Source organism: Streptomyces griseoviridis (assembly GCF_005222485.1).
Classification (GTDB): domain Bacteria; phylum Actinomycetota; class Actinomycetes; order Streptomycetales; family Streptomycetaceae; genus Streptomyces; species Streptomyces hintoniae.
In genome coordinates, this window is sequence record NZ_CP029078.1 from 5,045,238 (window position 1) to 5,102,366 (window position 57,129).

General features: G+C 70.9%; 48 protein-coding genes and 3 rRNA genes (1 of these 51 cut by a window edge). 32 read left to right on the forward strand and 19 right to left on the reverse strand.

Annotation, left to right across the window (positions count from 1 at the left end; translation table 11 throughout):
* Positions 1-15: 15 nt before the first annotated feature.
* On the reverse strand, positions 16-660 hold the full coding sequence (locus DDJ31_RS21735) for an SCO3374 family protein (RefSeq protein WP_127178663.1): 645 nt from the start codon (positions 658-660) through the stop codon (positions 16-18).
* Between the two features lie 440 nt (positions 661-1,100).
* Here DDJ31_RS21735 and DDJ31_RS21740 point away from each other — a divergent pair, with 440 nt between their 5' ends.
* Positions 1,101-3,626, forward strand: a complete 2,526-nt coding sequence (locus DDJ31_RS21740; protein WP_127178662.1) for an ATP-dependent Clp protease ATP-binding subunit — start codon at positions 1,101-1,103, stop codon at positions 3,624-3,626.
* A gap of 91 nt (positions 3,627-3,717) precedes the next feature.
* Here DDJ31_RS21740 and DDJ31_RS21745 read toward each other — a convergent pair whose 3' ends face one another.
* Positions 3,718-4,344, reverse strand: coding sequence for an HAD family acid phosphatase (locus DDJ31_RS21745; protein ID WP_127178661.1), 627 nt, complete (start codon positions 4,342-4,344; stop codon positions 3,718-3,720).
* A gap of 442 nt (positions 4,345-4,786) precedes the next feature.
* Here DDJ31_RS21745 and DDJ31_RS21750 point away from each other — a divergent pair, with 442 nt between their 5' ends.
* Positions 4,787-5,470 carry a M23 family metallopeptidase gene (locus DDJ31_RS21750; protein ID WP_127178660.1) on the forward strand — a complete coding sequence of 228 codons (684 nt, stop codon included), beginning with the start codon at positions 4,787-4,789 and terminating at the stop codon, positions 5,468-5,470.
* A gap of 2 nt (positions 5,471-5,472) precedes the next feature.
* Here DDJ31_RS21750 and DDJ31_RS21755 read toward each other — a convergent pair whose 3' ends face one another.
* Complete coding sequence (locus DDJ31_RS21755; RefSeq protein ID WP_171480868.1) at positions 5,473-6,069, reverse strand: TetR/AcrR family transcriptional regulator; 597 nt, start codon at positions 6,067-6,069, stop codon at positions 5,473-5,475.
* A gap of 126 nt (positions 6,070-6,195) precedes the next feature.
* Between DDJ31_RS21755 and DDJ31_RS21760 the strand changes: the two genes are divergently transcribed.
* A complete protein-coding gene (locus tag DDJ31_RS21760; RefSeq protein ID WP_127178659.1) occupies positions 6,196-7,794 on the forward strand; it encodes an MDR family MFS transporter in 1,599 nt (532 codons plus the stop codon).
* A gap of 157 nt (positions 7,795-7,951) precedes the next feature.
* On the forward strand, positions 7,952-8,941 hold the full coding sequence (locus DDJ31_RS21765) for a class I SAM-dependent methyltransferase (RefSeq protein ID WP_171480869.1): 990 nt from the start codon (positions 7,952-7,954) through the stop codon (positions 8,939-8,941).
* 422 nt (positions 8,942-9,363) lie between these two features.
* On the opposite strand, the gene cseC is transcribed toward DDJ31_RS21765, so the two are convergent.
* From cseC to DDJ31_RS21790, 5 genes are all read right to left on the reverse strand, one after another.
* Positions 9,364-10,707 (reverse strand): two-component system sensor histidine kinase CseC, encoded by a 1,344-nt coding sequence (gene cseC / locus DDJ31_RS21770; protein ID WP_127178657.1) that lies wholly within the window; start codon positions 10,705-10,707, stop codon positions 9,364-9,366.
* Positions 10,708-10,723: 16 nt separating this feature from the next.
* Positions 10,724-11,431, reverse strand: a complete 708-nt coding sequence (gene cseB, locus DDJ31_RS21775) for a two-component system response regulator CseB (RefSeq protein WP_127178656.1) — start codon at positions 11,429-11,431, stop codon at positions 10,724-10,726.
* A 192-nt stretch (positions 11,432-11,623) separates the two neighbouring features.
* Positions 11,624-12,274 (reverse strand): hypothetical protein, encoded by a 651-nt coding sequence (locus DDJ31_RS21780; protein WP_127178655.1) that lies wholly within the window; start codon positions 12,272-12,274, stop codon positions 11,624-11,626.
* A complete protein-coding gene (locus DDJ31_RS21785; RefSeq protein ID WP_093832828.1) occupies positions 12,262-12,801 on the reverse strand; it encodes a SigE family RNA polymerase sigma factor in 540 nt (179 codons plus the stop codon). Before DDJ31_RS21785 ends, DDJ31_RS21780 begins: the two co-directional genes overlap by 13 nt.
* A 479-nt stretch (positions 12,802-13,280) precedes the next feature.
* Positions 13,281-14,186, reverse strand: coding sequence for an A/G-specific adenine glycosylase (locus DDJ31_RS21790; protein ID WP_171480870.1), 906 nt, complete (start codon positions 14,184-14,186; stop codon positions 13,281-13,283).
* A gap of 212 nt (positions 14,187-14,398) precedes the next feature.
* Between DDJ31_RS21790 and DDJ31_RS21795 the strand changes: the two genes are divergently transcribed.
* Positions 14,399-15,262, forward strand: a complete 864-nt coding sequence (locus DDJ31_RS21795) for a hypothetical protein (RefSeq protein ID WP_127178654.1) — start codon at positions 14,399-14,401, stop codon at positions 15,260-15,262.
* A 137-nt stretch (positions 15,263-15,399) separates the two neighbouring features.
* Here the strand turns inward: DDJ31_RS21795 and disA are convergent, their stop codons facing one another.
* Positions 15,400-16,524, reverse strand: a complete 1,125-nt coding sequence (gene disA, locus DDJ31_RS21800; RefSeq protein ID WP_093833934.1) for a DNA integrity scanning diadenylate cyclase DisA — start codon at positions 16,522-16,524, stop codon at positions 15,400-15,402.
* Positions 16,525-16,605: 81 nt separating this feature from the next.
* Complete coding sequence (gene radA, locus DDJ31_RS21805) at positions 16,606-18,015, reverse strand: DNA repair protein RadA (RefSeq protein ID WP_127178653.1); 1,410 nt, start codon at positions 18,013-18,015, stop codon at positions 16,606-16,608.
* A gap of 270 nt (positions 18,016-18,285) precedes the next feature.
* On the opposite strand from radA, the gene DDJ31_RS21810 reads away from it, so the two are divergent.
* Positions 18,286-20,025 carry a BACON domain-containing protein gene (locus tag DDJ31_RS21810; RefSeq protein WP_171480871.1) on the forward strand — a complete coding sequence of 580 codons (1,740 nt, stop codon included), beginning with the start codon at positions 18,286-18,288 and terminating at the stop codon, positions 20,023-20,025.
* A 13-nt stretch (positions 20,026-20,038) separates the two neighbouring features.
* Here the strand turns inward: DDJ31_RS21810 and DDJ31_RS21815 are convergent, their stop codons facing one another.
* Positions 20,039-20,908, reverse strand: coding sequence for a hypothetical protein (locus tag DDJ31_RS21815; RefSeq protein ID WP_127178652.1), 870 nt, complete (start codon positions 20,906-20,908; stop codon positions 20,039-20,041).
* 84 nt (positions 20,909-20,992) lie between these two features.
* Here DDJ31_RS21815 and DDJ31_RS21820 point away from each other — a divergent pair, with 84 nt between their 5' ends.
* From DDJ31_RS21820 to ilvD, 4 genes are all read left to right on the forward strand, one after another.
* Complete coding sequence (locus tag DDJ31_RS21820; RefSeq protein ID WP_127178651.1) at positions 20,993-21,931, forward strand: Ppx/GppA phosphatase family protein; 939 nt, start codon at positions 20,993-20,995, stop codon at positions 21,929-21,931.
* Between the two features lie 229 nt (positions 21,932-22,160).
* Entirely contained in the window at positions 22,161-22,985 is an 825-nt protein-coding gene (locus DDJ31_RS21825; RefSeq protein WP_127178650.1) for a sugar phosphate isomerase/epimerase family protein, read from the forward strand.
* A complete protein-coding gene (locus DDJ31_RS21830; RefSeq protein WP_127178649.1) occupies positions 22,982-23,587 on the forward strand; it encodes a TetR family transcriptional regulator in 606 nt (201 codons plus the stop codon). Before DDJ31_RS21825 ends, DDJ31_RS21830 begins: the two co-directional genes overlap by 4 nt.
* Before the next feature lie 370 nt (positions 23,588-23,957).
* Positions 23,958-25,811 (forward strand): dihydroxy-acid dehydratase, encoded by a 1,854-nt coding sequence (ilvD, locus tag DDJ31_RS21835; RefSeq protein WP_127178648.1) that lies wholly within the window; start codon positions 23,958-23,960, stop codon positions 25,809-25,811.
* Between the two features lie 88 nt (positions 25,812-25,899).
* Here ilvD and DDJ31_RS21840 read toward each other — a convergent pair whose 3' ends face one another.
* On the reverse strand, positions 25,900-28,092 hold the full coding sequence (locus DDJ31_RS21840) for a serine/threonine-protein kinase (RefSeq protein ID WP_127178647.1): 2,193 nt from the start codon (positions 28,090-28,092) through the stop codon (positions 25,900-25,902).
* 193 nt (positions 28,093-28,285) lie between these two features.
* Here DDJ31_RS21840 and DDJ31_RS21845 point away from each other — a divergent pair, with 193 nt between their 5' ends.
* The 3 genes from DDJ31_RS21845 to DDJ31_RS21855 are packed head-to-tail and all read left to right on the forward strand — an operon-like array spanning position 28,286 to position 29,951.
* On the forward strand, positions 28,286-28,579 hold the full coding sequence (locus DDJ31_RS21845) for a peptidase (protein ID WP_240678116.1): 294 nt from the start codon (positions 28,286-28,288) through the stop codon (positions 28,577-28,579).
* A 42-nt stretch (positions 28,580-28,621) separates the two neighbouring features.
* Positions 28,622-29,155, forward strand: coding sequence for an EamA/RhaT family transporter (locus DDJ31_RS21850; RefSeq protein WP_171480872.1), 534 nt, complete (start codon positions 28,622-28,624; stop codon positions 29,153-29,155).
* 22 nt (positions 29,156-29,177) lie between these two features.
* Positions 29,178-29,951 (forward strand): class I SAM-dependent methyltransferase, encoded by a 774-nt coding sequence (locus tag DDJ31_RS21855; protein ID WP_127178646.1) that lies wholly within the window; start codon positions 29,178-29,180, stop codon positions 29,949-29,951.
* Here the strand turns inward: DDJ31_RS21855 and DDJ31_RS21860 are convergent.
* Entirely contained in the window at positions 29,915-31,348 is a 1,434-nt protein-coding gene (locus tag DDJ31_RS21860; RefSeq protein WP_127178645.1) for a SulP family inorganic anion transporter, read from the reverse strand. The genes DDJ31_RS21855 and DDJ31_RS21860 overlap by 37 nt on opposite strands.
* A gap of 291 nt (positions 31,349-31,639) precedes the next feature.
* On the opposite strand from DDJ31_RS21860, the gene DDJ31_RS21865 reads away from it, so the two are divergent.
* The 3 genes from DDJ31_RS21865 to proC all read left to right on the forward strand — a co-directional run bounded on the left by DDJ31_RS21865 (position 31,640) and on the right by proC (position 34,192).
* Positions 31,640-32,491: an ABC transporter ATP-binding protein gene (locus DDJ31_RS21865; protein WP_127178644.1), complete on the forward strand. Its 852-nt coding sequence runs from the start codon at positions 31,640-31,642 to the stop codon at positions 32,489-32,491.
* Entirely contained in the window at positions 32,488-33,255 is a 768-nt protein-coding gene (locus DDJ31_RS21870) for an ABC transporter permease (RefSeq protein WP_127178643.1), read from the forward strand. Before DDJ31_RS21865 ends, DDJ31_RS21870 begins: the two co-directional genes overlap by 4 nt.
* A 124-nt stretch (positions 33,256-33,379) precedes the next feature.
* Entirely contained in the window at positions 33,380-34,192 is an 813-nt protein-coding gene (gene proC / locus DDJ31_RS21875) for a pyrroline-5-carboxylate reductase (RefSeq protein ID WP_127178642.1), read from the forward strand.
* A gap of 2 nt (positions 34,193-34,194) precedes the next feature.
* Here proC and DDJ31_RS21880 read toward each other — a convergent pair whose 3' ends face one another.
* Positions 34,195-34,782: a cysteine hydrolase family protein gene (locus DDJ31_RS21880; RefSeq protein WP_127178641.1), complete on the reverse strand. Its 588-nt coding sequence runs from the start codon at positions 34,780-34,782 to the stop codon at positions 34,195-34,197.
* 74 nt (positions 34,783-34,856) lie between these two features.
* Here DDJ31_RS21880 and DDJ31_RS21885 point away from each other — a divergent pair, with 74 nt between their 5' ends.
* A complete protein-coding gene (locus DDJ31_RS21885; RefSeq protein ID WP_171480873.1) occupies positions 34,857-35,852 on the forward strand; it encodes a GlxA family transcriptional regulator in 996 nt (331 codons plus the stop codon).
* Here DDJ31_RS21885 and trpS read toward each other — a convergent pair.
* Positions 35,792-36,826 (reverse strand): tryptophan--tRNA ligase, encoded by a 1,035-nt coding sequence (gene trpS, locus DDJ31_RS21890; protein ID WP_127178640.1) that lies wholly within the window; start codon positions 36,824-36,826, stop codon positions 35,792-35,794. The two genes, DDJ31_RS21885 and trpS, sit on opposite strands and share 61 nt — an antisense overlap.
* An 836-nt stretch (positions 36,827-37,662) precedes the next feature.
* Here trpS and DDJ31_RS21895 point away from each other — a divergent pair.
* The 7 genes from DDJ31_RS21895 to DDJ31_RS21925 all read left to right on the forward strand — a co-directional run bounded on the left by DDJ31_RS21895 (position 37,663) and on the right by DDJ31_RS21925 (position 46,787).
* Positions 37,663-39,187: ribosomal RNA gene (locus DDJ31_RS21895) — 16S ribosomal RNA — on the forward strand.
* 300 nt (positions 39,188-39,487) lie between these two features.
* Positions 39,488-42,608: ribosomal RNA gene (locus DDJ31_RS21900) — 23S ribosomal RNA — on the forward strand.
* A 101-nt stretch (positions 42,609-42,709) separates the two neighbouring features.
* Positions 42,710-42,826: ribosomal RNA gene (gene rrf / locus DDJ31_RS21905) — 5S ribosomal RNA — on the forward strand.
* The 16S, 23S and 5S rRNA genes sit together here, the layout of an rRNA operon.
* A 61-nt stretch (positions 42,827-42,887) precedes the next feature.
* A complete protein-coding gene (locus tag DDJ31_RS21910) occupies positions 42,888-43,544 on the forward strand; it encodes an HAD family hydrolase (RefSeq protein ID WP_127178639.1) in 657 nt (218 codons plus the stop codon).
* A gap of 93 nt (positions 43,545-43,637) precedes the next feature.
* Entirely contained in the window at positions 43,638-44,423 is a 786-nt protein-coding gene (locus DDJ31_RS21915) for a VC0807 family protein (RefSeq protein WP_171480874.1), read from the forward strand.
* A 23-nt stretch (positions 44,424-44,446) separates the two neighbouring features.
* Complete coding sequence (locus tag DDJ31_RS21920; RefSeq protein ID WP_127178637.1) at positions 44,447-45,664, forward strand: MFS transporter; 1,218 nt, start codon at positions 44,447-44,449, stop codon at positions 45,662-45,664.
* Positions 45,615-46,787: an acetoin utilization protein AcuC gene (locus DDJ31_RS21925; protein ID WP_127178636.1), complete on the forward strand. Its 1,173-nt coding sequence runs from the start codon at positions 45,615-45,617 to the stop codon at positions 46,785-46,787. The genes DDJ31_RS21920 and DDJ31_RS21925 overlap by 50 nt, the downstream gene beginning before the upstream one ends.
* A 57-nt stretch (positions 46,788-46,844) precedes the next feature.
* On the opposite strand, the gene DDJ31_RS21930 is transcribed toward DDJ31_RS21925, so the two are convergent.
* Positions 46,845-47,330 (reverse strand): spore-associated protein A, encoded by a 486-nt coding sequence (locus DDJ31_RS21930; protein ID WP_127178635.1) that lies wholly within the window; start codon positions 47,328-47,330, stop codon positions 46,845-46,847.
* A gap of 215 nt (positions 47,331-47,545) precedes the next feature.
* Here DDJ31_RS21930 and DDJ31_RS21935 point away from each other — a divergent pair, with 215 nt between their 5' ends.
* The 5 genes from DDJ31_RS21935 (at position 47,546) to DDJ31_RS21955 (ending at position 51,325) form a co-directional block, all read left to right on the forward strand.
* Positions 47,546-48,361: a phosphatase gene (locus DDJ31_RS21935; RefSeq protein ID WP_127178634.1), complete on the forward strand. Its 816-nt coding sequence runs from the start codon at positions 47,546-47,548 to the stop codon at positions 48,359-48,361.
* A 129-nt stretch (positions 48,362-48,490) separates the two neighbouring features.
* The gene (locus tag DDJ31_RS21940) at positions 48,491-48,700 is read left to right on the forward strand and encodes a helix-turn-helix domain-containing protein (RefSeq protein ID WP_093781815.1); all 210 of its coding nucleotides are present in this window, start codon (positions 48,491-48,493) and stop codon (positions 48,698-48,700) included.
* A gap of 130 nt (positions 48,701-48,830) precedes the next feature.
* Entirely contained in the window at positions 48,831-48,929 is a 99-nt protein-coding gene (locus DDJ31_RS21945; RefSeq protein WP_003948845.1) for a 30S ribosomal protein bS22, read from the forward strand.
* A 219-nt stretch (positions 48,930-49,148) separates the two neighbouring features.
* Complete coding sequence (locus tag DDJ31_RS21950; protein ID WP_127178633.1) at positions 49,149-50,207, forward strand: NAD-dependent epimerase/dehydratase family protein; 1,059 nt, start codon at positions 49,149-49,151, stop codon at positions 50,205-50,207.
* Between the two features lie 14 nt (positions 50,208-50,221).
* Positions 50,222-51,325 carry a lysophospholipid acyltransferase family protein gene (locus tag DDJ31_RS21955; protein ID WP_127178632.1) on the forward strand — a complete coding sequence of 368 codons (1,104 nt, stop codon included), beginning with the start codon at positions 50,222-50,224 and terminating at the stop codon, positions 51,323-51,325.
* A 136-nt stretch (positions 51,326-51,461) separates the two neighbouring features.
* Here the strand turns inward: DDJ31_RS21955 and DDJ31_RS21960 are convergent, their stop codons facing one another.
* From DDJ31_RS21960 to DDJ31_RS21970, 3 genes are all read right to left on the reverse strand, one after another.
* On the reverse strand, positions 51,462-52,688 hold the full coding sequence (locus tag DDJ31_RS21960) for a DUF5667 domain-containing protein (RefSeq protein WP_127178631.1): 1,227 nt from the start codon (positions 52,686-52,688) through the stop codon (positions 51,462-51,464).
* A 224-nt stretch (positions 52,689-52,912) separates the two neighbouring features.
* Positions 52,913-53,686, reverse strand: coding sequence for an ECF subfamily RNA polymerase sigma factor, BldN family (locus DDJ31_RS21965; RefSeq protein ID WP_127178630.1), 774 nt, complete (start codon positions 53,684-53,686; stop codon positions 52,913-52,915).
* 400 nt (positions 53,687-54,086) lie between these two features.
* Complete coding sequence (locus tag DDJ31_RS21970; protein ID WP_127178629.1) at positions 54,087-55,121, reverse strand: HAD family hydrolase; 1,035 nt, start codon at positions 55,119-55,121, stop codon at positions 54,087-54,089.
* A 94-nt stretch (positions 55,122-55,215) separates the two neighbouring features.
* On the opposite strand from DDJ31_RS21970, the gene DDJ31_RS21975 reads away from it, so the two are divergent.
* From DDJ31_RS21975 to DDJ31_RS21985, 3 genes are all read left to right on the forward strand, one after another.
* Entirely contained in the window at positions 55,216-55,497 is a 282-nt protein-coding gene (locus DDJ31_RS21975; RefSeq protein ID WP_171480875.1) for a glutaredoxin family protein, read from the forward strand.
* Positions 55,498-55,733: 236 nt separating this feature from the next.
* Positions 55,734-56,516 carry a redox-sensing transcriptional repressor Rex gene (locus tag DDJ31_RS21980; protein ID WP_127178627.1) on the forward strand — a complete coding sequence of 261 codons (783 nt, stop codon included), beginning with the start codon at positions 55,734-55,736 and terminating at the stop codon, positions 56,514-56,516.
* Positions 56,513-57,129 carry the 5' end (the start) of a glutamyl-tRNA reductase gene (locus DDJ31_RS21985; protein ID WP_127178626.1) on the forward strand. The gene runs 1,126 nt beyond the window's last position, so the window shows 617 of its 1,743 coding nt (coding positions 1-617); the start codon lies at positions 56,513-56,515; its stop codon lies beyond the right edge, outside the window. Before DDJ31_RS21980 ends, DDJ31_RS21985 begins: the two co-directional genes overlap by 4 nt.

Consider the following 57,129-nt stretch of genomic DNA (forward strand, 5'->3'; position numbering starts at 1 on the left):
CGGGTACGCCGGAGATCAGGCGCGCGAGCGCCGCAGCCGCAGCCGGTGGCACTGCGTGGCCACCGTGTCCACGATCCGTACGAGATCGGGGGCTTCCCCACCGCCCCCCACGGCCGGCATGACCGGCAGCGAGGCATCCACCTCGCACCCAGGCTCGGGGGGCCGCATCCAGACGGCGGCCCCCTGCAGAGCGTCCGGGCCCCGCACGACGGACCCCGGCCCCGGCCGCGCCGCCGTGCCCGGTGCGGGCGGCGCGGGAGCGTCCATCAGGCCGCCCTCCCCGACCGCCGTCAGATCCAGCGGCAGCGCCCCCCACTCCAGCCAGGCCAGCACCCCCGGCACCTCCTCCGCGCAGCCCGCCGCCAGCAGCAGCCGCATCCGGCCGCCCTGCACGGCCACCGGGGAGCCCGCCGCCAGATGCCGCAGCGCGGCCAGGCCCGCCTCGGCCGGCACCTCCAGGACGTCGAAGCGCGGGCCCACCACGAGCCGCACCGGCAATCCGGGCGACGCGGGCACGGTCGGCCAGCCCAGTTCGTTCTCGTACCAACGGCGGACGGCGCCCGCGGGCCCGGCGCTGGGATCGAGGGGCCGGCGCGGGAGCGGAACGGCGCCGGGATCCGTAGGAAGGGGTGGAGTGACCGGACGGAGGCTGCCAACCATGACAGGCGAACTCCCGAAAACGGTCCCGGGTTACGCTGGGTGCCCGGACGACCGCGGGGCGTGCCGGGCGGAGGGGCGCGCGGAGGTGCGGGGAGGCACGAGGTTGTTCGCCCATAGCGGAGGGAACCGCCGCGCGCGGCATGGACTGTCGGTGCCCGCGGGTAAGACATCCCTAGTGGGAGGGGTGGACACGCGGGGCGGGGCGTCTCACGTTCGCCATCGGCGTACTGGAGACAGGGGTAACTGCCTGGCCTGCGGGAACATCGTCTCGCACCATCGGGTTGGAGCACATGTCGGCGTACGGGGTCTGGAGGCAGTGTTGGTTCTCGGTCCGGTGTCGGCAGTTGGAATGAGCGGTCCCCGCTTGCGGGACTAAGCTGCGGAAGGACAGGGAGGGGAAGTTCCCCCCACTGCCTGACCGCTCTGAGGAGCGATTAACGATGTTCGAGAGGTTCACCGACCGCGCGCGGCGGGTTGTCGTCCTGGCTCAGGAAGAAGCCCGGATGCTCAACCACAACTACATCGGCACCGAGCACATCCTCCTGGGCCTGATCCACGAGGGTGAGGGTGTCGCCGCCAAGGCCCTTGAGAGCCTCGGGATTTCGCTCGAGGCGGTCCGCCAGCAGGTGGAGGAGATCATCGGCCAGGGCCAGCAGGCCCCGTCCGGGCACATCCCCTTCACCCCCCGTGCCAAGAAGGTCCTGGAGCTGTCGCTCCGCGAGGCCCTTCAGCTCGGCCACAACTACATCGGCACGGAGCACATCCTGCTCGGCCTGATCCGTGAGGGCGAGGGCGTCGCCGCCCAGGTCCTGGTCAAGCTGGGTGCCGACCTCAACCGGGTGCGGCAGCAGGTCATCCAGCTGCTCTCCGGCTACCAGGGCAAGGAGACCGCCACCGCGGGCGGGCCTGCCGAGGGCACCCCCTCGACGTCCCTGGTCCTCGACCAGTTCGGCCGCAACCTCACCCAGGCCGCCCGTGAGTCCAAGCTCGACCCGGTCATCGGGCGCGAGAAGGAGATCGAGCGGGTCATGCAGGTGCTGTCCCGCCGCACCAAGAACAACCCGGTGCTGATCGGTGAGCCCGGCGTCGGCAAGACCGCCGTCGTCGAGGGCCTCGCGCAGGCCATCGTCAAGGGCGAGGTGCCCGAGACCCTCAAGGACAAGCACCTCTACACCCTGGACCTCGGCGCGCTGGTCGCCGGCTCCCGCTACCGCGGTGACTTCGAGGAGCGCCTGAAGAAGGTCCTCAAGGAGATCCGCACCCGCGGCGACATCATCCTGTTCATCGACGAGCTGCACACGCTGGTCGGTGCGGGTGCCGCCGAGGGCGCCATCGACGCCGCCTCGATCCTCAAGCCGATGCTGGCCCGCGGTGAGCTCCAGACCATCGGCGCCACCACGCTGGACGAGTACCGCAAGCACCTGGAGAAGGACGCCGCCCTCGAGCGCCGCTTCCAGCCCATCCAGGTCGCGGAGCCGTCGCTGCCGCACACCATCGAGATCCTCAAGGGCCTCCGGGACCGCTACGAGGCCCACCACCGGGTCTCCATCACCGACGAGGCGCTGGTCCAGGCCGCCACCCTGGCCGACCGGTACATCTCGGACCGCTTCCTGCCGGACAAGGCGATCGACCTGATCGACGAGGCCGGATCCCGGATGCGCATCCGCCGGATGACCGCGCCGCCGGACCTCCGCGAGTTCGACGAGAAGATCGCCGGTGTCCGCCGGGACAAGGAGTCCGCGATCGACTCGCAGGACTTCGAGAAGGCCGCCTCCCTCCGCGACAAGGAGAAGCAGCTCCTGGCCGCCAAGGCCAAGCGGGAGAAGGAGTGGAAGGCCGGCGACATGGACGTCGTCGCCGAGGTCGACGGCGAGCTGATCGCCGAGGTCCTCGCCACCGCCACCGGCATCCCGGTCTTCAAGCTGACCGAGGAGGAGTCCTCGCGCCTGCTGCGCATGGAGGACGAGCTGCACAAGCGGGTCATCGGCCAGGTCGACGCCGTCAAGGCGCTGTCGAAGGCGATCCGCCGTACGCGCGCCGGTCTGAAGGACCCGAAGCGCCCCGGTGGCTCGTTCATCTTCGCCGGCCCGTCCGGTGTAGGTAAGACCGAGCTGTCCAAGGCGCTCGCCGAGTTCCTCTTCGGCGACGAGGACGCGCTGATCTCCCTCGACATGTCGGAGTTCAGCGAGAAGCACACGGTCTCGCGGCTGTTCGGTTCGCCCCCCGGCTACGTGGGCTACGAAGAGGGCGGCCAGCTGACCGAGAAGGTCCGCCGCAAGCCGTTCTCCGTGGTCCTCTTCGACGAGGTCGAGAAGGCCCACCCGGACATCTTCAACTCGCTGCTGCAGATCCTGGAGGACGGTCGCCTGACCGACTCCCAGGGCCGGGTCGTGGACTTCAAGAACACGGTCATCATCATGACGACCAACCTCGGCACCCGGGACATCTCCAAGGGCTTCAACCTGGGCTTCGCCGCCTCCGGCGACACGAAGACCAACTACGAGCGCATGAAGAACAAGGTGTCGGACGAGCTGAAGCAGCACTTCCGCCCCGAGTTCCTCAACCGCGTCGACGACGTGGTCGTCTTCCCGCAGCTCACCCAGGCCGACATCCTGCGGATCGTCGACCTGATGGTCGGCAAGGTGGACGAGCGCCTGAAGGACCGGGACATGGGCATCGAGCTGTCCTCGTCCGCCAAGGAGCTGCTGTCCAAGAAGGGCTACGACCCGGTGCTCGGCGCGCGTCCGCTGCGGCGCACGATCCAGCGCGAGATCGAGGACACGCTGTCGGAGAAGATCCTCTTCGGCGAGCTGCGTCCCGGTCACATCGTGGTCGTGGACACGGAGGGCGAGGGCGACGCCAAGACCTTCACCTTCCGGGGTGAGGAGAAGTCGGCGCTGCCCGACGTCCCGCCGATCGAGCAGGCGGCCGGTGGAGCCGGACCGAACCTGAGCAAGGACGTGTGACCCGCTGAGGGACGCGTGAAGCGTGAAGAAGGGGCCGGTGCTCTCGGGCACCGGCCCCTTCGGCGTTCCCGCACGCCGTCCGGCCGTCCGGCTACGACAGTTGCCCGTCGTAGTCCGGCAGCTTGAACGTCTTCTCGGCGTGCCCGCCCGACAGGTCGCTCGCGCTGTTGCCGATGTTCGCGATGATCGTGTAGCCCCTGTTCTCGATGGCGACGCGCTGCGCGGTCTTGTAGGCGGCGACGTCCTTGAAGAGGTCGATCAGGCCGCGCACGGAGAGGCCGGCGACCTGGTAGCCGTCGTGCGCGAGGTTCCACTCGGTGGGCGCGGCGATGATGCCGGGCCTGGCGGTCACGAAGAACAGCGAGACGCCGTGCCGCTGCGCGTAGGCGGCGACGTCCAGGACGGGCTTGTTGGCGGGCTGCGGGAAGCTGAAGCCGAAATCCGTCTCCAGGGTGGTGTTGTCGACGTCGAAGACGATCGCCTGCCGCTCGCCGGGCCTGGCGGCGGCGATCCGCTGCTCCAGGTAGGGCAGCGCCTGGTCCATCACGGCCCGGCAGTCCCGCTGCCAGGTCGCGTGGTCGACGTCCGCCGCGGCGGCGCCGGTGGTGCCGCTGGTCGCCGCCTCGGCGGGGGCCGCCAGGGCCGCCAGCGCGGAGACGGTGACGGCGATGACGGCGATGTCGGCGATGCGGTGCGCCCGGGGGCGTCGGCTCGTCATGGGTGGGGGGTCCTCTCGTCCGTATGCCGTTGTCCGGAGCATGCTCGGGGAGCAGGGTGGCGCGAGGGGAACCGTAGGGTTACCAGCGGGTAGGGCGCTAGGGGTGTGGGTCACATTCGCGGGTGTGCGCGGGGGTGGGGCCGGTGACAAGCCGCACAGGGGATATGTCCGGTACTAGAGGTTTTAGTAGGTCGGATCCGGCGGGCAAAAATGATCTTTATGGGGCATTTCCTTCCCTTGTTCTGGCTTTCGCTGTCGTTTTATTCCTGATGAGAAGCCTGTCAAGGGTCGGGAAGTTTTAGGATCAAGTACTAGCTTCTGTCGTACTTGAGGGGTTTTGGGCTACGGGGGGTCGCGGGTTACCAAGGGATGGTCCATTCGGCGAGCGCCTGTCGTGGCGCGTCCGGATGGATTTCTCCGTCCCCCACCCCACGAGGTTTCTATGTCTTCGCGCGTCTCGTCCCGTTCCGCCCGCACGTCCACGCTCCGCGCTCGTGCGACCGTCCTGGCCGCCGGCCTCGGAGTATCGGTCGCGCTGGGTGCCGGGGTCGCGGTCGCCGCCGACACCACCGCCGTCTCCGGCACGGCGAACGCCGTCGCCGCCCAGGCCACCGCGCAGGCCAAGGCCGCGAAGGCCACGCAGGCCACCGCCGAGAAGAAGGCGGCCCAGAAGGCCGCCGTGCGGAAGGCCGCCGCCAAGAAGGCCGTGTCCTGGACCGCGCCGGTCAAGAAGTACACGCTCTCCGCGAGCTTCGCCCAGGCCGGCGGCATGTGGAACTCCACCCACAGCGGCCAGGACTTCGCCGTGGCCATCGGCACCGATGTGCGCGCCGCGCACGGCGGCACCGTCGTCAAGGCCGGCGGCAACGGCGCCGGTGACGGGCCCGCCTACGGCAACGCCATCGTCATCAAGCACGGCAACGGCACGTACTCGCAGTACGCCCACCTGTCCCGGATCGACGTGAAGGTCGGCCAGGTCGTCAAGACCGACCAGCACATCGCCCGCTCCGGCAACACGGGCAACTCCAGCGGCCCGCACCTGCACTTCGAGATCCGGACCACCCCGAACTACGGCTCCGCCGTCAACCCGGTCGCCTTCCTGCGGACCGTGGGTGTGAAGGTCTGAGGCTAGGAAGCCTTCATGCCCTCATGGGCCTGGGTGATCAGGTCCGTCGCGACCTCGAGGACGGCCTTGCGCCGTTCCTCGGGGTCGGCGTCGATGTCGTTGAGGGCGAACATCCCGGCGTGCAGGGTGAACATCGCGCTGACGCAGCGGACCTGGTCGATCAGCTCCGCCTTCGGGTCGATGAGGATGTCGCGCAGGCCCATCATGCGGGTGCGGAACAGCTCGCCGATGCGCAGCTCCTTCACCGTCGCCTGGTTCTCCTGCATGAAGCGGAACAGCCGGGAGGCGCCGGCCAGGGCCTCGCTGTAGCGGCGGATGATCTCCCGCTTGGTCTCCAGCGACTGCGGCTGCTCCTTGCCCCACTCGATCAGACCCTCGATGGGCCGGGCGAGATCCTCGAAGATGCTGACGAGGATCTCTTCCTTCGTCTTGAAGTGGTAGTAGAGCGCCGCCTTGGTGACGTCGAGCCGCTCGGCGATCTCGCGCAGCGAGGTCTTCTCGTAGCCCTGCTCGGCGAAGAGTTCGAGGGCCACGTCCTGGATGCGTTGGCGCGTGTTTCCGCGGCGCTGCTGCTTGGTGCCGTCCATCGTGCCGCCCATCCTCGCACTCCGAAAAACTTACTTGACGCCCGGCTAGTTACGGGTCTACCTTCTGCCAGTGTAGTCAACTAGCCGGGCGGCAAGTAAGTGGTCGGCCGGGGGGAAGTACCAAGGGGAGTGGCAGCTTTGGCGGACACACAGGCGGTCGAGCCGGTGAACCCGGTGGACCCGGAGACCGGGAAACAGCCCAGGAGCGTGCGGGTCGTCCTGCTCGCCCTGATGATCACCATGATGCTGGCGATGCTCGACAACATGATCGTCGGCACCGCGATGCCCACGATCGTGGGCGAGCTCGGCGGCCTCGAACACCTGGCGTGGGTGGTGACCGCTTACACCCTCGCGACCGCCGCGTCGACCCCGGTCTGGGGCAAGCTCGGCGACATGTACGGCCGCAAGGCCACCTTCATGACGTCGATCGTCATCTTCCTGATCGGCTCCGCGCTCAGCGGCATGGCCCAGAACATGGGCGAGCTGATCGGCTTCCGCGCGGTGCAGGGCCTCGGCGCGGGCGGTCTGATGGTGGGCGTCATGGCCATCATCGGCGACCTGATACCGCCCCGCGAGCGCGGCAAGTACCAGGGCATGATGGCCGGCGTCATGGCCATCGCGATGATCGGCGGACCGCTGGTCGGCGGCACGATCACCGACAACTGGGGCTGGCGCTGGGCCTTCTACATCAACCTGCCGCTCGGCGTGGTCGCGCTCGGCCTGATCAGCGCCGTCCTGCACCTGCCGAAGAAGCGCTCCAAGGCCGGTATCGACTACCTCGGTGTCGTCCTGCTGACCGTCGGCATCACCTCCACCGTCCTCGTCACCACCTGGGGCGGCTCGGAGTACGCGTGGGGCTCCGCGCGGATCATGGAACTGATCGGCATCGGTGTCGCCACCCTCGTCGGGTTCGTGTTCTGGCAGACCAAGGCCGCCGAGCCGGTCCTGCCGCTGCACATCTTCCGCAGCCGCAACTTCACCCTGATGTCCCTCATCGGCTTCATCACCGGCTTCGTGATGTTCGGCGCGACGCTCTTCCTGCCGCTGTACCAGCAGGCCGTGCAGGGCGCCTCCGCCACCAACTCCGGGCTGCTGCTGCTGCCGATGCTCGGCGCGATGCTCGTCACCTCGATGGTCGCCGGGCGGGTCACCACCAACACCGGCAAGTACAAGGTGTTCCCGATCGCGGGCAGCGTCCTGATGATCGTCGGCCTGTACCTGCTGTCCACGATGGACACCGGGACCAGCCGGTTCACGTCCGGTGTGTTCATGGCGGTCGTCGGCCTCGGCATGGGCTGCCTGATGCAGATCACCATGCTGGTCGCGCAGAACAGCGTCGACATGAAGGACATGGGCGTCGCGTCCTCGTCGACCACCCTCTTCCGCACCCTCGGCTCCTCCTTCGGTGTCGCGGTCATGGGCGCGCTGTTCAACAACCGGGTCCAGGACGTCATGTCCGAGCGGGCCGGGTCGCTCGGCTCGAAGATCACCGAGAAGTCGGCCCAGCTGGACGCGGCGAGCCTGGCGAAGCTGCCGGCCGCGGCGCGGGAGGCGTACCAGCACGCGGTGTCCTCGGGCACGCACTCCGCGTTCCTGCTCGGCTCCGTCGTCGCCGTCCTCGCGCTGGTCGCCGCCGTCTTCGTCAAGGAGGTCGCCCTGCGCGGCGCGGGTCCGAAGACGGACGACGAGTCGGCGCAGGACGCGCAGATCCCGCCGACGGTCGTCGAAGCGGTCTGATCCCCGCTCCGATCGGTCCGGACGCGCCCCGCGGGGCGCTCCGCGCCGCATGAACGGAAGGCCCCCCGGCCGGTGTCCGCCCCGGGGGGCCTTCTCCGTGTCCGGACGGCGTCCGGCGCGGGCGGCCGTTGTCAGTGGCGCGTGTCACTATCGGGACATGGACAGGACGTGGCGGAAACGGCCCGTCGAGGACGGCGGGGGCGACGGGAGCGACGGGAGCGACGGGCACAAGGGGGACGTCGTGGACGGGGGAGGGAGCGGGGGCAACGGGGGTGACGGCGGTGGGGGCGGCCGCGGGGCCGGGGAGGGCGGCGGTCCCGACCACACCGCGGTGCGCGTCGCGCTGTGGCGGGCGCTGCACCTGCTGGCCGACGCACCCCCGCACATCGTCGAGGACGACCTCGGGCTGCGGCTCGCCGATCCGGGCGACGGCTGGCGCGGCCGTCCCGACATGGACGAGCGGGCCACCCGGCGGACCCGGGCGTCGATCGTGGCGCGGGCCCGGTTCGTGGAGGACCTGGTCGTCGAGCGGGCCGCCCAGGGCGTCGGCCAGTACGTGGTGCTCGGCGCGGGCCTCGACACGTTCGCCCAGCGCAGACCGGAGACCGGCGCGGCCGGGCTGACCGTCTTCGAGGTGGACCGGCCGGGACCCCAGGCGTGGAAGCGCCGCCGGCTCGCGGACCTCGGGTTCGACGTACCCGACTGGCTGCGGCTGGTCCCGGTGGACTTCGAGGGCGACTGGTGGCGGCTGCTCCTCGACGCCGGGCTCGACGCGGGGCGGCCCGCGGTGGTGGCCTCCGCGGGCGTCACGATGTACCTCAGCCCGGAGGCGGTCACCGCGACCTTCGCCGACGTCGCGACCCTGGCCCCCGGGACGACGCTGGTCAGCACCTTCCTGCGGCCCCCGGAGGACGTCGAGCCGGAGGAGCGCGCGCAACTGGAGGCGGCGATGAGGGGCGCGCGGGCCGCGGGCACGCCGTTCGTCAGCTTCTACCGCCCGGCCCAGCTCATCGACGCGGCCCGAGAGGCGGGCTTCGGCACGGCCCGGCACGTGTCGGCGCGGGAGCTGTCCGAGCGCTATTTCCAGGGCCGCGTGGACGGGCTGCGGCCGTCACGGGGGGAGGAGCTGATCGTGGCTACGGTGTGACGGAGGGGGGCGGCATGCGTCAGGGGTTCGGTGTCTGGAGGGGGCCGGGTGTCGGATGGGGGTTCGGCGTCCGGAGGGGGCCCGGTGTCGGAAGGGGTTCGGCGTCCGGAGGGGGCCCGGCTTCGGAACGGGTCCGGCGTCCGGAGAGAGCCCGGTGTCGGAAGGGGTTCGGCGTCCGGAGGGAGCCCGGCGTCCGGAGGGGCGCGGGCTGGGCCGTGCATGTGCACTCGACCGTGCATGAGCACCTACAGTCCCGGCCTCCCGGCCTCCCGGCCTCCCGGCCTCCCGGCCTCCCGGCCTCCCGGCCTCCCGGCCTCCCGGCCCCAGGTCCACAGTCCGGCACACCGGCCCCATCCTCCATCCCCGTCCCCTCGTTCCCACGTCCCCTCATCCCCCGTCCCGCCATCCCACCGTCCCCTCCCCTAAGGCAGCATCGGATAGCTTCCCGTGTTCGTCGGGGCGTGTTCCGGGAGCCATAGGACTGCCACCGCGCCCTCCGCGGGGACGTGGTCGGGGGCGCCTGCCTGGCAGACGTTGCGGAACGTCAGGCGGGCGCCCAGGACCCGGGCCTGGCCCGCCGCGATGGTCAGGCCGAGGCCGTGGCCGTGGCCCGCGCGGTCCGCGCTGCCGGTGCGGAAGCGGCTCGGGCCGTCCGCGAGGAGGTCGGAGGGGAAACCGGGGCCGTGGTCGCGGACCCGGATGACCCGGCCCTCGACGCTGACCTCGATCGGCGGCCTGCCGTGCCGGGCGGCGTTGGCGAGCAGGTTGATCAGCACCCGCTCCAGCCGGCGCGGGTCGGTCGTCACCATCGACTCGTGCACCACCCGCACCTCGATGTCCGGGTCCTTCGCGATCACCCGGCGGGTCACGAACTCGCCCAGCAGGATGTCCTGGAGTTCCGCCCGCTCGGAGGCGCCGTCGAGGCGGGCCACCTCCAGGACGTCCTCGACGAGGGTGCGCATCGCCTTGGCCCGGTCGAGGACCAGCTCGGTCGGGCGCCCGGGTGGCAGCAGTTCGGCGGCGGTGAGCAGCCCGGTCACCGGGGTGCGCAGCTCGTGCGCGATGTCCGCCGTCACCCGGCGCTCCGCCTCGATGCGCTGCTGGAGGGCGTCCGCCATGGCGTCGACGGCGCGCGCGAGGTCGTCGGTCTCGTCCCTGACGACCCCGCCGATCGCGTCCCGCACCCGGACCTCCGTCTCGCCGCGGGCGACCTGGTTCGCGGCGGCGGCGGCCTTGCGCAGCCGGCGCGAGAGCTGGCCGCCGATCAGCACGCCGAGCGCGCTGCCGCCGAGGACCACCGCGATCGAGCCGATCACCAGGGCCTGGTCGAGATCCTTGAGGATGTCGGTGCTGCGGTCGGTGAACCCGGTGTGCAGGGACAGCACATGGCCGTCCTTGACCGGCACCGCGGCCCAGATGTCGGGCACGCCGCTGGGCCGGTCGGTGACGAACGTCGCCCGCCGCCCCTGCTGCACCTTCGTCTGGAGCGCGGACGGCAGCAGCGGGTCGTCGATCTTCACGTTGGGGAAGTTGGGTCTGCTGGACAGCTCGTAGTTGCGCTGCGCGATCTGGAGGCGCTCGTCGGCGAGGTCGCGGGCGTTGTCGAGCATCGAGACCCGGGCCGCGTTGTGCACGACCAGGCTCAGCGCGACCGCGACCAGCGCGCCGACCAGCGCGATGGCGGCGCTCAGTTTCCACCGCACGCCGGTGCGGATGCCGCTGGTGTCGTCGTGCGCCGGGTTCAGGCGCCGGAGGATCCCCCGCATGTCGTGGTGTCCCCGCTCAGGGCTTCAGCTTGTAACCGAAGCCGCGGACCGTCTCGATGCGGTCCTGGCCGATCTTCGTGCGCAGCCGCTGCACATGGACGTCGACGACCCGGGTGTCCCCGCCCCAGCCGTAGTCCCAGACCCGTTCGAGCAGCTTGTCCCGGGACAGGACGGTGCCGGGCGCCGAGGAGAACTCGAGCAGCAGCCGCATCTCGGTCGGGGTCAGCGCGACCGGCTGCCCGGCCCGCCGCACCTCCATGCCCTCGGTGTCGATCTCCAGCTCGCCGAAGCTCAGCACCCCGCCGTCGGACGCGCCGTCCGGGGTCTCCGCGCGGTCGCCGCCGCCCGCGTGCCCGAAGCGGCGCAGCACGGCGCGGATCCGGGCGACCAGGACGGCGCCGTCGAACGGCTTGGTGACGTAGTCGTCCGCACCCGCTTCGAGGCCGAGCACGACGTCGATGGAGTCGGCGCGCGCCGACAGCATGATCACCGGCACGGTCGAGTCGTCGCGGATGCGCCGGCAGAGGCTGACGCCGTCCAGGCCGGGGACCATCACGTCGAGGAGCGCGATGTCGGGGCGGTCGGCGCGGAACGCCTCCAGGCCGGAGAGGCCGTCGGGCATCGCCGTGACCGCGAAGCCGTCCCGCTCCAGGGCGAGTTGGGTGGCCTCGCGGATGACGTCGTCGTCCTCGACGAACAGGACATGGGTCTGCTCTGCTGCCATCCCGGTGCTCTCAGTTCTCGATGTGTCTTCTGGTCTGGTCAGACCTGATCAGACCAGTTTCGTTCGGACTTGATCCGATCAGGTCTGATCGGATCACAGGCGGGTCGGTCGTCCGATACCAGGGGTCCGTCGTCCGTACATCGGATCGGCGGTCCGATCGGTTCTCCCGGCGGTCCGATCCGTGGTCGGTGCTCAGCCGCCGGTGCCTGTCTTGGGGTCTCCCCCGACGGCGCTGCTGTAGTCGTTGTGGGTGCGGTACTCCTCGGTGAAGCGGCCCGAGCTCCAGCGGTAGGTGATCACGTTCTCGCCGGACGGGCTCGACACCGGGTCGCCCCTCTCGTACACCTGCTTGGTCACCACCAGGTCGCCCCGGTCTATCTCCGCGTAGACCGGCGGTTCCTCGGTCCTGAAGACATTCTCGTACCGGCCGCGGACGTCGCGGTACACATACGAGCCGACTCCCACCGCGTCCCCGCAGGTCAGGACGTTCACCACCACGTCGTCCGCCGGGCCTCCGGTCAGTTCGCCGTAGGAGACGTCGACCGGGTACTCGTCGGCCACACACGGTTTCAGGGCCCGCTTGACGTCCGTCGAGACCGTCGGGTCGTCCTTCACCAGCCGGACCGCGTCGGCCTGGCCGATCGCCGCGGTGGCGGTCGGGGTGGGGGCGACGGCGGCCCCCGCCACCGAGTCGGCGTGCGCGGGTCCCTCGTCGCGGGCGCCGGTGCCGCCGGTCGCGCAGGCGGACGCGAACAGCCCGAGGGCGACGAGCACGGCCACCGCCGTGAACGCCGCCCGCGCCGCACCCCCGCCCGGGGTCTCCGCGTCGGTCAGACCGCGCACCGCTCCCGCTCCTCACGCTCCAGCGCGCGTGCGTCCAGATCGCGGCTCTCCAGCTCCTCCCGGAGCCGGGCGAGCGCCCGGTGCAGCGTGCTCTTGACCGTTCCGGCCGACATGCCGAGGGCGGCGGCCGTCTCCTCCGTGGACATCTGCTCCCAGTGTCGCAGCACGACGACGCTGCGCTGCTTCGGAGCGAGCACCTTCATGATGTCCATGAGGAGCGCGCGGTCGGCGTGCTGGTCGGTGGAGTCGTCCACGCAGGACTCGGGCAGCTGCTCGGTGGGGACCTCCTCCAGCTTCCTCGCCCGCCACCACTCGGTCCGGGTGTTGATCATCACCCGGCGCAGGTAGGCGTCCGCGAGGCGCTTGTCGGCGATGCCGTCCCAGCGGCCGTAGGTCCGCACCAGCGCGGTCTGCAGCAGGTCCTGGGCGTCGACCGGGTCGGGGACCAGACGGCGGGCGCTGCGCAGCAGCGCGTCCTGTCGCGTGCGGACGTACTCCTCGAATCCGAGCACCTCGCCCTGCGCCATCTGAACCGCCTCCCGTTCCCCGTCCCGAACGGCTCGCCGGCCGCCGGTCTCCGCTGTGTCTCCCCGTCGTCCCCGGTCCGCCGGGCACACAAATGAAGCTACGGAGGGGTTGTCACGGCCCTGTGCGAGCGAGCGCGCGGCTGGCACTCGGCTGTCCGTCGGTTGTGTAACGGATGTAGGCGGCGACTAAGGGCGTGGGGTGCCTTGTCCTGGTGTGGGCGTTTTGGGGGAGGGGTGGGGTCGGCCGGCCCGCAACAGAAGGGTCGGCCGACCCGCGACGGAGGGCCGACGGGCTCGCGACAGCAGGACCGACCGATCCGCGACGGAGGGCCGACGGGCTCGCGACAGCAGGACCGACCGATCCGCGACGGAGGGCCGACGGGCTCGCGACAGCAGGACCGACAGGCTCGCGACGGAGGGCCGACGGGCTCGCGGCAGAGGGACCCGCCGGCCCGCACCGGCAGGGCCGGCGGGTCGGGTCAGGCGTGCGGCAGTCGGTACCGGCCGTCCGGCAGCGGCTCGACGAGTCCGTCCGCGACGAGTCCGTCCAGGGCGCGGGCCCGCTGCACCGGCTCGTCCCAGACCTGGTCGAGCGCCGCCTGCGGCACCGGGGTGTGCGCCTCGCGCAGGACGGCGAGGAGCTTGCCGCGGACCTGGCGGTCGGTGCCCGCGTAGGTCTGGCCGCGGCGCGGCGGCCCGTCGTGCGCGGGCTTGCCCGCCAGCCGCCACGCGCACTGCCCGGCGATCGGGCACCGGTGGCAGGTCTCGTTCTTCGCGGTGCAGACCAGGGCGCCGAGTTCCATCGAGGCCGCGGCCCAGCGGGCGGCGGTCCGCTCGTCGTCGGGGAGCAGGGCGCGGGCCAGCTTGCGTTCGGCGGCGGTCGTCGCGTTCGGCGGGTACTGAACGCCCGTCACCGCGCGGGCGAAGACCCGGCGGACGTTGGTGTCGAGCACCGGGTGGCGCTGGCCGTGGGCGAACGACGCGACGGCCGCCGCCGTGTACTCGCCGACGCCCGGCAGGGCGAGGAGCTGGGCGTGGTCGCTGGGTACGTCGCCCCCGTGCCGTTCTGTTATCGCGACGGCTGCGCCGTGCAGCCGCAGGGCGCGGCGCGGGTAGCCGAGCCTGCCCCAGGCGCGGACGGCCTCCCCGGGGGCGTCGGCGGCCAGGTCGGCGGGGCGCGGCCAGCGGCGCAGCCACTGCTCGTACACGGGCAGGACCCGGCTGACGGGGGTCTGCTGGAGCATGAACTCGCTGACCATCACCCCCCAGGGTCCGGCGTCGGGGCGGCGCCAGGGCAGGTCCCTGGCGTTCTCGTCGAACCAGTCGATGACGGGGGAGTGGAGCGACTCGCTGGCGGCGGGGGTGGGTTTCGTGGGCGCAGTCATGGCGGGTTCGATCCTGCCACGGCGGGTGGGTGTCAGGTCGGCGATGCGCCCCGCGGGCGGGCAGCGGGTCGGTCACGGGAGGGGCCGCGGGCGGGGCGCGGTGTCCGATGTGCCCTTGTGATCCAGGTGAGTTGGATGATGATCCGGAAAAGTTGAGGTAGTGGCGGCGGGTGGGGCGGGGTAACGCGCCGATCTCTCGTAGAGTTTGGCGCGTGGGATCTCTGCGCAATCCGGTCGGGCCGCTTCCCTCCTCCATCTACTGGCGACGGAGGGTCCTCCTGCTGTCCGTGATGGCCTTGTTGGCGCTGATCGCCCTCTGGTTCGTGATCTCGGACGGCGGGGGCGGCGGGAACGGCGCGGGCGGGGGCGACGCGAAGAACCCCACGGCGTCGATCACGCCGGGACCCTCCGGATCGGGGCCCGCGATCAGCCAGGCACCGGGCGGCCGGGACGACTCGGGCGGCGGGTCGGGCGGTTCGGGCGGCACCTCGGGCTCCGACGGTTCCTCCGGCTCGGCGGGTGCAGCGGGTTCATCGGGTTCAGCGGGTTCATCGGGTTCCGGCGACACGGGTTCGGGCGGCGACGGCGGTGACGGCTCCGGTGGCTCGGGCGGTTCCGCGGGCTCGGGCGGCAAGGTCGTCGCGGGCGACGCGCTGCCCGCCGGTTCGGCACTGCCCAACTGCGCCTCCGGAGCTGTGCGGTTGAGCCTGCGCAGCGCGCACAACACGTACGCGCCGGGCGAGAAGCCGTCGCTGCTGCTGACCGCGGAGAACACCTCGGGCGCCGACTGCAAGATCGACCTCGGCCCGAAGAACGCGGTCGTGGCGATCAGCGAGTCCGGCAAGAGCGGCGACTACTGGTCCTCCGACGACTGCCCGAAGGGCGCCAGGAGCCTGGTGTTCAAGGTGCCCGCGCACGACGCGGTCACCTACACCGTGAAGTGGGACCTGAAGCCCAGCTCCCCGCAGTGCGCCACCCCGCCGGCCGGGTCCGCGAGGGCGGGCACGTACTTGGTGGAGGCGGAGGCACCCGGCTTCGCCAAGGCGCAGACGTCGTTCGTGATCGAGAAGGACTGACGGCGCGGGGAAGGACTGACGGCGCGGGGAAGGACTGACGGCGCCGGGAAGGACCGACCGCGCCGAGCAGGGCTGATCGCGTCGAGCGGGACCGACCGCACCGGGGGCCGGGCGAGGGCCGCCGGTGACCGGCCGGGCTACACGTACCGTTCGAGGATGGACGACTCCGCCAGCCGGGACAGGCCCTCGCGGACGCTGCGGGCGCGGGCCTCCCCGACGCCGTCGACGGCCTGGAGGTCGTCGACGCTCGCGGCCAGCAGCTTCTGCAGGCCACCGAAGTGCTCGACCAGGCGGTCGATGATCGCGCCGGGCAGCCGCGGCACCTTGGCCAGCAGCCGGAACCCGCGCGGCGAGACCGCGGAGTCGAGCGTCTCGGGCGAACCCGTGTACCCCAACGCGCGGGCCACCGTGGGCAGTTCGAGCAGCTCGGCGTGGCTGAGCGCATCCAGCTCGGAGAGCGCCTCGTCGACCGTGCGGGACCGCTTGGCGGTGGGCTCGGGGACGTAGTCCCGCACCACCAGCTCGCGCTCGGGCTCGACGCCCGCGATGAGTTCGTCGAGCTGGAGGGCCAACAGCCGTCCGTCGGTGCCCAGTTCGACGACGTACTCGGCGATCTCGGTGGCGATCCTGCGGACCATCTCCAGCCGCTGGGCGACCGCGGAGACGTCCCTGACCGTCACCAGGTCCTCGATCTCCAGGGCGGACAGGGTGCCCGCCACCTCGTCGAGCCTGAGCTTGTAGCGCTCCAGGGTGGCCAGGGCCTGGTTGGCCCGGGACAGGATCGCCGCCGAGTCCTCCAGGACCCGGCGCTGGCCGTCCACGTAGAGCGCGATCAGGCGCATCGACTGGGAGACCGAGACGACCGGGAACCCGACCTGTTTGGAGACCCGGTCCGCGGTGCGGTGCCTGGTGCCCGTCTCCTCGGTGGGGATCGTCGGGTCGGGCACCAGCTGGACGCCCGCGCGCAGGATCTTCGAGAGGTCCGAGGAGACGACGATGCCGCCGTCGAGCTTGCACAGCTCACGCAGGCGCGTGGCGGTGAACTCGACGTCCAGCACGAATCCGCCCGTGCACATGGTCTCGACGGTCTTGTCGGAGCCCAGCACGATGAGCCCTCCGGTGTTGCCGCGGAGCACCCGCTCCAGGCCGTCGCGCAGGGCCGTGCCGGGGGCCACGGCGCTCAGTGAGGCGCGCATCATGGCATCGGCACCGGAACTCCCACCGGACTTTCCGGGAGCTGACGCCCGGTCGTTGGCTGCCACTGCACTCCTCCGGCTCGCAGGTTCTGGGCGCTCCCGTTTCGCACGGGATGTTCGTACGGACGGGCGAGACCAGGGCAAAGTCTACCGGCGCCGCTCCTCGTCCTGTGGGGCGTCTCGGCGAGGGGAACGCGGCAGGACCCGCAGGGCGTCTCCCATGTCGGCCACTTCCAGGACCTTCATACCGGCCGGGATCTTCCCCGGATCGCCCGGCACCAGCGCGTGCGTGAAGCCGAGCCGGTGCGCCTCGGCCAGTCTGCGCTGCACTCCCGTGACCCGTCTGACCTCCCCCGCGAGGCCCACCTCGCCGATCGCGACCAGGTTCTTGGGCAGCGGGGTGTCGCTCGCCGCGGAGGCCAGGGCCAGCGCGATGGCGAGGTCCGCGGCCGGTTCCGACAGTTTCACCCCGCCGACCGTCGCCGAGTAGATGTCCCGCTTGCCGAGCGCACTGATCCGGCCACGCTGCTCGAGGACGGCCAGCATCATCGAGACCCGGGACGTCTCGAGGCCCGAGGTGGTGCGGCGCGGGGACGGGATCTGCGAGTCGACAGTGAGCGCCTGCACCTCGGCGACCAGCGGACGGCGGCCCTCCAGGGTGACGGTCAGACAGGTGCCGGGGACCGGTTCGTCACGCCGGGTCAGGAAGAGGCCGCTGGGGTCGGCGAGGCCGACGATGCCTTCGTCGTGCAGCTCGAAGCAGCCGACCTCGTCGGTCGCGCCGTAGCGGTTCTTCACGCCCCGCACCAGGCGCAGCCGGGCGTGCCGGTCGCCCTCGAAGTGCAGGACGACGTCGACCAGGTGCTCCAGCAGGCGCGGGCCCGCGATGGCGCCGTCCTTGGTGACATGGCCCACCAGGAGGGTGGACATGCCGCGCTCCTTGGAGGCGCGGATCAGGGCGCCCGCCACCTCGCGGACCTGCGCCATGCCGCCGGGGGCGCCGTCGATCTCCGGGGAGGCGACCGTCTGCACCGAGTCCAGGATCAGCAGCGACGGCTTCACCGCGTCCAAGTGGCCGAGAACGGCGGCCAGATCCGTCTCGGCGGCGAGGTACAGGTGGTCGTCGACGGCGTGGATGCGGTCGGCGCGCAGCCTGACCTGGCTCGCCGACTCCTCGCCCGTCACGTACAGGGTGCGGTGCTCGGCGCTCGCCGACTTGGCGGCCACGTCGAGCAGCAGCGTCGACTTCCCGACGCCGGGCTCGCCCGCGAGGAGCACCACGGCGCCGGGCACGAGACCGCCGCCGAGCACCCGGTCCAGCTCGGGCACGCCGGTGGAGCGGGCGGTGGCCTGGCGGACGTCGACCTGGCCGATGGGGAGCGCGGAGGTGGTGACGCGCCCCGGTGCGGTGGTGCGGACCGCGGGTGCGCCGTACTCCTCGACCGTCCCCCACGCCTGGCACTCGGGGCAGCGGCCGAGCCACTTCGCCGTCTGCCAGCCGCACTCCGTGCAGCGGTAGGACGGGCGGTCCTTGGTGGTCTTGGTGCGGGCAGCCATGACCGAACCGTAGCCGCACCCACCGACATCGCGGACCGGCCGCCCGTCACGGGCGGCGGCCCGGCGCCCCCGGCCGCCGTCGGCCGCCGTCGGTCCTGAGGCCGGGAGCGACCGCGGCGACGTGTTCCGGCCGGCGAACGGGCCACCGGGGCAGGGCCCGCTGGCGGATTCCAGGTGGCCGGTTCTCGTATGAGGGATCGTTTCACCCGTACGGAGTAAATATGCTTAAGCGGGCAGAAGGTGCCGCTCCGGGCCGCCTACGGTCCATGGATGAGTAGCAGTCCGGAGACCTCGACCCGCGCCGCCGGCGCACACCGGGCGCACCGTGAGGAGCGCGACCGCGGTGCGGCGCGCGCCCTGGCACGGCGACCCCCCACCCCGCACGAGCCGTACCTGGACGGTCTGTTCACCTACTGCCTGTCCGTCCTGTGCGACCACGACGCGGCCACCGCCGCCCTCGCCGACGTCCTCGCGCTCGCCGACCGGCGGCGCGGGCCCGACGCCCCGGGCGACCGCCGCGCCTGGCTGTACGCGCTGGCCCGCTGGGCCTGTCTGCGCGGGCTCACCGAGGCCAGGCGGAGACGCCAGGGCGGCCACGCGTCGGGCCGCACGCCCCCCGCGCGGCCGGCCCCGCCCGCCCCGGCCCCCGGCCGAACCGCGGCCGACGTCCAGGGCGCCCCCGGCGCCGTTCCTGCCGCCGCCGTTCTTGGCGACGGCGGCTCACTCGACGACGAGCGCCGCCGCGAGCTGGCCCTCCTCGCCTGGCCCGAGGCCGCGGGCACCACCCCCGAGCAGCGCGAGGCCCTCGAACTGGCCGTCCGCCACCACCTCGCCGTCCACGAGGTCGCCGCCGTCCTCGGCCGTGACCCCGCCGCCGCCCGCGACCTGCTCGCCTCCGCCGCCTGCGAGGTCGAACGCACCCGCGCCGCCCTCCTCGTCGTCGAGACCGGCGGCTGCCCCGGCGTCAGCAGGCTCACCGGCGACCGGCAGCTGGTGCTGAGCCCGGTGCTGCGCAGGGAACTGGTCCGGCACGTCGACGACTGCCCGCGCTGCCGTCGCGGCGCCGAACGCGCCCAGCCGGCCGGCTGGCCGGGCGCCGGTGTCACCCCCGCCCAGCTGCCCGTGCTGTCCGCGCCCCGCGCCGCCCTGCACACCGCGCTCGCCCACTCCGCCCGCGCCAGGGGCGCCGCCCTGCCCCGCTTCGACCGGCGCGGCTTCCCGATGGACCCCAAGGACCGCGCCGCCCGCCGCGACCGCATCCGCGCGCGTGCCGTCACCACGACCGTCGTCGCCACCGTCGTCGCCGCCCCGGTGCTCGCCCTGTGGGCCGCCTACCGCGGCGGGCCCGCCGACGACGGCGCCGACGCCCGCGCCACCAGCGCCAGCGAGGCGCGCGACCCCGACAGCCTGAACGGCGAGGCGGCCGGCGGCTACGAGAACACCGGCAACGCCGCGGCGGGCCCCGGGAACTCCTTCCGCGAGGGCGCCGACCCGGACGTCTCCGTCGAGGTCATCGGCGTCGGCGGCACCGGCGCCAAGGGCGCGGGCCGGCTCGACGTGCGCGCGAGCGGCGGCGGCGCCACCACCCTCGTCACCCTCACCGCGTCCGGCTCCGCGCCGGTGCGCTGGTCCGCCGCCACCACGGCGCCCTGGCTGCGGCTCAGCCGCGCCTCCGGGACCCTGGCCCCCGGCGAGTCGTCGACGATCCAGGTGCGGGCGGACCCGCTGCGCGAGCCGTCCGGCGCCTGGAGCGCGCACATCGCCATCGCCCCGGCCGGCGCCGTCGTCTCCATCGACGGCCACGGCCCCGCCCCCAGCCCCACAGGACCGGCCCCGAGCGCCTCGCCCTCCACCCGGCCCACGCCCGGCCCGTCGGCCACCCCGTCAGGGCGGCCCAGCCCGAGCGGCACCCCGCCCACCTCGCCCGAGCCGACCCCGACCGGCACCGCGCCCACCGACCCGGGCTCGTCACCACCGCCGGGCGGCGGTCCGAGCCCGTCCACGTCGTGAGGCGGGCCGGGCGTCAGGCCCGCGGCTCCACGGGGTCCGCCGGGTGCGGGGCCACCATCGGAAGCTGCGACGCCAGGCGCCGCTCGCACAGCTCGACCAGCCGGTCGTAGCCCGCCTTGCCCATCAGCTCGGTCAGCTCCGGCCGGTACGACACGTACACCGGGTCGCCCGCGCCGTGCGCCGACGTCGCCGACGTGCACCACCAGTGCAGGTCGTGGCCGCCTGGACCCCAGCCCCTGCGGTCGTACTCGCCGATCGACACCTGGAGCACCCGGGTGTCGTCGGGCCGGTCGATCCAGTCGTAGGTGCGCCGCACCGGCAGCTGCCAGCACACGTCCGGCTTGGTCTCCAGCGGCTCCCGGCCCTCCTTCAGGGCCAGGATGTGCAGCGAGCAGCCCGCGCCGCCCGCGAAACCCGGCCGGTTCTGGAAGACGCACGACCCCTGGAAGGGCCGGGTCTGACGGTCGCCGTCCTCGTCCTCCGAGATCCAGCCGTTCGCCGTGCCCTCGGCGTGGTGCTGCCAGATGTCAGGGGTGAGCCTGGCCACGAACCCGGCGACCCGCTGCTCGTCCTCCTCGTCGGAGAAGTGCGCGCCGAGCGAGCAGCAGCCGTCGTCCGCGCGGCCCGCCTGGATGCCCTGGCAGCCGCTGCCGAAGACGCAGTTCCAGCGCGAGGTCAGCCAGGTCAGATCGCACCGGAAGACCTGGTCGTCGTCGGCGGGGTCGGGGAACTCCACCCACGCGCGCGCGAAGTCGAGCCCCTTCTCGTCGGCCCGCAGGGCCTTCTTCGACATCATGGTCGGCTTCACCGGCACCTGGCGCGACGTGTCCTTCTTGTCTGCCTTGCGCGGGTTCTGGTCCTTCGCCTTTTTCGTCTTTGGCACGCGTCCAGGGTAAGTGGCCCCCGCCCCTTCCGGGACCTGGCGCGAGGCGGGAGCACAGCCCCGCTGGCAGTAGCGTTTGGGCCCATGAGACTCGGTGTCCTCGACGTGGGATCGAACACGGTGCATCTGCTGGTGGTGGACGCGCATCCCGGCGCGCGCCCGCTGCCCGCCCACTCGCACAAGGCGGAGCTGCGGCTGGCCCAACTCCTCGACGAGGACGGCGCGATCGGCACCGAGGGCGTCGACCGGCTGATCGCCACCGTCCAGGACGCCCTGCAGGCCGCGGAGGACAAGGGCGTCGAGGATCTGCTGCCGTTCGCGACCTCCGCCGTCCGCGAGGCGACCAACGCCGACGAGGTCCTCGCCCGCGTCCAGGCCGCCACCGGCGTCGAACTGCACGTCCTCACCGGCACCGAGGAAGCCAGGCTCACCTTCCTCGCCGCCCGCCGCTGGTACGGCTGGTCGGCCGGGAAACTCCTCGTCCTGGACATCGGCGGCGGCTCCCTGGAGATCGGTTTCGGCCTCGACGAGCAGCCCGACGCGGCCGTCTCGCTGCCGCTCGGCGCGGGCCGCCTCACCGCGGCCTGGCTGCCGGGCGACCCGCCGGGCGCCGACGCGACACGGGCCCTGCGCCGCCATGTGCGCGCCCAGATCGCCCGCACCATCAGCGAGTTCACCCGCCTCGGCGCCCCCGACCACGTGGTCGCCACCTCCAAGACGTTCAAACAGCTGGCCCGTATAGCGGGCGCCGCCCGCTCCACCGACGGCATCTACGCCCAGCGCGAGCTGAAGCGGGAGTCGCTCGAGGCGTGGGTGCCGAGGCTCGCCGCGATGACGTCGGCCCAGCGCGCCGAACTCCCCGGCGTCTCGGAGGGCAGGGCGAGCCAGCTCCTGGCCGGCGCGCTGGTGGCCGAGGCCACGATGGACCTGTTCGGCGTGGAGACCCTGGAGGTCTGCCCCTGGGCGCTCAGGGAGGGCGTGATCCTGCGCCGCCTCGACCACATGGGATCGACGACGCCCTGAGCCGCGCGGACGCCTCGACGACGCGGACGCCTCCACACAGCCCCGTCCGTCCGGCCGCCCTACCGGGTCCGTCCGACCGCGTCCGTAGGGACCGCGTCCGTGGGGACCGCTCCCCTCGGGACCGCCTCCGCCGAGACCTCCCCGGTGCGGCCGGAACCCGTCCGTGGCGAAGCCCACAAGCGGCCTGAGCCGCCCGGTGACCGCACCCGCACCCCGTAACCTGTCCCTCATGGCAGAGCCAGTCGTACGGATCCCGGACGCGAAGGTCGCCCTGTCGACAGCTTCCGTGTACCCGGAGTCGACGGCGACGGCCTTCGAGATCGCCGCGCGCCTCGGCTACGACGGGGTCGAGGTCATGGTGTGGACCGACCCGGTCAGCCAGGACATCGACGCGCTGCGCAGGCTCAGCGACTACCACCGGGTCCCGATCCTCGCCGTGCACGCCCCCTGCCTGCTCATCACCCAGCGGGTCTGGTCGACCGACCCCTGGATCAAGCTCCAGCGGGCCCGCGCGGCGGCCGAGCGGCTCGGCGCGAGCACCGTCGTCGTCCACCCGCCGTTCCGCTGGCAGCGGCAGTACGCGAAGGACTTCGTCACCGGCGTCTGGCGGATGGCGGACGAGACGGACGTGCGGTTCGCCGTCGAGAACATGTACCCGTGGCGCTACCGGGACCGCGAGATGCTCGCCTACGCGCCCGACTGGGACGTCACCAAGGACGACTACCGGCACTTCACGATCGACCTCAGCCACACCGCGACCGCCCGCACCGACGCGATGCACATGATCGACCGGATGGGTGACCGCCTCGGCCATGTCCACCTCGCCGACGGCAACGGCTCCAACAAGGACGAGCACCTGGTGCCGGGACGCGGCAGCCAGCCCTGCGCCGAGCTGCTGGAGCGGCTCGCGCTCGGCGGCTTCGACGGGCATGTGGTGATCGAGGTCAACACCCGGCGCGCGATGTCCGGCGCCGAACGCGAGGCCGACCTCGCGGAGGCGCTGGCCTTCACCCGCCTCCACCTGGCGTCCGCCGTGCAGGTGCCGCGCCGGTGACCGAGGCCGCCGCCAGGCGCCGCGGCCGCCGCACCCGCACGGAGTCCGCCTCCACCCGCGACCGCATCCTCGCCGTGGCCCGCGAGGAGTTCTCCGCGCGCGGGTACGAGAAGACGTCCGTGCGGGGCGTCGCGAAGGCCGCCGGGGTGGACCCGGCGCTGGTCCACCACTACTTCGGCACCAAGGACCAGATCTTCGAGGCGGCCGTCGAGGACGCCGTCGCGCCGGTCCTGCACGCCCCCGACGCGGTCGCCGACGGGCCGCTCGACGATGTCGGCGAGCGCCTGACCCGCTTCATGTTCGGCGTCTGGGAGAACCCGGTCACCAGGACCCCGCTGCTGGCGATCGTCCGCTCCGCCGTCGACAACGAGGCCGCCGCCTCAGTCTTCCGGCGGCTCGTCGTCTCCCAGCTGCTCGGCAGGGTGGCGGGCCGGCTCGGGCGGCCGGACGGCGAACTCCGCGTCGAACTGGCCGCCGCCCAGCTCGTCGGGTGCGCGATGCTGCGGTACGTGATCCAGGTGGAGCCGCTGGCCTCGGTGGACGTCGAGCAGATCATCGCCCGGGTCGCGCCGGTCGTGCAGGGGCATCTGACCGGGCCCTGAGCACGTCACGGGGTGTCCTGACCGGGCTCTGCGCACGTCACGGGGGTGCCTGACCGGGCCCTGAGCGCGTCACGGGGGTGCCTGACCGGGCTCTGTGCACGTCACGGGGGCATCTGACCGGGCCCTGGGAGCGTCCTGAGCGGGCCTCGGGAGGTCTCCGAGCGTGCCCTCGGAGGTCTCCGAGCGTGCCGTCGGGAGGGCCCTGGCGGCGCCCGCTGGGAGAGACGCGCGTCCCGCGATCCGGACACCCTGTCCCGACCCCTGGATGACGGGCGTACGCTCGTGAGCAATCAGAAGTCTCCCCGCGGGACCCCCGCGCCGAGCCTTACTGACCGCAGTCTCTATCGCAGTCCTGAAGGAGCGAGCGACGATGCCCGAGCTGAGGTCCCGCACAGTCACCCACGGCCGCAACATGGCGGGCGCCCGCGCCCTGATGCGCGCCTCCGGTGTACCCGGTGCGGACATCGGCCGCAAGCCGATCATCGCGGTCGCCAACTCCTTCACGGAGTTCGTCCCCGGCCACACCCACCTCCAGCCGGTCGGCCGGATCGTCAGCGAGGCGATCGTCGAGGCCGGCGGCATCCCGCGCGAGTTCAACACCATCGCCGTCGACGACGGCATCGCGATGGGCCACGGCGGCATGCTCTACAGCCTGCCCTCCCGCGACCTGATCGCGGACAGCGTGGAGTACATGGTCGAGGCGCACTGCGCCGACGCCCTGATCTGCATCTCCAACTGCGACAAGATCACCCCGGGCATGCTGAACGCCGCGCTGCGGCTGAACATCCCGACGGTCTTCGTCTCCGGCGGGCCGATGGAGTCAGGCCGCGCCACCCTGGTCGACGGCACGGTCCGCACCCTCGACCTGGTCGACGCGATCTCCGACGCCGTCAACGACAAGATCTCGGACGAGGACATCCTCCGCATCGAGGAGAACGCCTGCCCGACCTGCGGCTCCTGTTCCGGCATGTTCACCGCCAACTCGATGAACTGCCTGACCGAGGCGATCGGCCTCTCCCTGCCGGGCAACGGCTCGGTGCTCGCCACCCACACCGCCCGCAAGCGGCTGTACGTCGACGCGGCCCGCACGGTCATGGACATCACCCGCCGCTACTACGAGCAGGACGACGAGACGGTCCTGCCGCGCAACGTCGCGACCCTCGCCGCGTTCGAGAACGCGATGGCCCTCGACATCGCGATGGGCGGCTCGACCAACACGATCCTGCACCTGCTCGCCGCCGCCCAGGAGGCGGGCGTCCCGTTCGGCCTCGACGAGATCAACGAGGTCTCGCGCCGGGTGCCGTGCCTCGCGAAGGTCGCCCCGAACGTCGCGAAGAACCGCACGTACTACATGGAGGACGTGCACCGGGCCGGCGGCATCCCCGCCCTGCTCGGCGAGCTGCACCGGGCGGGCCTGCTCAACGAGGACGTCCACTCCGTGCACAGCCCGTCCCTCGCCGACTGGCTCAAGACCTGGGACGTGCGCGGCGGTTCGCCGTCCCCCGACGCCGTGGAGCTGTGGCACGCGGCCCCCGGCTGCGTCCGCTCCGCCGAGGCGTTCTCGCAGTCCGAGCGCTGGGAGGCGCTGGACGAGGACGCGGCGGAGGGCTGCATCCGCAGCGCCGAGCACGCCTACTCCAAGGACGGCGGCCTCGCCGTCCTCAAGGGCAACCTCGCCGTCGACGGCTGCGTGGTCAAGACGGCCGGGGTCGACGAGTCCATCTGGACCTTCGAGGGCCCCGCGGTCGTCTGCGAGTCGCAGGAGGAGGCCGTCGAGAAGATCCTGAACAAGCAGATCACCCACGGCGACGTCGTCGTCATCCGCTACGAGGGCCCCAAGGGCGGCCCCGGCATGCAGGAGATGCTCTACCCGACGTCCTTCCTCAAGGGCCGCGGCCTCGGCAAGACCTGCGCGCTCGTCACCGACGGCCGCTTCTCCGGCGGCACTTCGGGCCTCTCCATCGGCCACGCCTCACCCGAGGCGGCCTCGGGCGGCACCATCGCCCTCGTCGAGGACGGCGACCGCATCCGCATCGACATCCCCGGCCGCAGCATCGAACTCCTCGTGGACGACGCCGAACTGGCCCGCCGCGAAGAGGCGTTGGGCGGCCGGTTCGCGCCGAGGAACCGCGAGCGGAAGGTCTCCGCCGCGCTGCGCGCCTACGCGGCGATGGCCACCAGCGCCGACAAGGGCGCCGTGCGCGACGTCAGCAAGCTCGGCTGAACCAGCCGCACTTCGGCGCCGAAGGGCCGTTCTCCCGCCGGGGGAGCGGCCCTTCGGCCGTTCCGCGCCCCGCGTCCGGCCGTCCGGGTCACCAGCTCGCGGGGTGCCGCGCGTCCACCGCGAAGACGGTCCCGTCGGGCGCGGTGCCGTAGACCGTGTGCCCGGCGAGCGCGGGTGTCGGCAGCGAGGCCACCACCCGGTCGGAGTGCGGCGTGGGGCGCGGCCTGGTCTGCCCGGCGAAGGTGCCCTTCCGCGCGTCGACGGCGAGCAGCCGGCCGTCGGGCGCGCTGACGTACACGTACCGGTCGTCGGCGGCGGGCGTCGAACCCCGGCTCAGCGACGTCTCCAGCTGCCAGAGCGGCTTCCCGCTCCTGGTGTCGACGGCTTCGAGGGTCCCGCCGGTCGCCATCACGTACACCACCGCACCGCGGACGGCGGCCTCGGCGCCGTACAGCGCGAGGGGCAGCGCCGTCCTGCGCGCCTCGCGGGTCGCGGGGTCGTAGCGGACGACGGCTCTGGTGGCCGACGTCAGATCGCTCTCCAGGAAGGTGACCGTCTCCCCGGTCACCCCGACCGGCTTGAGGTTCCCGGCGAGCCGGGCGTTCCAGCGGACCTCGCCGGTGACCGGGTCCACCGCCGTGACCTGGGTGCGGGTGCCGTCTGCGGTCGCCGCGTAGGCCAGCCGGTCCCCGGTGAACGACGTGAAGTAGGGCCGGTCCTGCGCGGCGATCCGGTGCTGCCACTTCGGTTCGCCGGTGGCGCCGTCGAGGCCGGTGACCCGGCCGTCGGCGCCGGTGATCAGCAGCATCCCGGCGGCGGCCCGCATCCCGCTGTCGGCGGGGCGGTCCCGTTTCCAGCGGACCTCGCCGGTGGCGGGGTCGAGCGCTTCGAGACGCGGGGCGCCCTCGGTCAGCGCCTGGACGAGCCCCCCGGAGAGGACCGGCGGGTTGCCGCGCTCGGTGGCGGCGACCGGGTGCTTCCACAGCAGGCTGCCGTCGGCGGGGTCGAGCGCGAACACGGCACCGCGCCGGCCGCACACCAACTGCCGTCCGCCGTAAGAGCATTGGGGTGTGCCGGTGCCGGGGGTCGCCACCTGCCAGGCGGACACGGCCGGCGCGCTCGCCTTCGGGCTCGCGGGTGCGGCGGCGCCGTCCGCGCTCTCACCGCCGACCGCCTGGACGGCCACCAGACCGGCGACCCCGGCGACGACGACGGAGACGGCGGCGAGCACCGCCCTGCCGTGCCGCCCGCGCCCGAAGACCGTCCGTGCCGCGGGCTGCCGCGCGGGTCCCGACTCCCCTGCTTCGAGGGGGAGTTCGGCGTCGTCCGCGACCGGCCCCTGACCGGCGCCCGCGTCCGGGCCGGTCCCCGCGTCCGGGTCGGCGGCGGCCACCGCGCCGGTGTCCGCGTCCGTCGTGCGCTGGGTCGGTATGAAGGCCTGGGTGTCGTAGGAGGCCGCCACCGACCGCAGTTCGCGCATCAACTCGTCGGGCGTGGGCCGGTCCTCGGGCTCCTTGGCCAGGCAGCGCAGCACCAGCGGCGCCAACTGCGCGGGCACGTCCGTCAGATCAGGCTCGTCGTGCACGACCTGGTAGGCGACCACGTACGGGCTGTCCGAGTCGAAGGGGCCCCGCCCGGTCGCCGCGTGCACCAGCACCGAGCCGAGCGCGAAGATGTCGGCGGCCGGACCGACCTCCCGGGGCCTGCGGAACTGCTCGGGCGCCATGAACGGCGGCGTGCCGATCAACTTGCCCGTCTCGGTCCGCAGTTCGCTGTCCTTTGGCCGGGAAATGCCGAAGTCGATGACCTTCGGACCGTCGTCGGCGAGCAGCACGTTGCTCGGTTTCAGGTCCCGGTGCACCACGCCGACCCGGTGGATGTCGCGCAGCGCCTCGGCCAGCCCCGCCATCAGCCTGCGCAACTGCGCGGCGGGCATGGAGCCGTTCCGCTTCACATGTTCGGCGAGGGTCGGACCGGGGATGAACAGGGTCGCCATCCAGGGCCGGTCGGCCTCCGGATCGGCGTCCACGACGGGCGCGGTGAAGGCGCCGCTGACCCGGCGCGCGGCCGCCACCTCCTGCCGGAAACGGCCCCTGAACTCGGGGTCCCTGGCGAAGTCGGTGTGCACGATCTTCACCGCGAGCTTCAGCCCCGAGGTGCTGCGGGCCAGATGCACGACCCCCATGCCACCGGAGCCGAGCCGGGACTCGAGACGGTAGTGACCGGCGTACTCGGGACGTTCCGCTTCGGCCCCCGCCCCGGTGCTGCCCTGCGGCGCCATGGAACCACCCCCGTGCTGTTCGTCCGCGCCAGCGACGCACGGAGCCTAGTCGATGACCGGTGCGCGACAGAGGCGGCGTGCGGGTGTCCCGATACATGGTGGACACCGTTGTTTTTGGGCGTTTCATGGCCTGAAATAGGGGAATCAACGGGGCCCCATGGACGTCATGGGGAGCAACGGGGGAGGTACTCGCGTGTCTGTCGACCATTCCGAGGAGATCAAGGCCGCGGCCACGACGGCGAAGACGTACGCGATCGCGCCGGGGGTGACGCTCAACGTCCGCGGCGGACCCGGCACCGGGTACGCGGTCGTCCGGGTGCTCGCGGCCGGCTCACGGGTGCCGATCCACTGCCAGACCCCGGGCACCTCGGTGGCCGGCCCGTACGGCACCTCGAACATCTGGGACAGCATCGGCAGCGGTGAGTACGTGTCGGACGCCTACGTCCTCACCGGCAGCGACGGCTACGTGGCGGCGCGCTGCGGCTGATCCGCCCGGGAGCCCGCGACGGCCGGCAGCCATAATCGTCCCGTGAGCGACGAGAACCGTCCCGCGCGGGACGAGACCGGCACCCGGGCCGACCCCGCGGGCTCCCCACCGACCACCGGCCCACGCCCCGAGCCGCTGCGCTTCTTCGGCACGACCTGGGTCGAGCACGACGGCGGCTACGCCCTGCGCCGGGCCGGCGCGGCCGTCGGCTCCCTGGCCGCCGCCGCGGGCTCCTGCCTCGTCCTGCGCTTCGCCTGGGAGGGCCTCAGGATCGCCGGCACCGGCACCTTCGTGAACGTCCTCGTCGGCGCGATGTTCGCCGTCTGCACCGCGCTGGCCTTCCGCCACACCTGGGACGGCTTCACCGAAAGGCCCGCGCCCGACCGCGAGTCCTCCCTGCGGGGCCTGCTCGCGATCGGCTTCGTGGGCTCCCTCCTCGCCTACTTCCTGCGCTCCCTCACCGAGGCCCCCGGCGAGAGACTCCACCGCACCGAGTACGAGACGGCCCGCGCCCGGCACGCGGCCCGCACCACCCGCCGCACCGGCAACCCGTCGAAAAGGCGCCGCCGGAGCTGACCGGGTGGGCCACCATGACGGTATGACGGCCTCCTCCTCGCACGCCCTCCGCGCCCACTCCTTCAACGCCGCCGCCGCGCAGTACGCGGCCGCCCGGCCCTCCTACCCGCCCGCCCTCCTCGACGCCGTCGAGGACCTCGCCGGGCGTCCGCTGGCCGGGGCCCGGGTGGTCGACGTCGGCGCGGGCACCGGGATCTCCAGCGCCGTGCTGCGCGTGCGGGGTGCCCGGGTGGTCGGGGTGGAGCCCGGGGAGGGGATGGCGGCCGAGTTCCACCGGGGCCTGCCCGAGGTGCCGGTCGTGCGCGGCGACGGCAACGCGCTGCCCTTCGCCGACGGCAGCGCCGACTTCGTCACCTACGCCCAGTCCTGGCACTGGACCGACCCGGAGCGCGCGGTGCCCGAGGCGCTGCGGGTGCTGCGGCCGGGCGGCGCGCTCGCCCTGTGGTGGAACACCACCGCCCCCGACGTGCCCTGGAGCGAACGCCAACGCGAGCGCATCCAGCACCACTTGGGCTTCGACGCGATCGGCGGCCGGGCCGGCGAGGCCCCCCGCGCGGCGATCGAGGCGCTCGACGAACCCCTCGACCTCGCCGCCCGCTCCGTCGCCTGGAGCCGGCATGTCCCCGTCGACACCCACCTCGCCAACATCGGCAGCCACTCGATGTTCCTGGTCCGCGACGACGACGAGAGCGCGGCCTTCCTCGCCGAGGAACGCGACCGGCTGCTCGCCGAGTTCCCCGACGGCTCCGTCGAGGAGTGCTACGTCGTCGAACTGCTGGTGGCCGTCGCCCCCTGACCCCGCGCGGCGGCCCACCCGTCGAGGGCCGCCGCGCAGGCCAGGTCCATGTGCCGCACCCCGCCCAGCTCGAGCCGGACCGCCCGGTCGCCAGGCAGCGCCTCCAACGTGTCGAGCAGCTTCGGCAGCCGCAGGAACGTGGCATGCCCCAGCACCCGCACGACCAGCTCACCGGCCGCGTTCTCCGCCGTCTCCACCTGCACCTGGCCGGCCTCCCAGGCGGTCTTGGCCACCGCGAGCGCGAGCCCGACCAGCACTCCCTCGAAGAGGTTCCCGAAGACGATCGCGCCGACCGTCACCACCAGCACCACCACCTCACCGCGATGCCCCCGCCACATCGCCCGCACCTCCCGCACCGGCACCAGCTTGCACCCCGCGTGCACCAGCACCCCCGCCAGCGCCGCCACCGGGATCAGTTCGAGCACCCCGGGCACCACGGCCGTGAACAGCAGCAGCCACACCCCGTGCAGCACCCGCGACGCCTTCGTCCGCGCGCCCGCCCGCACGTTCGCCGCGCTGCGCACGATCACCGCCGTCATCGGCAGCGCCCCCAGCAGCCCGCACACCGTGTTCCCCACGCCCTGGGACATCAGCTCACGGTCGTAGTGCGTGCGCGGCCCCCGGTGCAGCCGGTCCACCGCCGCCGCGCCGAACAGTGACTCAGCCGACGCGATCAGCGCGAACGCCACGACCGTCCCGACCACCCCCGGCTCCGTCAGCCGCCCGAACTGCGACACGTCGAGCACCCGTATCGACTCCAGCAGCCCCCGCACCCCGACCCGCCGCACGTCCAGGCCGAACACCCCGGTCAGCGCCGCCGCCACGGCCACCGCGACCAGCGGCGCGGGCACCGCGCGGGCACCCAGGCGCCACCGCGGCCACAGCACCAGTACGGCCAGCGTGGCACCGCCCACCGACAGCGCCGTCGCGTCCATCAGCCCCGGCAGCGACACCAGCCCGGTGAGCTTGCCGAGCCCGGTCCCCGGCGCCGTCACGTCACCGAGCGCGTACAGCTGCCCGACGATCAGGATCAGACCGATCCCGGTCAGCATCCCCTGCACGACGGCCACCGACACGGCCCGGAACCACCGCCCGAGCCCCAGCGCCCCGAGCCCCAGCTGAACCAGCCCGGCCACGAACACCAGCACCCCGAGCGCCTCGACGCCGTAGGCGTGGACGGCCTCGTACACGAGCACCGTCAGCCCCGCCGCCGGGCCGCTCACCTGGAGGCTGCTGCCGGGCAGCGACCCGGCGACGAGACCGCCGACGATCCCGGTGACGAGCCCCAGCTCGGCGGGGACACCCGAGGCCATCGCCACGCCGACGCAGAGCGGCAGCGCGACGAGGAAGACGACGAGGGAAGCGAGCAGATCGGCCGTGTGTGCGCGAGAGCGCATGACAGCACCTCCGTGGTCGACGGGAGATGCGTGGGCGCCGGACCGGGGGAGGGCACGGCGAAGGTGATGCGCGGCATCCGACCTCGCACTGAAATCCATTGTCGGCAAAGGGAGTTGAGCGCGCACGCGGATCGTGTGTCGAACGCGTGAACCCGGAGGCGCGGATACCGGACCGCCCCCTTCCGATCACGCCGCCACGCGCCTGCGCCACCCCGCACTCCCCACGCCGGGCACGGCGGCCCCGCCCCCTCCTTGACGGCCCCTCCCCGGAGGAGCATTGTTCATCACGTGATGAATATAAGGCGCACCCCGGACGCGATCCGCGCCGACGCCCTCACCGTCCGCCGCGGCCCCCGCACCGTCCTGCACGGACTGGCCCTCACCGTCCCGCGCGGCCGCGTCACCGGACTGCTCGGCCCCTCGGGCTGCGGCAAGTCGACCCTGCTGCGCGCGATCGTCGGCACCCAGGCCCAGGTCACCGGCGTCCTCGAGGTCCTCGGCCGCCCCGCCGGCCACCCCGGACTGCGCACCCGCGTCGGCTACGTCACCCAGGCACCCTCCGTCTACGACGACCTGACCGTCCGCCAGAACCTCGCCTACTTCGCCGCGATCCTCGACCCCGGCAGAACCGCGGCCGCCCGCCGCCACCAGGACGTCCAGCGCGCCCTGGCCGACGTCGACCTCACCGACCGCGCCGACACCCTCGCCGGACACCTCTCCGGCGGCCAGCGCAGCCGGGTCTCCCTCGCCGTCGCGCTGCTCGGCAGCCCCGAACTCCTCGTCCTCGACGAACCCACCGTCGGCCTCGACCCCGTCCTGCGCCGCGACCTCTGGGCCCTCTTCCACACCCTCGCCGACCGCGGCACCACCCTCCTCGTCTCCTCGCACGTCATGGACGAGGCCGAGCGCTGCCACCGCCTCCTGCTCATGCGCGACGGCGCGATCCTCGCCGACGGCACCCCCGACGCCCTGCGCGCCCGGACCGGCGCCGACACCGTCGAAGCGGCCTTCCTGCACCTCGTCGACGAAGCGGCGACAGCCGACCGCACCCAGGACAGGACCGCCGACACCAACGGCACCGACAGCACCGTCAGGAGCAACACCACCGTCACCACCGTCAACACCGACAGGACCGCCCGATGACCACCACCCGCGCCCCGGGCCGCGTCCTCAGCCCCGCCCGCAACACCGCCACCGCCGCCCGCGTACTGCGCCAGCTCCGCCACGACCCGCGCACCATCGCGCTGCTGCTCGTGATCCCCTGCGCGATGCTCTTCCTGCTCCGCTACGTCTTCGACGGCGACCCGCGCACCTTCGACCAAATCGGCGCCTCGCTCCTCGGGATCTTCCCGCTGATCACCATGTTCCTGGTGACGTCCATCGCCACCCTGCGCGAACGCACCTCGGGCACCCTCGAACGACTCCTCGCCCTGCCGCTGGCCAAGGCCGACCTCATCGCCGGCTACGCCCTCGCCTTCGGCGGCCTCGCCATCCTGCAGTCCGCGCTCGCCACCGGCCTCGCCGTCCGGTTCCTCGGCCTCGACGTCACCGGCAGCCCCTGGCTGCTGCTCCTGGTCGCGCTCCTCGACGCCCTGCTCGGCACCGCCCTCGGCCTCTTCGTCTCCGCGTTCGCCGCGTCCGAGTTCCAGGCCGTCCAGTTCATGCCCGCGGTGATCTTCCCGCAGCTCCTGCTCTGCGGCCTGTTCACCCCGCGCTCCGCGATGCAGCCCGCCCTGGAGGCCGTCTCCGCCGTCCTGCCCATGTCGTACGCCGTCGACGGCATGAACGAGGGCGTCACCCACGCCGACCCCACCGGCGCCTTCGTCCGGGACGTCCTCGTCGTCGCGGGCTGCGCCCTGCTGGTCCTCGCCCTGGGCGCCGCCACCCTCCGCCGCCGCACCCCGTGAGCGACCCCGCGCCCCGGCCGTCACCCGCGCCCCACGGGTCCGCCCACCGGACACCCGACCCGCGCCCACCGCCCCCGATGGGAGGATGAACCCGGACGACGCACCCTCCGGAGGGCACCAAGCCATGACCCAGAAAGTCGCAGTCCTCGGCACCGGCAAGATCGGCGAAGCCCTGCTCAGCGGAATGATCCGCGGCGGCTGGACGCCCGAGGACCTGCTGGTCACCACCCGCCGCCCGGAACGCGCCGAGGAACTCCGCGCCCGCCACGGCGTCACCCCGGTCAGCAACGCGGAGGCCGTCAAGGCCGCCGACACCCTGATCCTCACCGTGAAGCCGCAGGACATGGGCCACCTCGTCGACGAACTGGCCCCGCACCTCGCCGCCCACCACCTGATCATCAGCGGCGCGGCCGGCATCCCCACGTCCTTCTTCGAGGACCGCCTCGCCGCGGGCACCCCGGTCGTCCGCGTCATGACGAACACCCCCGCCCTCGTCGACGAGGCCATGTCCGTCATCTCGGCCGGCAGCCACGCCACCGCCGCGCACCTCGCGCACGCCGAGGCGATCTTCGGCGCCGTCGGCAAGACGCTCCGCGTCCCCGAGTCCCAGCAGGACGCCTGCACCGCCCTCTCGGGATCAGGCCCGGCGTACTTCTTCTACCTGGTCGAAGCCATGACGGACGCCGGCATCCTGCTCGGCCTGCCCCGCGACAAGGCCCACGACCTCATCGTCCAGTCCGCGATCGGCGCCGCGACGATGCTCCGCGACAGCGGCGAACACCCCGTCAGGCTCCGCGAGAACGTCACCTCACCCGCGGGCACCACCATCAACGCCATCCGCGAACTGGAGAACCACGGCGTCAGGGCCGCCCTCATCGCCGCCCTCGAAGCGGCCCGCGACCGCAGCCGCGAACTCGCCTCGGGCACCAAGGACTGACCTCACCCCCGGACGCCGGCCACCACCTCCTCCGTCGTCACCACGCGCGCGAACCCGCCCCCGTGCAACGACACCGCCGACGCCCGCCCCACCTCGTCCGCGCCCAGCCGCCACCCGAACGGCCCCACGAGATCGAACGTGTACGTCGCGTCGTACGCCACCACCACGTCGTAGCCGAGATTGCCGCCCATCCGGGCGGTCGTCTCCACACACATGTTGGTCTGGATCCCGGCCAGCACCAGCTGCCCGATCTCGGCCGACGTCAACCACGCGCCGAGATCAGGCTCCCCCAGGAACGCCGAGTTGACGGTCTTCGTCACCAGCAGCTCGGGCCCGGCCCCCTTCCCGCGCCGCTCCTCCACATACGGCTTGAACCCGTTGCCCGCGCTCCCCGCCCGCAACGGCGAGTCCGCCCGCACCGAGTCGTGCCGCACGAACACCACAGGACGCCCCGACGACTGCCAGACGTCGATCAGCGCCGCGATGTTGCCGTCGGCCCCCGGGTTGTTGCGAGGCCCCCAGAAACCGGTGTCCTCGAAACCCCGCTGCACATCCACGACCACCAGGGCCGCGTTCTCCGCAATCTCCATGCCCCGATCCTGCCGCCGGACCGGCCACCGCCCCAGCAGGCAGAAAGACAGCGATCGATGGTTTACTGCCAGCCATGGAGCCCCCGTACAAGGTCGCCCTGGTCACCTTCCCCGGCATCCGCGCCTTCGACGTCTGCGTCATCACCGAGGTCTGGGGAACCGACCGCACCGACCGCGGCGCCCCCGCCTTCGACCTGCGCCGCGCCGCCCCCGACCGCACCCGGGTCCCGCTCCGCGGCGGCCTCACCCTCCAGCCCGACCGCACCCTCGCCTGGCTCGACCGCGCCGACCTGATCGTCGTCCCGGGACTCGACGACCACCTCACCCCCGCGCCCGCCCCGGTCCTCGCCGCCCTGCGCCGCGCCCACACCCGAGGCACCACCCTGGCCGCCCTCTGCGGCGGCGCCTTCACCCTCGCCCAGGCCGGCCTCCTCGACGGCCGCCGCGCCATCACCCACTGGAACCTCATCGACCGGCTGCGCGCCGACCACCCGCGCGTCACCGTCGTCCCCGACGCGCTGTTCATCGAGGACTCCAACATCTGGACGGCCGCCGGGACCGCCGCCGGCATCGACCTCTGCCTCCACCTGGTCCGCCGCACCCACGGCGCCGAAGCCGCGGCCACCATCGCCCGCTCGATGGTCACCGCGCCCTTCCGCACCGGCAACCAGGCCCAGTTCATCGAACACCCCACCCCCAGGGCCGACCGCGACGCCGACGCGCTCGCCGCCGTCCGCGAACACGCCCTGCGCCACCTCCACGAACCGCTGACGGTGGCCGGCCTCGCCGCCCGCGCGGGCATGTCACCGCGCGGCTTCGCCCGCCACTTCACCGCCGCGACCGGCACCACCCCGCTCAACTGGCTCCTCGACCAGCGCGTCGCCGCCGCCCAGCGACTCCTGGAGCGCACCGACCTGCCCATGCCCGAGGTGGCCCGGCGCGCCGGGTTCGGCAGCGAGGTCACGATGCGCCAGCACTTCGCAGCGCGCCTCGCCACCAGCCCCCGCGCCTACCGCGCCGCGTTCAACGCCGGCTCCGCCACCGGGGGCAGCAGCCCGATCGCCCGGTAGGCGGCGTCCACGGTCGGCCTGGCCATGGCCCGCGCCTTCGCCGCGCCGTCCCGCAGCACCTCCTCCACGTAGGAGGGGTCGGCGCACAGCTCCTGGTGCCGGTCCCGCACCGGCCGCAGCACCTCGACCACGGCGTCGGCGGTCTCCTTCTTCAACGCGCCGTACGAGGAGTACGTCCCGCTCAGCGCCTCGGGGTCGGCTCCGGTGCAGGCGGCGAGGATCTCCAGCAGATTCGCGATCCCGGGCCGCTCCTCACGGTCGTAGAGGACGTCCTGCCCGCTGTCGGTCACCGCCCGCATGATCTTCTTGCGCACCACGTCGGGCTCGTCGAGCAGATAGACGATGCCGGGCCCGGCGACGGCCGCGTCGTCCGACTTCCCCATCTTCGACGACGGCTCCTGGAGGTTCATGACCCGCGCGGCCACCTCGGGGTGGGTCGCCCTGGGCACGGTGAAGGTGTGCCCGTAGCGCTGGTTGAACCGCACCGCGAGATCCCGGGTCAGCTCCACGTGCTGCGTCTGGTCGTCCCCGACCGGCACCTCGTCGGTCCGGTAGGCGAGGATGTCCGCCGCCATCAGCACGGGATACGTCAGCAGCGAGAGCCGCACACTCCCGCCCCGGTCCCGCTCCCGCGCCGCCTTCTCCTTGTACTGGACCATCCGCCGCATCTCGCCGTCGGTGGCCACGCACTCCAGCAGGTACGACAGCCGCGCGTGCTCGTCCACCTGGCTCTGCACGAAGACCGTGCACAGCCGCGGATCCACCCCGGCCGCGAGCAGCAGCGTCGCCGCCTGCCGGCTGAGCCTGCGCACCCGCGCCGGATCGTGGTCGACGGTGAGCGCGTGCAGATCGACGACGCAGAACAGGGCGTCGGCCCGATGCTGGTCGACCGAGGCCCAGCGCCGCATGGCCCCCAGGTAGTTCCCCAGGGTCAGGTGCCCGGTCGGCTTGATCCCGCTGAAGACTCGCGTCATCTCCACTCCACCTCCTGATCGAGGCCGCCGCCCTGACCGGCCGGCTCCCCGAGGCTCCGGAGGGAGAGACGAGAACGGCCGCCGAGGCGGCGGCCGTTGAGTGCATACGTGAGCACGGCCGCCGTCAGGCGGCCCACCACAGCTGGGTGCACGTACGCGTTGTCATGCGGCCGAGAGTACGCCCCGGAACCCGGCGGCACAGCGAGTTGACACGCCTGGACCCCGTACGTAATGTTCTCCGGGCTGTCCGACGTGAGCGCCGACTCCGGTCGGTCCCCGGACAGCCATTCCGCAGTACTCACCACCTCACGACGACCGGTCGTTCCGGTCGGCGTCGCGTTGTCGGCAAGTGCGTGCGAAATGAGGAATCCACGTTCGAAAGGACGCGGCCCCCGATTGGCTTCGGGAGCCGGGAATCCGCTAAGGTCTCACCTCGTCGGAAGGGCCCAACAGCCCGGAAGGCGAAACCCGCTGACTGGGAATCAGGCCCGAAAGGATCTGATAGAGTCGGAACCGCCGGAAAGGGAAAGCGCGAAAGCGGAAACCCCGGAAAGCACCGAGGAAATCGGATCGGAAAGATCTGATAGAGTCGGAAACGCAAGACCGAAGGGAAGCCCGGAGGAAAGCCCGAGAGGGTGAGTACAAAGGAAGCGACCGTTCCTTGAGAACTCAACAGCGTGCCAAAAGTCAACGCCAGATATGTTGATACCCCGTCTCCGGTCATCATGACCGGGGCGAGGTTCCTTTGAAGAAAACACAGCGAGGACGCTGTGTGCGAGGGGATTATTCCTCTCCTCGCACCGCTCTCGTGGTGTCATCCCGATTACGGGAAAACATTCACGGAGAGTTTGATCCTGGCTCAGGACGAACGCTGGCGGCGTGCTTAACACATGCAAGTCGAACGATGAAGCCCTTCGGGGTGGATTAGTGGCGAACGGGTGAGTAACACGTGGGCAATCTGCCCTGCACTCTGGGACAAGCCCTGGAAACGGGGTCTAATACCAGATATGACCGTCTTGGGCATCCTTGACGGTGTAAAGCTCCGGCGGTGCAGGATGAGCCCGCGGCCTATCAGCTTGTTGGTGAGGTAATGGCTCACCAAGGCGACGACGGGTAGCCGGCCTGAGAGGGCGACCGGCCACACTGGGACTGAGACACGGCCCAGACTCCTACGGGAGGCAGCAGTGGGGAATATTGCACAATGGGCGAAAGCCTGATGCAGCGACGCCGCGTGAGGGATGACGGCCTTCGGGTTGTAAACCTCTTTCAGCAGGGAAGAAGCGAAAGTGACGGTACCTGCAGAAGAAGCGCCGGCTAACTACGTGCCAGCAGCCGCGGTAATACGTAGGGCGCAAGCGTTGTCCGGAATTATTGGGCGTAAAGAGCTCGTAGGCGGCTTGTCACGTCGGTTGTGAAAGCCCGGGGCTTAACCCCGGGTCTGCAGTCGATACGGGCAGGCTAGAGTTCGGTAGGGGAGATCGGAATTCCTGGTGTAGCGGTGAAATGCGCAGATATCAGGAGGAACACCGGTGGCGAAGGCGGATCTCTGGGCCGATACTGACGCTGAGGAGCGAAAGCGTGGGGAGCGAACAGGATTAGATACCCTGGTAGTCCACGCCGTAAACGGTGGGCACTAGGTGTGGGCAACATTCCACGTTGTCCGTGCCGCAGCTAACGCATTAAGTGCCCCGCCTGGGGAGTACGGCCGCAAGGCTAAAACTCAAAGGAATTGACGGGGGCCCGCACAAGCGGCGGAGCATGTGGCTTAATTCGACGCAACGCGAAGAACCTTACCAAGGCTTGACATACACCGGAAACGTCTGGAGACAGGCGCCCCCTTGTGGTCGGTGTACAGGTGGTGCATGGCTGTCGTCAGCTCGTGTCGTGAGATGTTGGGTTAAGTCCCGCAACGAGCGCAACCCTTGTCCCGTGTTGCCAGCAGGCCCTTGTGGTGCTGGGGACTCACGGGAGACCGCCGGGGTCAACTCGGAGGAAGGTGGGGACGACGTCAAGTCATCATGCCCCTTATGTCTTGGGCTGCACACGTGCTACAATGGCCGGTACAATGAGCTGCGATACCGTGAGGTGGAGCGAATCTCAAAAAGCCGGTCTCAGTTCGGATTGGGGTCTGCAACTCGACCCCATGAAGTCGGAGTCGCTAGTAATCGCAGATCAGCATTGCTGCGGTGAATACGTTCCCGGGCCTTGTACACACCGCCCGTCACGTCACGAAAGTCGGTAACACCCGAAGCCGGTGGCCCAACCCCTTGTGGGAGGGAGCTGTCGAAGGTGGGACTGGCGATTGGGACGAAGTCGTAACAAGGTAGCCGTACCGGAAGGTGCGGCTGGATCACCTCCTTTCTAAGGAGCACTTCTCACCAGCCTCGGCTGGTCAGAGGCCAGTACATCGGCGCACGTTCGATGCTGGTTGCTCATGGGTGGAACGTTGACTACTCGGCACACTCGGTCTGTCTTCTCTTTCCAGTACTGCTTCGGCGTGGAACGGGAGAGGAGAGGATGTGAGGGTGTCGGGCACGCTGTTGGGTGTCTGAGGGAATGATCTTCCTTCAGTTGCCGGCCCCAGTGCACTCGAACCGATGGTTCGGGGTGATGGGTGGCTGGTCGTTGTTTGAGAACTGCACAGTGGACGCGAGCATCTGTGGCCAAGTTTTTAAGGGCGCACGGTGGATGCCTTGGCACCAGGAACCGATGAAGGACGTGGGAGGCCACGATAGTCCCCGGGGAGTCGTCAACCAGGCTTTGATCCGGGGGTTTCCGAATGGGGAAACCCGGCAGTCGTCATGGGCTGTCACCCTTGTCTGAACACATAGGGCAAGTGGAGGGAACGCGGGGAAGTGAAACATCTCAGTACCCGCAGGAAGAGAAAACAACCGTGATTCCGGGAGTAGTGGCGAGCGAAACCGGATGAGGCCAAACCGTATGCGTGTGAGACCCGGCAGGGGTTGCGTATACGGGGTTGTGGGATCTCTCTTTCATGGTCTGCCGGCCGTGAGACGAGTCAGAAACCGTTGATGTAGGCGAAGGACATGCGAAAGGTCCGGCGTAGAGGGTAAGACCCCCGTAGCTGAAACATTAGCGGCTCGTTTGAGAGACACCCAAGTAGCACGGGGCCCGAGAAATCCCGTGTGAATCTGGCGGGACCACCCGCTAAGCCTAAATATTCCCTGGTGACCGATAGCGGATAGTACCGTGAGGGAATGGTGAAAAGTACCGCGGGAGCGGAGTGAAATAGTACCTGAAACCGTGTGCCTACAAGCCGTGGGAGCGTCGGGCAAGCACTTGTGTTTGCCTCGTGACTGCGTGCCTTTTGAAGAATGAGCCTGCGAGTTTGCGGTGTGTTGCGAGGTTAACCCGTGTGGGGAAGCCGTAGCGAAAGCGAGTCCGAACAGGGCGTTTCAGTAGCATGCTCAAGACCCGAAGCGGAGTGATCTAGCCATGGGCAGGTTGAAGCGGAGGTAAGACTTCGTGGAGGACCGAACCCACCAGGGTTGAAAACCTGGGGGATGACCTGTGGTTAGGGGTGAAAGGCCAATCAAACTCCGTGATAGCTGGTTCTCCCCGAAATGCATTTAGGTGCAGCGTCGTGTGTTTCTTGCCGGAGGTAGAGCACTGGATAGGCGATGGGCCCTACCGGGTTACTGACCTTAGCCAAACTCCGAATGCCGGTAAGTGAGAGCGCGGCAGTGAGACTGTGGGGGATAAGCTCCATGGTCGAGAGGGAAACAGCCCAGAGCATCGACTAAGGCCCCTAAGCGTACGCTAAGTGGGAAAGGATGTGGAGTCGCACAGACAACCAGGAGGTTGGCTTAGAAGCAGCCACCCTTGAAAGAGTGCGTAATAGCTCACTGGTCTAGTGATTCCGCGCCGACAATGTAGCGGGGCTCAAGCGTACCGCCGAAGTCGTGTCATTGCAGCATGAGGGCCAACGCCCGCTGTGATGGGTAGGGGAGCGTCGTCTGCCGGGTGAAGCAGCCGCGGAAGCGAGTTGTGGACGGTTGACGAGTGAGAATGCAGGCATGAGTAGCGATACACACGTGGGAAACGTGTGCGCCGATTGACTAAGGGTTCCTGGGTCAAGCTGATCTGCCCAGGGTAAGTCGGGACCTAAGGCGAGGCCGACAGGCGTAGTCGATGGATAACCGGTTGATATTCCGGTACCCGCTGTGAAGCGTCAAACATCGAGCATCGTGATGCTAAGGCCGTGAAGCCGCCCTGATCTCTTCGGAGTTGAGGGGAGTGGTGGAGCCGCCGGACCAAGCGGTTAGTAGGTGAGTGATGGGGTGACGCAGGAAGGTAGTCCATCCCGGGCGATGGTAGTCCCGGGGTAAGGGTGTAGGCCGTGCGGTAGGTAAATCCGTCGCACATGTGGCTGAGACCTGATGCCGAGCCGATTGTGGTGAAGTGGATGATCCTATGCTGTCGAGAAAAGCCTCTAGCGAGTTTCATGGCGGCCCGTACCCTAAACCGACTCAGGTGGTCAGGTAGAGAATACCGAGGCGTTCGGGTGAACTATGGTTAAGGAACTCGGCAAAATGCCCCCGTAACTTCGGGAGAAGGGGGGCCACGTCTGGTGATCCGTTTTACACGGTGAGCTGGGGGTGGCCGCAGAGACCAGCGAGAAGCGACTGTTTACTAAAAACACAGGTCCGTGCGAAGCCGTAAGGCGATGTATACGGACTGACGCCTGCCCGGTGCTGGAACGTTAAGGGGACCGGTTAGTCGAGATTCGTCTCGGCGAAGCTGAGAACTTAAGCGCCAGTAAACGGCGGTGGTAACTATAACCATCCTAAGGTAGCGAAATTCCTTGTCGGGTAAGTTCCGACCTGCACGAATGGCGTAACGACTTCTCGACTGTCTCAACCATAGGCCCGGTGAAATTGCACTACGAGTAAAGATGCTCGTTTCGCGCAGCAGGACGGAAAGACCCCGGGACCTTTACTACAGTTTGATATTGGTGTTCGGTTCGGCTTGTGTAGGATAGCTGGGAGACTTTGATCATCGGACGCCAGTTCGGTGTGAGTCGTCGTTGAAATACCAGTCTGGTCGTGCTGGATGTCTAACCTGGGTCCGTGATCCGGATCAGGGACAGTGTCTGATGGGTAGTTTAACTGGGGCGGTTGCCTCCTAAAGAGTAACGGAGGCGCCCAAAGGTTCCCTCAGCCTGGTTGGTAATCAGGTGTTGAGTGTAAGTGCACAAGGGAGCTTGACTGTGAGACCGACGGGTCGAGCAGGGACGAAAGTCGGGACTAGTGATCCGGCGGTGGCTTGTGGAAGCGCCGTCGCTCAACGGATAAAAGGTACCCCGGGGATAACAGGCTGATCTTCCCCAAGAGTCCATATCGACGGGATGGTTTGGCACCTCGATGTCGGCTCGTCGCATCCTGGGGCTGGAGTCGGTCCCAAGGGTTGGGCTGTTCGCCCATTAAAGCGGTACGCGAGCTGGGTTTAGAACGTCGTGAGACAGTTCGGTCCCTATCCGCTGTGCGCGTAGGAGTCTTGAGAAGGGCTGTCCCTAGTACGAGAGGACCGGGACGGACGAACCTCTGGTGTGCCAGTTGTCCTGCCAAGGGCATGGCTGGTTGGCTACGTTCGGGAGGGATAACCGCTGAAAGCATCTAAGCGGGAAGCCTGCTTCGAGATGAGGACTCCCACCCACTTGATGGGTTAAGGCTCCCAGTAGACGACTGGGTTGATAGGCCGGATCTGGAAGCACGGTAACGTGTGGAGGTGACCGGTACTAATAGGCCGAGGGCTTGTCCTCAGTTGCTCGCGTCCACTGTGTTGGTTCTGAAACCACGAACAGCCCCACACCTGAACCCTTTGCTGGGTTGGTTGTGGTGTGGCTGGATAGTTTCATAGTGTTTCGGTGGTTATAGCGTGAGGGAAACGCCCGGTTACATTCCGAACCCGGAAGCTAAGCCTTTCAGCGCCGATGGTACTGCAGGGGGGACCCTGTGGGAGAGTAGGACGCCGCCGAACAATTTTTGGGGAGAGCCCCGCACCGTATGGTGCGGGGCTTTCTGCGTTTAGGGTTGAGTTTATGCGCTATGACCTCGTCATTTTCGACAACGACGGCGTTCTCGTCGACAGCGAGCCCCTCTCCAACCGGCTCCTCGCCGACTACCTCACCGAGCTGGGACACCCCACCACCTACGAGGACTCCCTCCGCGACTACATGGGCGCCGCCCTGCACCGCGTCCACGAACTGGTCGAACAGCGGAGCGGGCAGCGGCTGCCGGCCGACTTCGACGACGTCTTCCAAGGCCGGGTCTTCGCCGCGTTCGAGCGGGAGTTGCAGCCCGTCCCCGGAGTCGCCGGGGTGCTGGAGCGGCTCGCCGAGGACGGGGTGGCGTACTGCGTGGCCTCCTCCGGGAGCCACGCGCGCATCCGGGTCGGACACCGCACGACCGGCCTCGACCGATGGTTCGACGACCCGCGGATCTTCAGCGCGGACGACGTGGGACGCGGAAAGCCCGACCCCGCCCTCTTCCGGCACGCCGCCGACCGGATGGGCGTACCCGCCGAGCGGTGCGTGGTGGTGGAGGACTCACCGCTCGGCGTGCTCGCGGCACGGGCCGCCGGCATGGACGTCGTCGGATTCACCGCCATGACGCCCGCCGCACGGCTCCAGGAAGCCGGCGCCCCACCCGGGCAACTCTTCGACGACATGCGGCACTTGGCCGACCTGCTGAAATGACGGCGGCCACCCGGGAGGCGCTGACAATTGTCACGCCGGTCTCCGGACGAACGTTCCTACCGGGAGACCCCGCACGGCCGCGAAGCTGAGGGCATGACGACGAACACGGTGTCCCAGAGCCGGAGCGCGAACCGGACCCCCAGTGCGCTCGACAACCTCCGCCCCCTGCTCCTCGACGTGGCGGTCCCCCTCGGTTCCTACTACCTGTTCAAGAACGCCTTCGGGGCGAGCACGTTCGCGGCGCTCGCCTGGAGCAGCGTCATCCCCGCCCTGCGGACCGGGTGGAGCCTCGTCAAGGAGCGGAAGGTGAACGCGCTCGCCGGGCTGATCCTGGTCGTCAACGTCGTCTCCCTGCTGCTGAGCTTCGTCTCCGGAGACCCGCGGCTGATGCTCGCCAAGGACGGCGCGGTCAGCAGCACCGTCGGCATCGGCATCCTGGTGTCCGTGGCGCTCGGGCGGCCCATGATGACCGCCGGGATGAAGCCCTTCCTGGTCAAGGGCGACCGCGCCAAGGAAGCCGCCTGGCAGCGGCTGATGTCAGGACACGCACAGGGCTCCGCGGACTTCCTGCGCAAGGAGCGGCTGTTCTCCGTGGTGTGGGGCGTGGCGCTGCTCGCCGAGTGCGTGGCACGGGTCGTCGGCGCCTACACCCTCCCCGTCGACACCATGGTCTGGCTGGGCGGCGTCATGATGATCGCCGTGATGGCACTGACCTTCGCGGTCAGCGGCGCGTTCGGCGTCGGACCCATGGAGCGGATGCTCACCGCGGAGACCGGCAGGCACGACGGAGTGGAGAGCCGTCGGCACGGCGGAGCGGAGAGCCGTCGGTCCGGCGAAGTTGAAGGGAACTCATCTTTGGCCGGATCTACCCACAGGTAGTCAGGGGCCCTACGCTCGCCGCCATGACAGATGTGCTGCGGCGCGGTAGGGCCTCTCTGGCGTTCAGCTTCTTCGCCCAGGGCGTCGCCTTCGCCCTCCTCGTGACCCGCATCCCGGCGATCCAGGACCGGTACGGGGTGTCGGACGCGCTGCTGCCGGTCTTCCTGGCCGCCGTGCCGATCCTCGCCGGCGTCGGCAGCGTCACCACCGAGCAGCTGGTGAAGCGAATACCGCCCAGCCGGCTGCTGCGCTGGTCCCAGCCCGTGGTGCTGCTGGCGCTGCTCGGCGCGGGAGCCGGCGACGGAGTGGCCCAACTGGCCGTCGCGCTCGGCTGCTTCGGGCTCGCGGTGGGAGCGCTCGACGCCTCGATGAACATGCTCGGGGTGAGTCTCCAGCGGACCTACGGCCGCAGCATCATGCTCAGCTTCCACGCCGTGTACAGCCTGGGCGGGATCGTCGGGGCGTCCCTCGCGTGGGTGGGCGCGCACTGGCAGCTGGCGCTGTGGGTGTCGTATCTGCCGGTGGTCGCCGTGCTGCTGCCGGCCGCGCTGGTCGGCAGCCGGTGGTACGTCGACGGGAAGGCGGCCGAGCCCGGCGCCGAAGGGGCCGGGAGCGAGAGCGGGACCCTCGTCTTCACGCTGCTGCTGCCGCTCTGCCTGGTCATGACCTTCGCCTACATCGGCGACTCGACCGTCTCCAACTGGAGCGCCAAGTACCTCCAGGACGTGCTGGGCAGCTCGGAGCAGCTCGCCACCGTCCCGTACAACGTGTACATGGTGACGACGCTGCTCGGGCGGACCATCGGGGACTTCGGGGTGCGGCGGTTCGGGGCCGTCGTCGTCGTACGGGCCGGGGCGCTCGTCGCGGCCTGCGGGTTCGCCGTCGTGGCGGTGGCGCCCGGCGCGTGGGTGGGGATGGCCGGGTTCACGCTGCTGGGGCTCGGGCTGTGTGTGCTGGTGCCGCAGACCTTCGCGGCGGCCGGGCGGCTGTTCCCGGGAGCGTCGGACGCCGCCATCGCGCGGCTCAACATCTTCAACTACGTGGGTTTCCTGATCGGTTCGCCGCTCGTGGGCGCGCTCGGGGACACCTGGAGCTACCGCGGGGCGATGCTGGTGCCGATGGTGTTGGTGCTGGTGACGTTGGTGTACGCCCACTCGTTCGCGCCGCGAGGGGACCGATACGGTGGCGGGCATGAGCGGGCGCGCGCGGCTGATGTGGGACGAGGCGGTAACGGGCTATGACTTCGGTCCTGACCATCCGATGGATCCGGTGCGGCTGGCCCTGACCCGGGGGCTCGTCGACGCGTTCGGGCTGGACCGGGAGGTGGACGTCGTCGCGGCGAAACCGGCCGGGGAGTCCACCCTGCGGCTGGTGCACCGGGAGGACTACATCGAGGCCGTGAAGGCGGCCTCGCTCGATCCGGGCGCGGCCGACCAGGCGTACGGCCTCGGCACCGTCGACGATCCCGCGTTCGCCGGGATGCACGAGGTGTCGGCGTTGATCGCCGGGCAGTCGGTGGGGGCGGCGGAGGCCGTCTGGCACGGCGAGGCCGCGCACGCGGTGAACTTCGCGGGCGGGCTGCACCACGCGATGCCGGGCGCCGCCTCCGGCTTCTGCGTCTACAACGACGCGGCGCTCGCCGTCGCCCGGCTGCTCGAACTGGGGGCCGAGCGGGTCGCGTACGTCGATGTGGACGTGCACCACGGCGACGGGGTGCAGGCCGCGTTCTGGGAGGACCCGCGGGTCCTGACGATCTCCCTGCACGAGACGCCGCGCACCCTGTTCCCGCAGACCGGCTGGCCGGAGGAGACCGGCGCCGACGCGGCCGAGGGCGGCGCGGTGAACGTGGCGCTGCCGGCCGGCACCGGGGACGCGGGGTGGCTGCGGGCGTTCCACGCGCTGGTGCCGGAGCTGATCGCGGACTTCCAGCCGCAGGTCCTGGTCTCCCAGCACGGCGCCGACACCCACTTCGAGGACCCGCTCGCGCACCTCGCGGTCTCGCTGGACGCGCAGCGGGCGGTGCAGGTCGCCTGTCATGAGCTGGCGCACGCCCACGCCGACGGGAAGTGGGTCGCGCTGGGCGGCGGCGGATACGCGGTCGTGGACGTCGTCCCGCGGTCGTGGACGCATCTGGTGGCAATCGCGGCCGGGCGGGAGATCGCGCCGGAGACGCTGATCCCCGAGGGCTGGCGGCAGCAGGTGTACGCGCGTACCCGGCAGTTGGCGCCCGGACGGATGACCGACGGGCGGTGGCCGGTGTCCTGGGCGGAGTGGGAGGCCGGGTACGACCCGGCGGACCGGATCGACCAGGCGGTCCTCGCGACCCGGCGGGCCGTGTTCCCGCTGCGCGGGCTGCTGGCCTGAGCGGGACGGTGGTGGTGGCCGGGGGCGGCCGGGTCGCGCCCGCCCCCGGCGCCGGGGTCAGCCGCAGAAGCCGGTGTCACCGCCGGTGGCCGAGCCGATGACGCCGGACCACTTGACGCAGTGGCCGCGGGCGGCGACGTACACGGGGCCCGCGTAGGACGTGTACAGGCCGGTGTCCTCGACGGGCGCGGTGCCGGTGCCGACCGCCTCGATCCGCACCGACATGCGGATCTTCGCGCCGGTGGTGTTGCGGACGGTCACGGCGCAGTTCTTGCCCGTGGACTGGTTCCAGGTGACGAAGACCGTGCCGGAGTTGCCGACCGGGGTGGAGCCGATGACCTGGTAGCCGGTGCCGCAGACGCCGTTGTAGACGGCGGCGGGTGCGACGGGTGCGTGGGCGGCGGTGCCGGTGGTGCCGGCGGTGCCGGTGGTTGCCGTCGGGGTGGCGGTGTCGGCCGCGGCCGGGGTGGTCGCGGCGACGGCGCCGCCCAGGGCCAGGACGGCGAGGGCGGTCGCGGTGACGGTGCGGTGGATCGGACGCATGGTGTTCCCCCTGTGCTGCCGGCGGTTGCCGGGGTCGGGTCGGTGAACGGGTCGCGGACGGTTGGTCATTGCCGTCCACAGAGGATGAGACAGGACAAACCGCCGGTTGGTTGTGCATCTCCGTGTAACTGTTGTGTCACTGTCCGCTAGGCCGACCGTGCGGTGTCCGCCTGTTCCCGTGCCGCCCGGCCGGCCGGTCCGCCACCATCGCTGACGTGGTGAGCACCGGCGCCCTGCGCGCCCATCTCCTGGCCGCGCGGCTGGCCGGACCCGTGGCGGCGTCGCGGGCGGAGAGCCTGCGCGGCTATCGGCTGTTCGCCGCCCGGGACCCGCGGGTGCTGCTCGGTCTCGACCCCGAGTGGACCTGGCGGTTGCGGGACCTGACCGGTCTGATGGCGAGGAAGTGTGGAGTTTCGGCCGATCCGAGGCAGGTCTCAGGCCATGATGTGATCGACCCCGAACTGACGCTCGCCGGTCTCGACGCCTTCGCCGACCGGCTCGCGGCGGTGGCTCAGCGTGGCGGTCCCGTGCTGCTCGGCACCGGTCACCCGCACCGACTGCTCGCCTTCTACGCCGCGTTGGCGGACGCCCTGTCGTCGGCGGGATGTGCTGTCCTCACCCCCGCGCAGGGTCTCTCTGTCGACATAACGACCCGGTTCGGCCTACGTACGCACAACCTCGACTACGTACGGGGAGTCGCGTTGATGCGCGAACCCGGACCTGTGCGCCCCGGTCGCACGACCGGCGCACACACCCACTCGCCGCTCCCGGTTCGGACCGTGCTGGCGGCCGCGGCCGACGCCGGCGGGCCCCTTCCCGAGCTGGTGATCGGCGACCACGGATGGGTCTGCGGGGCAGGTCAGCTGGGGTTCGAGGCCATCGGCCTCGGTGACCCCGGCGACCCCGCGCTGTTCGTCGGCGAGGCCGAGGGCTCGGTGTCGGTCGCCGTTCCGCTTGACGACGCGGCGCGTCCGGGGCACTACCTGCCGTTGACCCGCTACGTACTCAATCGGGCATGTCTGTCACAGTAGGCCGCCGATGGGTGCACCTCTTCCCCACTCGCATCACCCGCCCCTACATTGGGGAGTGAGCACGCAACGACGAAGAGTCACCGGAAGGGGAAGCCGGTGACCGTCGAGTGCGGAAGGTTCAGGTGTGTCATGGCTGCTGGCGAGAGGCCTCTGAACGAGGTTCAGTTCCTTACCGTGGCGGAAGTCGCCTCGGTGATGCGAGTGTCGAAGATGACCGTGTACCGCTTGGTGCACAGCGGTCATCTGCCCGCGATCCGGGTAGGACGGTCGTTCCGAGTCCCGGAACAGGCGGTACACGAGTACCTCCGTGAGAGCTACGTGGGGGTGGAGACGGCCTGACGGCGCTCTCCGGGGCCGCCCGGAAACCTCGATTACGACCTCAGCGCTCGGGCGGGTAGGCTAGCCCCTCGTAGGTCGTATGGGCCCATGGCGCCCAACGCCGAGTGATGAGAAGTGAGCGAGGGTAGTCGTGGGCTCTGTTATCAAGAAGCGGCGCAAGCGGATGGCGAAGAAGAAGCACCGCAAGCTGCTCAAGCGCACGCGCGTTCAGCGTCGCAACAAGAAGTAGGCGACGCGCAGGAGCGTGTTCTGTGGCCCCCCACCGCAACCGGTGGGGGGCCACAGCCGTTCACATGGCCGGGTCCCGCACACGGCCGGGTCCCGCCGTCTCCCCGTGGACGCCGGCGCCTCGCGCGTCAGGTGGTCATCACAGGGCGACACCGACCCGCTAAGTTGGCCGCAGACGGGGAACCCGGCTGGGACGGACCTCTGAGGGAAGGCGCTGATATTGGGCAAGGTCGTGCTCGTGACCGGAGTGGCCCGCAGACTGGGGGGCCGGTTCGTACGACGCATCCAGCGTGACCCGCAGGTGGACCGGGTGGTCGCGGTGGACGCGGTGGCGCCCGAGCACCATCTCGGCGGCGCGGACTTCGTCCAGGCCGACATCCGCCAGCCCAGCCTCGCGCGGGTCCTCGCCGAGAGCGGCGCCGACACCGTCGTCCACCTCGATGTGACCGCGACCGCGCTCGGCAGCGGCAGCCGGACCACGGTCAAGGAGACCAACGTCATCGGCACCATGCAGCTGCTCGGCGCCTGCCAGAAGTCGCCGACGGTGAAGCGGCTCGTGGTGAAGTCCAGCACCAACGTCTACGGGGCGGCGCCCCGCGACCCGGCCGTCTTCACCGAGACCACCCCGCCCAAGTCGCTGCCCAGCGGCGGCTTCGCCAAGGACACCGTCGAGGTCGAGGGCTATGTCCGCGGCTTCGCGCGACGCCGTCCCGATGTCGCGGTGTGCGTGCTGCGGTTCGCCAACATCCTCGGACCGGCCGCGGAGACCCCGCTCACCTCGTACTTCGACCTGCCGGTGCTGCCGACCGTGTTCGGCTACGACCCGCGGCTTCAGTTCGTCCACGAGGACGATGTGATCGAGGTGCTGCGGATCGCCTCGCACGACCCCGCGCGCGGCTCCCTCAACAGCGGCACCTTCAACATCGCGGGCGACGGCGCGCTGCTGCTGTCGCAGTGCTCGCGCAGGCTCGGCCGGCCCACCGTCCCGCTGCTGCTGCCCGCGGTCACCTGGGCCGGGTCGCTGGTGCGCACGCTCGGCGTGACCGACTTCTCGCCCGAGCAGATCCGGCTGCTCACCCACGGCCGGGTGGTGGCGACCGATCAGATGCGCGAGACCCTCGGCTTCCGGCCGACGTACACGACGGCGGAGACGTTCGCGGACTTCGCGCGCAGCCGGGGTCCCGGGCTGCTGCCGCCGCAGGTCGTCGCCGGGGCCGTCGACCGGCTCGCCGCGCTGCCCGCCCTGGGCGGCGACACCCCGACGCACAGCGCCGACTGAGGAGCGCAGCAACGATGGCGGACGCCAAGGTGATCCCGTTCGACGACGACCGGTCGCGCGCCGGTTCGGTGGCGCGCCCGGCGCGGCGCCGGGGCGCGGTGGGCCGGCGCGGTGGCACGGAGGGCCCGCAGGTCGGGGACGTCAAGCCGCTGTCCGGGCGGAGCCGGGCGCGCGATGATGTCCCTGTGACACATGAGCCGGGTGAGCAGGGCGGTTCTGGCGAGGAACGGCCGCCGGAGCCGTCGGACGCGTCGGGCCGTGAGGGTGCCGGGGGAGCCGGTGGTCTGGAGCGGCGGGTCGCGGGCGGGCTCGCCTTTCTGCGCCGGCGGCTCACCGGGGAGTACGAGGTCGACGACTTCGGCTACGACGAGGAGTTGACCGACCAGGTCCTGATGTCCCTGCTGCGGCCGGTGTACGAGAAGTACTTCCGGGTCGAGGTGAAGGGCATCGAGAACATCCCGGCCGACGGCGGTGCGCTGATCGTCGCCAACCACTCGGGGACGCTGCCGCTCGACGGGCTGATGATGCAGGTCGCCGTCCACGACCACCACCCCGCGGACCGGCATCTGCGGCTGCTCGCCGCCGACCTGGTGTTCATGCTGCCGGTCGCCAACGAGCTGGCCCGCAAGCTCGGTCACACGCTGGCCTGCGCGGAGGACGCCGAGCTGCTGCTCGGCCGGGGCGAGTTGGTCGGGGTGATGCCGGAGGGCTTCAAGGGGATCGGCAAGCCGTTCGGGGAGCGGTACAAGCTCCAGCGGTTCGGCCGGGGCGGCTTCGTGTCGACGGCGCTGCGCCAGGGCGTACCGATCATCCCGTGCTCGATCGTGGGCGCGGAGGAGATCTATCCGATGATCGGCAACGCGAAGACGCTGGCGCGGGTGCTGGGTTTCCCGTACTTCCCGCTGACGCCGACCTTCCCGTGGCTGGGTCCGCTGGGCGCGGTGCCGCTGCCGACGAAGTGGACGATCCAGTTCGGTGAGCCGATCCCGACGGACACCTATCCGCCGGAGGCGGCCGAGGACCCGATGCTGATGTTCAACCTCACCGACCAGGTGCGCGAACAGATCCAGCACACCCTGTACAAGCTGCTGGTGCAGCGCAGATCGGTCTTCTTCTAGCCGGCTTCTTCTAGCCGGTTCCGGCGGGTCCCGGTCAGGAAAGGACCGTGGTGCTCGGTGGTGCTCGGTGGTGCGACGACGTCGGCGGGGGCGCCCTTCCCGGGAAGGGCGCCCCCGCCGGTCTGTCGGTCTGCGCCTAGTCGGCGTCCTGGCTGTCGATGCCGAGGCCGGGCAGCAGGCCGGGGAGCAGCGGCGGGATCGTCACGTCAGGGCCCGTCAGCGGGGGTTTGCTGGCGGACGGTGAGGCGCTGTCGCTGTCCTTCGGCGGGTCGAGCAGGCCGCCGGTCGAACCGCCGAGCAGGCTGTCGTTGGGGCTGCTTGACCCGGCCGACCTGCTGGGGGTGCTGGAGTGGCCGTTCTCGGTGGTGTGGCCGCCGGCGCTGGGTGTCGTCGAGCGGTGGGTGCCGGAGGAGCCGGTGGACGCCGAGCCGGAACTCGGGCCCGCGCCACCGCTCTTGCCGTCGGCCGGGGGCTTGGGGAGCAGCGACTTGAGCGGGGCGACCTCGTCGTCCATGGCCTCGAAGACCGACGACACCTCCCTGCTGACGTCGCCGAGCTGGACCGGGAGCCGGTCGCGCAGGGCGCCCCAGGCCTGGCGGTGCGAGCGGGTGAACGCGTCCAGGGCCTGGATGGGGGCGAGCGAGCCGGGGTCGCGCTCGTACGCCTCGTGGAGCAGCCGGTGGCCCTCGGTGGCGTCGTGCCGCACTCCGGAGAGGGCGCGGCGGATCGCGCCGAGGGACTCGTGGTCGAGGTGGCCGCCCCGACCGCGCTCCATCAGCCTGCGGGCCTCGCTCAGCCGGTTGGACGCCTGGTCGAGGAAGGCACGGCCGCGGGCGTCGTCGCCCTCGGACAGGTAGTTGAGCTTGAAGTCCTCGATGCCGCGCTTGAGTCCGTACAGCGAGTCGCCCGGCAGGGCGTCCGAGCTGGCGGCGGCGACTCCGCCGAAGGCGCTGGCCGCCACGCCGACGCTCAGCCCGCCGGCGGCGAGGCTCTTCGTCAACCGTGAACGGGGTCGCAGTTTCCCCAGTGGGCTCGCCCGGTGTGCGCCTCGGGACCTGGGCGACCGCTGCTCGGGCACCGCGGCACCGATCGCCTCGCCGCCCGCGCCCTGGAGCATGGCCTCGAACGCGGCCACCAGTTGGGCCCGCTGGACGACCTTGACCTCGGGGTCCAGCGTCGGCCGTGGCAGCTCGCCGAGACTCTCCGCGAGGGCCGTCAGGCGGCCCTGCTCGGTCCGGTCCGCTGCGGGCGGGGCCTGGGCGGGTCCTTCGGGCTGATCGGCCGCCGTGCCTGGGGCGGTCTGCTCCTCCAGGGCTTGGGCGAAGGCGTTCGCCCGCCGGTGCGCCGATACGTTCGCGATCACGGGCGGCACCTCCTCTCGTCATGACGGTCGGCTCCCCCAGGGTGACCACAGGGAGCCTGCATCCCGCACAACGAGCGGCGCGGCACTTGGGTTACGGACGGCGGATGATCGGACCGCGAAGTCAACAGACTTTCACCGATGGTGAGTTGGCGATTGCGGAGCGTACGGGTGACAGGCCCGCCGAGGGCCGTCCGGCCCGGTCTCCCGGGGGTGGGGGCGGATTCTCAGCGGGCGTCGTCCGGCAGGAGCCGTGCGAGGGTGCGCACGGCCCGGTACTGGAGGGTCTTGATCGCACCCTCGTTCTTGCCCATCACCCGGGCGGTCTCGGCGACCGAGAGCCCCTGGAGGAAGCGGAGTGTCACGCACTCCTGCTGCTGCGGGTTGAGCCGGCGGACGGCGTCGAGCAGCGCGGCGTTCGACAGGGATTCGAGGACGGAGTCCTCGGGCGAGCGCTCGACCTCGTTGGCGTCGAGCATCTCGCCGGTCGTCACCTCCAGCCGGAAGCGGCTCGACTTGAAGTGGTCGGCGACCAGGTTCCTGGCGATGGTGACGAGCCAGGCGCCGAAGTCGCGGCCCTGCCAGGTGAAGGTGCCGATCCTGCGCAGGGCGCGCAGGAACGTCTCGCTGGTGAGGTCCTCCGCGGTGGCCTTTCCGCCCACCCGGTAGTAGATGTAGCGGTAGACCGTGTCGCTGTACTGGTCGTAGAGGCGCCCGAAGGCGTCGGCTTCGCCGGCCTGCGCGCGCTCGACCAGATCCATCATGCGGGCACTGTCGCTGTCGGCGGCCGGCCGGCGTGCGGTGGCGGCGCCGGTCGCGCGTCCCCGTCTGCCGATCGCGGCGCCGCCGTCGGCCAGCGCGTAGGCAGGGCCGACGGGGGTGGTGACTACGGCGAGCGCGGGGACGGCGTACGCGGTGGGGACGAAGCCGCGCAAGAGGTCTTGGACCGTTGCGCGCAGCGTAGCCAGGCCCGAGGCGTCAACCCCGACGTGTGGGTACACGGGACTCCCAGAGGCAGAGCTTCCATCACGTGCAGTGCGGGACCTTTCACCCGTCGTAGCGACGGAGGGGTACCGGTTTGCGTCTGAGGAGAATAACGCTTCGTACAGGCCCTGCTACACCCAGTTGCTCAAATCATCGATTACGTCGCTTCTATAACCTATTGGTGCACGTTCAAGTGCCGCACAGTGACAGCTTGTTGATCGAAAAGCTTCGTCTTCCGGCGGGGAACGGGGCGTGTTGTGGCTGCACGCCGACAACAGGACTGAAGCGCGCCGCGCGGGGGTAAGAAAAACGATTCGGGCCGACCCGCCACGGCCGGTCGGCCCCGGGTCCAGGACCCGCCGGAACGCCTCTGGTCAGTGGACTGGTCAGCGGCTGGTCAGTGGCGAACGCCTCTGGTCAGCGGCGGCGTCGGTGCAGCGCGATGGCCGCGGCCGTGCCGCCCGCCACCGCGCCGACACCGGCCGCGGCCGGGATGCCGACCTTCGCGGCCTTGCGTCCCGTGCGGTAGTCGCGCAGCCGCCAGTCCAGCCGCCTGGCGTGCTTGCGCAGCTTGGCGTCCGGGTTGATCGCGTAGGGGTGGCCGACCAGCGAGAGCATCGGGATGTCGTTGTGCGAGTCGCTGTAGGCGGCGCACCGGTCCAGGTCGAGGCCCTCCGCCGAGGCCAGCGCGCGCACCGCCTCCGCCTTGGCGGGTCCGTGCAGCGGCTCGCCGACCAGCTTGCCGGTGTAGACGCCGTCGAAGGACTCGGCGACGGTGCCGAGGGCGCCGGTCAGGCCGAGGCGGCGGGCGATCACCTGGGCGATCTCCACCGGAGCCGCCGTCACCAGCCAGACCCGCTGGCCGGCGTCGAGGTGGGCCTGGGCGAGGGCGCGGGTGCCCGGCCAGATCCGCTCCGCCATGTACTCGTCGTAGATCTCCTCGCCGATCGACTGCAGTTCTGCGACCCGGTGGCCCTTGACGATCGACAGCGCGGAGTCGCGGGCGTCCTGCATGTGCTCGGGGTCCTCGACGCCGGCCAGCCGGAACCAGGCCTGCTGCCAGGCGAACCTGGCCAGGTCGCGGGTCTCGAAGAACTTCCGCTTGTACAGGCCGCGGCCGAAGTGGAACAGGGCGGCGCCCTGCATCACGGTGTTGTCGAGGTCGAAGAAGGCGGCGGCCTTGTCGTCGCCGAGCACCGGGAACTGCGGCTGCCCGGCCTCGCCCGCGGTGTCCTTGGAGGACTTGGGGGACTTCGGAGACTTGGCGGACTTGGCGGATCTGGCGTCCTTGGCCTTCTTGGCGTCGAGCGCGTCGAGTGCGTCGGCCCCGTCGAGCGTGTCGAGCGCGTCCTGCGACGACCTGCGGGCGGCCTCCGCCGAGGCCTCGCCTGCCAACACGCTCCGCGCCGTGGCGGAGCGCCTACGGGGAGTGAGCCATCCGAGAGCGGCCATGGCGTGAGCATAGCCAGTCCGCCGGGCGCTTCCCCCGCCGAGAGGTTCGCAGGCCGTGAACTCTCCGCTACCACGCCGTTAAGGAGGCGGGAGAATGGACCGCATGAGTCCTCTCTTCCGGCGCAAGACCGATCCGCGTGACCGGATCGTCACCCTCATCCGCAAACCGGGCTGCCATCTGTGTGATGACGCACAGTCGGTGGTCGAGAAGGTCTGCGCCGACCTCGGCGTCCGCTGGGAGGGCAAGGACATCACCGAGGACCCCCGGCTGCACGACCAGTACTGGGAGCAGATCCCGGTGGTGCTGGTCGACGGGGCGCAGCACACGTTCTGGCGGGTGGACGAGGGAAGGCTGCGCAAGGCACTGACCGACTAGTCCAAAAAACGCCCGTCGTCGCTTAGGATCGACGGCGAGTTGGTCTCGGGGGGCGGGATTCGCGAGGAGCGTGAGCGGTTTTGCCCCCTGGAGGCAAGTGCGTGACCCCGGTCACGTTGGCCGGGCAAATCGGACACCATCTTTGTGCACGCGTTCACAAAGACATAGCCTGCTTTCGACGGGGCGGTCTGGGTACGTACGACCGCCCGCAGCCCCGCTCTACCCGCAGGAGCACCGTGGCAACTGGCCGAACTCACCGACCGGCGACCCGCAGCCGAGGGATTCCCGAGGCCACCGTCGCCAGGCTTCCGCTGTACCTCCGAGCCCTCACCGCACTGTCGGAGCGCTCGGTGCCCACGGTCTCCTCGGAGGAGCTCGCGGCCGCGGCGGGGGTCAACTCCGCCAAGCTGCGCAAGGACTTCTCGTACCTGGGCTCCTACGGAACGCGCGGTGTGGGCTACGACGTCGAGTATCTCGTCTACCAGATCTCCCGCGAACTCGGTCTGACCCAGGACTGGCCGGTTGTGATCGTCGGTATCGGCAACCTCGGTGCCGCGCTGGCCAACTACGGCGGCTTCGCGTCCCGTGGTTTCCGGGTCGCGGCGCTGATAGACGCCGACCCGGCAATGGCCGGAAAACCCGTCGCCGGCATCCCCGTCCAGCACACGGACGAGCTGGAGCGGATCATCGAGGACAACGGCGTCTCCATCGGCGTCATCGCGACGCCCGCCGGGGCCGCCCAGCAGGTCTGCGACCGGCTCGTGGCCGCCGGGGTCACCTCCATCCTGAACTTCGCGCCGACCGTCCTGACCGTCCCCGACGGCGTGGACGTGCGCAAGGTCGACCTCTCCATCGAGCTGCAGATCCTCGCCTTCCACGAGCAGCGCAAGGCCGGCGAGGAGAGCGCCTCGGCGGCCGCGGCCGCGGCCGACGGCGCCGTCCCGGCCGCCGCCGCCCGCCGGACGCCGCCCGCCGAGCAGGGACCCGACGGGGACGTGCCCGCCGTGATGCCGGCATGAGTCTCCTCGTCGTCGGGCTGAGCCACCGCAGTGCCCCGGTCAGCGTGCTGGAGCGGGCCACGCTGCACGCGGACGCCCAGATCAAGCTGCTCCAGGACACGGTCGCCGCGGAACCCGCGGCCGAGGCCGCCGTCCTCGCCACCTGCAACCGCATCGAGCTGTACGCCGACGTGGACAAGTTCCACGCCGGTGTCGCCGAGCTGTCCACGCTGCTCGCGCAGCACAGCGGGGTCGGCCTCGACGAGCTGACCCCCTACCTCTACGTGCACTACGAGGACCGGGCCGTCCACCACCTGTTCTCGGTGGCCTGCGGCCTGGACTCGATGGTCGTCGGCGAGGGCCAGATCCTCGGCCAGATGAAGGACGCCCTGGCCAAGGCGCAGGCCCTGCACACCGCGGGCCGGCTGCTGAACGACCTGTTCCAGCAGGCCCTGCGGGTCGGCAAGCGCGCCCACTCCGAGACCGGCATCGACCGGGCGGGACAGTCCCTGGTCACCTTCGGCCTCGAACAGCTCGCCGCGGGCGGCGCCGTGCGCGACTGGGCGCGCGGCAAGAAGGCCCTGGTGATCGGCGCCGGTTCGATGTCGTCGCTGGCCGCGGCCACGCTCGCGCG

Excerpts from the sequence above, each read along its gene's own strand:
- DDJ31_RS21735 (WP_127178663.1), bottom strand. The coding sequence starts at position 660 with ATGGTTGGCAGCCTCCGTCCGGTCACTCCACCCCTTCCTACGGATCCC.
- DDJ31_RS21740 (WP_127178662.1), top strand. The coding sequence starts at position 1,101 with ATGTTCGAGAGGTTCACCGACCGCGCGCGGCGGGTTGTCGTCCTGGCT.
- DDJ31_RS21745 (WP_127178661.1), bottom strand. The coding sequence starts at position 4,344 with ATGACGAGCCGACGCCCCCGGGCGCACCGCATCGCCGACATCGCCGTC.
- DDJ31_RS21750 (WP_127178660.1), top strand. The coding sequence starts at position 4,787 with ATGTCTTCGCGCGTCTCGTCCCGTTCCGCCCGCACGTCCACGCTCCGC.
- DDJ31_RS21755 (WP_171480868.1), bottom strand. The coding sequence starts at position 6,069 with ATGGGCGGCACGATGGACGGCACCAAGCAGCAGCGCCGCGGAAACACG.
- DDJ31_RS21765 (WP_171480869.1), top strand. The coding sequence starts at position 7,952 with ATGGACAGGACGTGGCGGAAACGGCCCGTCGAGGACGGCGGGGGCGAC.
- cseC (WP_127178657.1), bottom strand. The coding sequence starts at position 10,707 with ATGCGGGGGATCCTCCGGCGCCTGAACCCGGCGCACGACGACACCAGC.
- cseB (WP_127178656.1), bottom strand. The coding sequence starts at position 11,431 with ATGGCAGCAGAGCAGACCCATGTCCTGTTCGTCGAGGACGACGACGTC.
- DDJ31_RS21785 (WP_093832828.1), bottom strand. The coding sequence starts at position 12,801 with ATGGCGCAGGGCGAGGTGCTCGGATTCGAGGAGTACGTCCGCACGCGA.
- DDJ31_RS21790 (WP_171480870.1), bottom strand. The coding sequence starts at position 14,186 with ATGACTGCGCCCACGAAACCCACCCCCGCCGCCAGCGAGTCGCTCCAC.
- radA (WP_127178653.1), bottom strand. The coding sequence starts at position 18,015 with ATGGCTGCCCGCACCAAGACCACCAAGGACCGCCCGTCCTACCGCTGC.
- DDJ31_RS21810 (WP_171480871.1), top strand. The coding sequence starts at position 18,286 with ATGAGTAGCAGTCCGGAGACCTCGACCCGCGCCGCCGGCGCACACCGG.
- DDJ31_RS21820 (WP_127178651.1), top strand. The coding sequence starts at position 20,993 with ATGAGACTCGGTGTCCTCGACGTGGGATCGAACACGGTGCATCTGCTG.
- DDJ31_RS21825 (WP_127178650.1), top strand. The coding sequence starts at position 22,161 with ATGGCAGAGCCAGTCGTACGGATCCCGGACGCGAAGGTCGCCCTGTCG.
- ilvD (WP_127178648.1), top strand. The coding sequence starts at position 23,958 with ATGCCCGAGCTGAGGTCCCGCACAGTCACCCACGGCCGCAACATGGCG.
- DDJ31_RS21840 (WP_127178647.1), bottom strand. The coding sequence starts at position 28,092 with ATGGCGCCGCAGGGCAGCACCGGGGCGGGGGCCGAAGCGGAACGTCCC.
- DDJ31_RS21855 (WP_127178646.1), top strand. The coding sequence starts at position 29,178 with ATGACGGCCTCCTCCTCGCACGCCCTCCGCGCCCACTCCTTCAACGCC.
- DDJ31_RS21860 (WP_127178645.1), bottom strand. The coding sequence starts at position 31,348 with ATGCGCTCTCGCGCACACACGGCCGATCTGCTCGCTTCCCTCGTCGTC.
- DDJ31_RS21865 (WP_127178644.1), top strand. The coding sequence starts at position 31,640 with ATGAATATAAGGCGCACCCCGGACGCGATCCGCGCCGACGCCCTCACC.
- DDJ31_RS21870 (WP_127178643.1), top strand. The coding sequence starts at position 32,488 with ATGACCACCACCCGCGCCCCGGGCCGCGTCCTCAGCCCCGCCCGCAAC.
- proC (WP_127178642.1), top strand. The coding sequence starts at position 33,380 with ATGACCCAGAAAGTCGCAGTCCTCGGCACCGGCAAGATCGGCGAAGCC.
- DDJ31_RS21880 (WP_127178641.1), bottom strand. The coding sequence starts at position 34,782 with ATGGAGATTGCGGAGAACGCGGCCCTGGTGGTCGTGGATGTGCAGCGG.
- DDJ31_RS21885 (WP_171480873.1), top strand. The coding sequence starts at position 34,857 with ATGGAGCCCCCGTACAAGGTCGCCCTGGTCACCTTCCCCGGCATCCGC.
- trpS (WP_127178640.1), bottom strand. The coding sequence starts at position 36,826 with ATGACGCGAGTCTTCAGCGGGATCAAGCCGACCGGGCACCTGACCCTG.
- DDJ31_RS21910 (WP_127178639.1), top strand. The coding sequence starts at position 42,888 with ATGCGCTATGACCTCGTCATTTTCGACAACGACGGCGTTCTCGTCGAC.
- DDJ31_RS21915 (WP_171480874.1), top strand. The coding sequence starts at position 43,638 with ATGACGACGAACACGGTGTCCCAGAGCCGGAGCGCGAACCGGACCCCC.
- DDJ31_RS21920 (WP_127178637.1), top strand. The coding sequence starts at position 44,447 with ATGACAGATGTGCTGCGGCGCGGTAGGGCCTCTCTGGCGTTCAGCTTC.
- DDJ31_RS21925 (WP_127178636.1), top strand. The coding sequence starts at position 45,615 with ATGAGCGGGCGCGCGCGGCTGATGTGGGACGAGGCGGTAACGGGCTAT.
- DDJ31_RS21930 (WP_127178635.1), bottom strand. The coding sequence starts at position 47,330 with ATGCGTCCGATCCACCGCACCGTCACCGCGACCGCCCTCGCCGTCCTG.
- DDJ31_RS21940 (WP_093781815.1), top strand. The coding sequence starts at position 48,491 with ATGGCTGCTGGCGAGAGGCCTCTGAACGAGGTTCAGTTCCTTACCGTG.
- DDJ31_RS21955 (WP_127178632.1), top strand. The coding sequence starts at position 50,222 with ATGGCGGACGCCAAGGTGATCCCGTTCGACGACGACCGGTCGCGCGCC.
- DDJ31_RS21970 (WP_127178629.1), bottom strand. The coding sequence starts at position 55,121 with ATGGCCGCTCTCGGATGGCTCACTCCCCGTAGGCGCTCCGCCACGGCG.
- DDJ31_RS21975 (WP_171480875.1), top strand. The coding sequence starts at position 55,216 with ATGGACCGCATGAGTCCTCTCTTCCGGCGCAAGACCGATCCGCGTGAC.